The organism is Thermanaerovibrio acidaminovorans DSM 6589 (genome assembly GCF_000024905.1).
GTDB lineage: Bacteria > Synergistota > Synergistia > Synergistales > Synergistaceae > Thermanaerovibrio > Thermanaerovibrio acidaminovorans.
The window spans coordinates 690,709-748,379 of the sequence record NC_013522.1 but is presented as its reverse complement, the minus strand read 5'-3'; the positions used below and the strand labels follow the sequence as shown (position 1 = coordinate 748,379).

At 59.0% G+C, this 57,671-nt stretch carries 60 protein-coding genes (2 of these 60 only partly in view); 14 read left to right on the top strand and 46 right to left on the bottom strand.

Annotation, left to right across the window (positions count from 1 at the left end):
* Positions 1-1,369, bottom strand: partial view of a Do family serine endopeptidase gene (locus TACI_RS03585; protein WP_012869463.1) — the 5' portion only. 134 nt of this gene lie to the left of the window's left edge; 1,369 of the gene's 1,503 nt are visible here — the first part of the coding sequence; its start codon is at positions 1,367-1,369; its stop codon lies beyond the left edge, outside the window.
* A gap of 1,311 nt (positions 1,370-2,680) precedes the next feature.
* On the opposite strand from TACI_RS03585, the gene TACI_RS09510 reads away from it, so the two are divergent.
* The 7 genes from TACI_RS09510 (at position 2,681) to TACI_RS03550 (ending at position 8,807) form a co-directional block, all read left to right on the top strand.
* The gene (locus TACI_RS09510) at positions 2,681-2,833 is read left to right on the top strand and encodes a helix-turn-helix domain-containing protein (RefSeq protein WP_164925358.1); all 153 of its coding nucleotides are present in this window, start codon (positions 2,681-2,683) and stop codon (positions 2,831-2,833) included.
* 568 nt (positions 2,834-3,401) lie between these two features.
* Positions 3,402-3,860, top strand: coding sequence for an RNA polymerase factor sigma-54 (locus tag TACI_RS03575; protein WP_164925132.1), 459 nt, complete (start codon positions 3,402-3,404; stop codon positions 3,858-3,860).
* A gap of 272 nt (positions 3,861-4,132) precedes the next feature.
* Positions 4,133-5,353 carry an NRAMP family divalent metal transporter gene (locus tag TACI_RS03570; RefSeq protein ID WP_012869462.1) on the top strand — a complete coding sequence of 407 codons (1,221 nt, stop codon included), beginning with the start codon at positions 4,133-4,135 and terminating at the stop codon, positions 5,351-5,353.
* 56 nt (positions 5,354-5,409) lie between these two features.
* Positions 5,410-6,150, top strand: coding sequence for a 5-oxoprolinase subunit PxpB (gene pxpB / locus TACI_RS03565; protein WP_012869461.1), 741 nt, complete (start codon positions 5,410-5,412; stop codon positions 6,148-6,150).
* Positions 6,147-7,208: a 5-oxoprolinase subunit C family protein gene (locus tag TACI_RS03560; RefSeq protein WP_012869460.1), complete on the top strand. Its 1,062-nt coding sequence runs from the start codon at positions 6,147-6,149 to the stop codon at positions 7,206-7,208. The genes pxpB and TACI_RS03560 overlap by 4 nt, the downstream gene beginning before the upstream one ends.
* Positions 7,209-7,230: 22 nt before the next feature.
* Positions 7,231-8,007 carry a LamB/YcsF family protein gene (locus TACI_RS03555; protein WP_012869459.1) on the top strand — a complete coding sequence of 259 codons (777 nt, stop codon included), beginning with the start codon at positions 7,231-7,233 and terminating at the stop codon, positions 8,005-8,007.
* A complete protein-coding gene (locus TACI_RS03550) occupies positions 8,004-8,807 on the top strand; it encodes a putative hydro-lyase (RefSeq protein WP_012869458.1) in 804 nt (267 codons plus the stop codon). Before TACI_RS03555 ends, TACI_RS03550 begins: the two co-directional genes overlap by 4 nt.
* A gap of 53 nt (positions 8,808-8,860) precedes the next feature.
* Here the strand turns inward: TACI_RS03550 and TACI_RS03545 are convergent, their stop codons facing one another.
* The 6 genes from TACI_RS03545 to TACI_RS03520 all read right to left on the bottom strand — a co-directional run bounded on the left by TACI_RS03545 (position 8,861) and on the right by TACI_RS03520 (position 12,041).
* Positions 8,861-9,556: a Jag family protein gene (locus TACI_RS03545; protein ID WP_012869457.1), complete on the bottom strand. Its 696-nt coding sequence runs from the start codon at positions 9,554-9,556 to the stop codon at positions 8,861-8,863.
* A 56-nt stretch (positions 9,557-9,612) separates the two neighbouring features.
* Complete coding sequence (locus tag TACI_RS03540) at positions 9,613-10,419, bottom strand: YidC/Oxa1 family membrane protein insertase (protein ID WP_012869456.1); 807 nt, start codon at positions 10,417-10,419, stop codon at positions 9,613-9,615.
* Between the two features lie 52 nt (positions 10,420-10,471).
* Complete coding sequence (gene yidD / locus TACI_RS03535; RefSeq protein ID WP_164925357.1) at positions 10,472-10,687, bottom strand: membrane protein insertion efficiency factor YidD; 216 nt, start codon at positions 10,685-10,687, stop codon at positions 10,472-10,474.
* An 11-nt stretch (positions 10,688-10,698) separates the two neighbouring features.
* Positions 10,699-11,121: a ribonuclease P protein component gene (locus TACI_RS03530; RefSeq protein WP_012869454.1), complete on the bottom strand. Its 423-nt coding sequence runs from the start codon at positions 11,119-11,121 to the stop codon at positions 10,699-10,701.
* Positions 11,122-11,126: 5 nt separating this feature from the next.
* Positions 11,127-11,261 (bottom strand): 50S ribosomal protein L34, encoded by a 135-nt coding sequence (rpmH, locus tag TACI_RS03525; RefSeq protein ID WP_006583714.1) that lies wholly within the window; start codon positions 11,259-11,261, stop codon positions 11,127-11,129.
* Between the two features lie 114 nt (positions 11,262-11,375).
* Entirely contained in the window at positions 11,376-12,041 is a 666-nt protein-coding gene (locus TACI_RS03520) for an acetyltransferase (protein ID WP_012869453.1), read from the bottom strand.
* Between the two features lie 161 nt (positions 12,042-12,202).
* Here TACI_RS03520 and rpsT point away from each other — a divergent pair, with 161 nt between their 5' ends.
* Positions 12,203-12,481, top strand: a complete 279-nt coding sequence (gene rpsT / locus TACI_RS03515) for a 30S ribosomal protein S20 (RefSeq protein WP_012869452.1) — start codon at positions 12,203-12,205, stop codon at positions 12,479-12,481.
* Between the two features lie 72 nt (positions 12,482-12,553).
* On the opposite strand, the gene TACI_RS03510 is transcribed toward rpsT, so the two are convergent.
* The 11 genes from TACI_RS03510 to TACI_RS03460 all read right to left on the bottom strand — a co-directional run bounded on the left by TACI_RS03510 (position 12,554) and on the right by TACI_RS03460 (position 23,128).
* Complete coding sequence (locus TACI_RS03510; RefSeq protein ID WP_012869451.1) at positions 12,554-13,471, bottom strand: DNA polymerase III subunit delta; 918 nt, start codon at positions 13,469-13,471, stop codon at positions 12,554-12,556.
* Position 13,472: 1 nt separating this feature from the next.
* Positions 13,473-15,962 carry a leucine--tRNA ligase gene (gene leuS, locus TACI_RS03505; protein ID WP_012869450.1) on the bottom strand — a complete coding sequence of 830 codons (2,490 nt, stop codon included), beginning with the start codon at positions 15,960-15,962 and terminating at the stop codon, positions 13,473-13,475.
* A 125-nt stretch (positions 15,963-16,087) separates the two neighbouring features.
* A complete protein-coding gene (locus TACI_RS03500) occupies positions 16,088-16,867 on the bottom strand; it encodes a slipin family protein (protein WP_012869449.1) in 780 nt (259 codons plus the stop codon).
* On the bottom strand, positions 16,857-17,174 hold the full coding sequence (locus TACI_RS03495; protein WP_012869448.1) for an NfeD family protein: 318 nt from the start codon (positions 17,172-17,174) through the stop codon (positions 16,857-16,859). The genes TACI_RS03500 and TACI_RS03495 overlap by 11 nt, the downstream gene beginning before the upstream one ends.
* A gap of 36 nt (positions 17,175-17,210) precedes the next feature.
* Positions 17,211-18,563 (bottom strand): DNA repair protein RadA, encoded by a 1,353-nt coding sequence (gene radA / locus TACI_RS03490; RefSeq protein ID WP_012869447.1) that lies wholly within the window; start codon positions 18,561-18,563, stop codon positions 17,211-17,213.
* A gap of 1 nt (position 18,564) precedes the next feature.
* The gene (locus TACI_RS03485; RefSeq protein WP_012869446.1) at positions 18,565-19,344 is read right to left on the bottom strand and encodes a PHP domain-containing protein; all 780 of its coding nucleotides are present in this window, start codon (positions 19,342-19,344) and stop codon (positions 18,565-18,567) included.
* On the bottom strand, positions 19,344-19,679 hold the full coding sequence (locus TACI_RS03480; protein WP_012869445.1) for a hypothetical protein: 336 nt from the start codon (positions 19,677-19,679) through the stop codon (positions 19,344-19,346). The genes TACI_RS03485 and TACI_RS03480 overlap by 1 nt, the downstream gene beginning before the upstream one ends.
* Before the next feature lie 7 nt (positions 19,680-19,686).
* Positions 19,687-21,000 carry a [Fe-Fe] hydrogenase large subunit C-terminal domain-containing protein gene (locus TACI_RS03475; RefSeq protein ID WP_242601150.1) on the bottom strand — a complete coding sequence of 438 codons (1,314 nt, stop codon included), beginning with the start codon at positions 20,998-21,000 and terminating at the stop codon, positions 19,687-19,689.
* Positions 21,001-21,036: 36 nt separating this feature from the next.
* Positions 21,037-21,465 carry an ATP-binding protein gene (locus tag TACI_RS03470; RefSeq protein ID WP_012869443.1) on the bottom strand — a complete coding sequence of 143 codons (429 nt, stop codon included), beginning with the start codon at positions 21,463-21,465 and terminating at the stop codon, positions 21,037-21,039.
* Between the two features lie 6 nt (positions 21,466-21,471).
* Positions 21,472-21,834, bottom strand: a complete 363-nt coding sequence (locus TACI_RS03465) for a DRTGG domain-containing protein (protein ID WP_012869442.1) — start codon at positions 21,832-21,834, stop codon at positions 21,472-21,474.
* 88 nt (positions 21,835-21,922) lie between these two features.
* Complete coding sequence (locus TACI_RS03460; protein ID WP_012869441.1) at positions 21,923-23,128, bottom strand: hypothetical protein; 1,206 nt, start codon at positions 23,126-23,128, stop codon at positions 21,923-21,925.
* 71 nt (positions 23,129-23,199) lie between these two features.
* On the opposite strand from TACI_RS03460, the gene TACI_RS03455 reads away from it, so the two are divergent.
* Entirely contained in the window at positions 23,200-24,594 is a 1,395-nt protein-coding gene (locus tag TACI_RS03455) for a sodium:solute symporter family protein (protein ID WP_012869440.1), read from the top strand.
* Here the strand turns inward: TACI_RS03455 and TACI_RS03450 are convergent.
* Positions 24,582-25,076, bottom strand: a complete 495-nt coding sequence (locus tag TACI_RS03450; RefSeq protein ID WP_012869439.1) for an adenosine-specific kinase — start codon at positions 25,074-25,076, stop codon at positions 24,582-24,584. The genes TACI_RS03455 and TACI_RS03450 overlap by 13 nt on opposite strands.
* A 190-nt stretch (positions 25,077-25,266) precedes the next feature.
* Between TACI_RS03450 and TACI_RS03445 the strand changes: the two genes are divergently transcribed.
* From TACI_RS03445 to TACI_RS03430, 4 genes are read left to right on the top strand one after another with little or no spacing between them, the layout of a single operon-like run.
* Positions 25,267-26,151 carry a branched-chain amino acid ABC transporter permease gene (locus TACI_RS03445; RefSeq protein ID WP_012869438.1) on the top strand — a complete coding sequence of 295 codons (885 nt, stop codon included), beginning with the start codon at positions 25,267-25,269 and terminating at the stop codon, positions 26,149-26,151.
* Between the two features lie 10 nt (positions 26,152-26,161).
* Complete coding sequence (locus TACI_RS03440) at positions 26,162-27,034, top strand: branched-chain amino acid ABC transporter permease (RefSeq protein ID WP_012869437.1); 873 nt, start codon at positions 26,162-26,164, stop codon at positions 27,032-27,034.
* Positions 27,035-27,038: 4 nt separating this feature from the next.
* Entirely contained in the window at positions 27,039-27,806 is a 768-nt protein-coding gene (locus TACI_RS03435; protein ID WP_012869436.1) for an ABC transporter ATP-binding protein, read from the top strand.
* Positions 27,807-27,811: 5 nt separating this feature from the next.
* The gene (locus TACI_RS03430; RefSeq protein WP_012869435.1) at positions 27,812-28,546 is read left to right on the top strand and encodes an ABC transporter ATP-binding protein; all 735 of its coding nucleotides are present in this window, start codon (positions 27,812-27,814) and stop codon (positions 28,544-28,546) included.
* 105 nt (positions 28,547-28,651) lie between these two features.
* Here TACI_RS03430 and TACI_RS03425 read toward each other — a convergent pair whose 3' ends face one another.
* Positions 28,652-29,092 (bottom strand): OmpH/Skp family outer membrane protein, encoded by a 441-nt coding sequence (locus tag TACI_RS03425; RefSeq protein WP_012869434.1) that lies wholly within the window; start codon positions 29,090-29,092, stop codon positions 28,652-28,654.
* A 127-nt stretch (positions 29,093-29,219) separates the two neighbouring features.
* On the opposite strand from TACI_RS03425, the gene TACI_RS03420 reads away from it, so the two are divergent.
* Positions 29,220-29,435, top strand: coding sequence for a putative Se/S carrier protein (locus TACI_RS03420; RefSeq protein WP_012869433.1), 216 nt, complete (start codon positions 29,220-29,222; stop codon positions 29,433-29,435).
* 27 nt (positions 29,436-29,462) lie between these two features.
* Here TACI_RS03420 and pseC read toward each other — a convergent pair whose 3' ends face one another.
* The 26 genes from pseC to dnaB all read right to left on the bottom strand — a co-directional run.
* Positions 29,463-30,587, bottom strand: coding sequence for a UDP-4-amino-4,6-dideoxy-N-acetyl-beta-L-altrosamine transaminase (gene pseC, locus TACI_RS03415; RefSeq protein WP_012869432.1), 1,125 nt, complete (start codon positions 30,585-30,587; stop codon positions 29,463-29,465).
* 5 nt (positions 30,588-30,592) lie between these two features.
* On the bottom strand, positions 30,593-31,603 hold the full coding sequence (gene pseB, locus TACI_RS03410) for a UDP-N-acetylglucosamine 4,6-dehydratase (inverting) (RefSeq protein ID WP_479725381.1): 1,011 nt from the start codon (positions 31,601-31,603) through the stop codon (positions 30,593-30,595).
* A 14-nt stretch (positions 31,604-31,617) separates the two neighbouring features.
* Positions 31,618-32,877: an aminotransferase class III-fold pyridoxal phosphate-dependent enzyme gene (locus TACI_RS03405; protein WP_242601149.1), complete on the bottom strand. Its 1,260-nt coding sequence runs from the start codon at positions 32,875-32,877 to the stop codon at positions 31,618-31,620.
* Between the two features lie 52 nt (positions 32,878-32,929).
* Positions 32,930-33,724, bottom strand: coding sequence for a cytidylyltransferase domain-containing protein (locus tag TACI_RS03400; RefSeq protein WP_012869429.1), 795 nt, complete (start codon positions 33,722-33,724; stop codon positions 32,930-32,932).
* Positions 33,725-33,857: 133 nt separating this feature from the next.
* Positions 33,858-34,358 (bottom strand): GNAT family N-acetyltransferase, encoded by a 501-nt coding sequence (locus TACI_RS03395; RefSeq protein WP_012869428.1) that lies wholly within the window; start codon positions 34,356-34,358, stop codon positions 33,858-33,860.
* 3 nt (positions 34,359-34,361) lie between these two features.
* On the bottom strand, positions 34,362-35,123 hold the full coding sequence (hisF, locus tag TACI_RS03390; RefSeq protein ID WP_012869427.1) for an imidazole glycerol phosphate synthase subunit HisF: 762 nt from the start codon (positions 35,121-35,123) through the stop codon (positions 34,362-34,364).
* Positions 35,120-35,743, bottom strand: coding sequence for an imidazole glycerol phosphate synthase subunit HisH (gene hisH, locus TACI_RS03385; RefSeq protein ID WP_012869426.1), 624 nt, complete (start codon positions 35,741-35,743; stop codon positions 35,120-35,122). The genes hisF and hisH overlap by 4 nt, the downstream gene beginning before the upstream one ends.
* A gap of 6 nt (positions 35,744-35,749) precedes the next feature.
* The gene (locus TACI_RS03380; protein WP_012869425.1) at positions 35,750-36,922 is read right to left on the bottom strand and encodes an N-acetyl sugar amidotransferase; all 1,173 of its coding nucleotides are present in this window, start codon (positions 36,920-36,922) and stop codon (positions 35,750-35,752) included.
* 11 nt (positions 36,923-36,933) lie between these two features.
* Entirely contained in the window at positions 36,934-37,791 is an 858-nt protein-coding gene (locus TACI_RS03375) for an aldo/keto reductase (RefSeq protein ID WP_012869424.1), read from the bottom strand.
* 54 nt (positions 37,792-37,845) lie between these two features.
* On the bottom strand, positions 37,846-38,127 hold the full coding sequence (locus tag TACI_RS03370) for a flagellar protein FlaG (RefSeq protein WP_242601148.1): 282 nt from the start codon (positions 38,125-38,127) through the stop codon (positions 37,846-37,848).
* 149 nt (positions 38,128-38,276) lie between these two features.
* The gene (locus TACI_RS03365; protein WP_012869422.1) at positions 38,277-40,619 is read right to left on the bottom strand and encodes a flagellin N-terminal helical domain-containing protein; all 2,343 of its coding nucleotides are present in this window, start codon (positions 40,617-40,619) and stop codon (positions 38,277-38,279) included.
* Between the two features lie 140 nt (positions 40,620-40,759).
* Positions 40,760-43,423, bottom strand: coding sequence for a motility associated factor glycosyltransferase family protein (locus TACI_RS03360; protein WP_242601147.1), 2,664 nt, complete (start codon positions 43,421-43,423; stop codon positions 40,760-40,762).
* Between the two features lie 18 nt (positions 43,424-43,441).
* Positions 43,442-43,708 carry a carbon storage regulator CsrA gene (gene csrA, locus TACI_RS03355; protein ID WP_012869420.1) on the bottom strand — a complete coding sequence of 89 codons (267 nt, stop codon included), beginning with the start codon at positions 43,706-43,708 and terminating at the stop codon, positions 43,442-43,444.
* A complete protein-coding gene (gene fliW / locus TACI_RS03350; RefSeq protein WP_242601146.1) occupies positions 43,708-44,121 on the bottom strand; it encodes a flagellar assembly protein FliW in 414 nt (137 codons plus the stop codon). Before fliW ends, csrA begins: the two co-directional genes overlap by 1 nt.
* A 70-nt stretch (positions 44,122-44,191) precedes the next feature.
* Complete coding sequence (gene flgL / locus TACI_RS03345) at positions 44,192-47,218, bottom strand: flagellar hook-associated protein FlgL (RefSeq protein WP_012869418.1); 3,027 nt, start codon at positions 47,216-47,218, stop codon at positions 44,192-44,194.
* A 12-nt stretch (positions 47,219-47,230) separates the two neighbouring features.
* On the bottom strand, positions 47,231-49,807 hold the full coding sequence (gene flgK, locus TACI_RS03340; protein ID WP_012869417.1) for a flagellar hook-associated protein FlgK: 2,577 nt from the start codon (positions 49,805-49,807) through the stop codon (positions 47,231-47,233).
* 12 nt (positions 49,808-49,819) lie between these two features.
* Positions 49,820-50,266: a flagellar export chaperone FlgN gene (gene flgN / locus TACI_RS03335; protein ID WP_012869416.1), complete on the bottom strand. Its 447-nt coding sequence runs from the start codon at positions 50,264-50,266 to the stop codon at positions 49,820-49,822.
* A 3-nt stretch (positions 50,267-50,269) separates the two neighbouring features.
* Positions 50,270-50,548: a flagellar biosynthesis anti-sigma factor FlgM gene (flgM, locus tag TACI_RS03330; RefSeq protein ID WP_012869415.1), complete on the bottom strand. Its 279-nt coding sequence runs from the start codon at positions 50,546-50,548 to the stop codon at positions 50,270-50,272.
* An 87-nt stretch (positions 50,549-50,635) separates the two neighbouring features.
* The gene (locus tag TACI_RS03325; protein ID WP_012869414.1) at positions 50,636-50,995 is read right to left on the bottom strand and encodes a hypothetical protein; all 360 of its coding nucleotides are present in this window, start codon (positions 50,993-50,995) and stop codon (positions 50,636-50,638) included.
* Positions 50,988-51,656, bottom strand: a complete 669-nt coding sequence (locus TACI_RS03320; protein WP_012869413.1) for a ComF family protein — start codon at positions 51,654-51,656, stop codon at positions 50,988-50,990. The genes TACI_RS03325 and TACI_RS03320 overlap by 8 nt, the downstream gene beginning before the upstream one ends.
* Positions 51,653-52,861 carry a methionine adenosyltransferase gene (gene metK / locus TACI_RS03315; protein ID WP_012869412.1) on the bottom strand — a complete coding sequence of 403 codons (1,209 nt, stop codon included), beginning with the start codon at positions 52,859-52,861 and terminating at the stop codon, positions 51,653-51,655. Before metK ends, TACI_RS03320 begins: the two co-directional genes overlap by 4 nt.
* Before the next feature lie 104 nt (positions 52,862-52,965).
* Entirely contained in the window at positions 52,966-53,391 is a 426-nt protein-coding gene (locus TACI_RS03310) for a GNAT family N-acetyltransferase (RefSeq protein WP_012869411.1), read from the bottom strand.
* Positions 53,392-53,414: 23 nt separating this feature from the next.
* The gene (locus TACI_RS03305) at positions 53,415-54,611 is read right to left on the bottom strand and encodes a DUF3084 domain-containing protein (protein WP_164925128.1); all 1,197 of its coding nucleotides are present in this window, start codon (positions 54,609-54,611) and stop codon (positions 53,415-53,417) included.
* A gap of 118 nt (positions 54,612-54,729) precedes the next feature.
* Positions 54,730-56,496: an O-antigen ligase family protein gene (locus TACI_RS03300; protein ID WP_012869409.1), complete on the bottom strand. Its 1,767-nt coding sequence runs from the start codon at positions 56,494-56,496 to the stop codon at positions 54,730-54,732.
* A complete protein-coding gene (locus tag TACI_RS03295) occupies positions 56,496-57,578 on the bottom strand; it encodes a ParB/RepB/Spo0J family partition protein (RefSeq protein WP_242601184.1) in 1,083 nt (360 codons plus the stop codon). Before TACI_RS03295 ends, TACI_RS03300 begins: the two co-directional genes overlap by 1 nt.
* A gap of 48 nt (positions 57,579-57,626) precedes the next feature.
* Positions 57,627-57,671, bottom strand: partial view of a replicative DNA helicase gene (dnaB, locus tag TACI_RS03290; protein ID WP_012869407.1) — the 3' end only. It continues 1,299 nt past the right edge of the window; 45 of the gene's 1,344 nt are visible here — the last part of the coding sequence; the start codon falls outside the window, past its right edge; its stop codon occupies positions 57,627-57,629.

Sequence of the window (57,671 nt, the reverse complement as noted above, 5' to 3'; positions counted from 1 at the left end):
CGAACCGCCGGAGCCCCATGGACTGGGCCACGGATCCGCGGTCAACGGAGGAGACCACCACCCCATCCAGATCCTTCGGGGCCCTTATCTGGGATCTCAGTTGATCGGAGAGGGGCTCCACCTTGGCCCCCAAGACCTTGATGGACCTGAGCCCCGCAGCGGGGACGGAAGGCCTTGGGTTGGCCGCCCTTGCTAGGGATGTGTCCCCAAGTACCACCTCGGTCTCCATCTTCCGGTTCCTGCGGTAGAACTCCACCTTGACCTTGGTACCGGCGGTGAAGGACCGGACCACGAAGGTGAGGGACCTGTCGTCGGAGATCTTCTTGCCCCCCACCGACACTATCACATCTCCCCTCTGAAGCCCCGCCGCCTGGGCAGGGGATCCGTCCCTAACGCTGGCCACGATGGCCCCCTCGCTGGTGGGCACCCCGTAGGCCTTAGCGAAGGCGGGATTATTGGGCTGGGCAAACACACCTAGCCAGCCCCGCTTGACCTCCCCGTGCCTTATGAGGTCATCCAGGACCTGCTTGGCCATGTTTATCGGGACCGCGAAGCCTATTCCCTGGGCGTATGGGACTATGGCGGTGTTTATGCCTATGACCTCCCCCTTGAGGTTGATCAGGGGACCTCCGCTGTTGCCGGGGTTTATGGCCGCGTCGGTCTGGATGAACCCCTGGAAGTTAACGTTCTCCGCCTGGATCGTTCGGTTCTTGGCTGATATGACCCCAACGGTGACGCTGTGCTCGAGGCCCAGGGGGTTCCCTATGGCCACAACCCACTCCCCCACCTCCGCCTTATCGGAGTCTCCCATCTTGAGGGCCGAAAGGTTCTTCCCCTCCACCTTTATGACCGCCAGGTCGAAGGTGGGATCCCGGCCTATCAGCTTGGCCTGCAGCTGGCGTCCATCCAGCATGGTGACGGTTATCTTGTCCGCCCCCTCCACCACGTGGTTGTTGGTCAGGATGTAGCCATCGGTGGACACCAGGAACCCGGACCCCTTCCCCCTCATGGGCACCACCCGGGTGAACTGGCGGAAGTGCTCGCCGAAGAACTGGTTGAAGAACGGGTCGTTCATGAGTTCGTCCGGGAAGGGGCTGAAGGACTGGCGAACCATCCTCTCGGTGTCTATGTTGACCACCGAGGGGGATGCCTTCTTGACCAGAGGCACTATGGGGTTACCAGTGTAAACGTCCCCCGATGGGGCATCGGCGGACGCCACCGAAACGCCCACGGGGGGCTTGGACTCGTCGTTCAACCGGGAGTAAAGATAGCCGCCCCCCATTCCCCCCAAGGTCAACATGGCCAAGCCCGTCAGCAAGGCCACCAGCCGGTAGGCCCCCTTCTTTGAAATCGAGTCTAGAAACCTCATCATCATCCCCCCTTGCAGTTCTCCTCTCGTGGCCCAAATGCTATTATGTTTGACGAATGTTGACATCGTCAATTCTACTTAACAGAGGAACTTACGCTTACAGGGTGATCTGTTTGACTACCGAGCCTAACGATCGATATCGGTTTTTATTAATATTAAATATATTTCCCTTGAATAGCAAGCATGTCGGTTGCACGCAAGAAAAGGAACAGCAATAGATGCCACCGTTAGCATTGAACCTGATCGCCCTTGGGGGGTGCACCCTGGCTATCCTTATAACCGGTGACACGTTACTATGGAAGGACAGCCTAAAGGATTTCTACCTGGGAAGAAGAAAACTATGTTTATCGTTCAGTGTGTCAACCTTCTGTGCCACCTGGCTCAGCCTGCATCCATCATAGGCCTTATCACCTGGATGGCAAACGATGGCACCATAGCATTTGCCGGATCGGTCAATGGATGGCTCCTAGGTTTAGCTCCCATCCGCTCATCTTGATGAGACCAAGAAAGCAAAGGAGCATAACCTCGCCGAAACTGATCATCAAGGAACACGGCGATCCCCCGTTAAAGCCGATTCTAGGGGGCGTCATGGTTGTATTCTATATCCTATATCCTATATCCCATACATAGCCATTCGATTTAAGGCCTTTCGCATTGTAGCATCCACAATGCTAGAGATTAAATACGTTCTGACCTAAAATTTACTGATTTATCTATTTGTTTTGTATACTAAATTTGACGAACAGAGCTCAATCGCCAAGAGCTACATGATCGACCTTATTACGATCACATCTGGCACCGTATTTGTAGAACTGAATTCTTCCGGTGACCTATATTATATTCTCATAAACTTAGAACGGATATATGTAACCCCTCCTTCGAAGCTGACTACGTGGTCTTCCGCAAACGACTACATATCCGGCATTACATCTAAACTAACTTGGGGACTTGGTGTAGTTGCCAACCCTCAGTACATTTCAAAACTCCTGGCTTATATAAAATAGAAAGATACCATGTTTATGTTATCAATATCGCTCACATTCATAAGTATAATATATATTTCCCTATCTATACTATCTATTTCCATTCTATCAAACACAATCCCGAAAATATTTGTCATTTTAATATAAAAAAGCTACCAAAGTACATTATATCAACCAATAAGTCTCCGGTTTTAATGCAATTTAGCTATAATACTTGTTACAACAGTAATCATCATAAATTCTCGACCGAGAATTCATTATCCAACTTTTTTTGAAGGATCTTCCGGAAGATATGTTGTAATCCGCGAAGGAAGACTCTACCTGCGGAATATCCCTCGCTCAAAGGCTATCCATAAAAGAAAGGGAATGGATAGCGGAGGCCCTCGAGGCTTGTGGAGGCAACAAAATCCAAGCAGCAAAAATGCTGGGCATATCCAGATTCATTCTCCTAAGGAGACTACAAAGGCATGAGATCTATTGAGATAAACCTACTAAAAGAAGTCAACAAAAACGAGCTCGCACTGAGGTCCTACGTATGGGCCCAAGGAAACTGGAACTGGCTAACCATTTCCCCAGATCAACTGGCGGAGGCAATTCAAGAAGCGTTGCTAAGATGCCTAACATTTCAATGCGCAAGCCATCTGGGATACTTTGCACAGAAGCCGATATTGAGGATATGCCGAGTTACCTTGACGAGCTCTCCAACTTGGAGTTTCAGATTAGCATCATGACCGATCTCCCAGCAGGAACATCGCCTAGGTTATGGCTGAGTCTAATTGGACAACGGGACTAACTTGACTCCCCACTGGAGGTCTGCGCAAGCTACATGGGACTGGATTTGCCCACATTTCTGGACTCATCGAGTGAGGATACAGGATCTGGTGGATCCGCCAGGCACCTTCGCACTAAGGGACTGTCTAATTATCTAACTTAGACGGCTTTCCATGGAGGAATCAGATGGAGCCATTTTGTTAACACGTTTCCACAATGAACTGGAGAGTATGGACATGAGGCGACTAACCGGGGCAACAGGGTGGGGAGAAGATCGCGTGAGACTCGCCATAGCTCAACTCAGGCACCTAGACCCAAGCCCTCTAGGCATAAAAGCCCCTCTCTTAAGTCATGAATTGTCAATGATGCCAATGGGAGCAGGTGTATCATTAAAGGTATTCAAGGAAAACATACAATCCATAAGTTTAAACAACCCTGAAAATCCCAAAGGGTTGGTAAAAGATCTTATAAGCAAGCTCTTAGGCCGACGCCGGGTCTTGGCCCTGATCGGACTATTGATATCTAGTAGACAGATAGCCTTCCTTAGCGGTGATCAGGAATATTTAGAGCCCCAGACCGCTTCCGAGATAGCCAAGGTTATCGGACTTGCCACATCAACCATCTCTAGATGTACTAACAGCACGTACACAATAACCCGCATTGGGACCATTAGACCATTAGACTTAAAATCTATTATCAAGACCACTCAGATCCAGGAGTGGCACTTCGGCTCATAAACTAAAGATAACAATAGCTCATCAAAGAGCTGATGGCAAATCTGACCTTCATATCTCATTAAGAATTGGAGCACCTCGTCGAACCGTGCCTCACCATCGAAAGCGGCGATGAGTTTCCGCACCCCCTGAGCGGATATCGCACGATACTTCGCGCCCTTGCAAAACTCCAAAGTGAAATCCTTGTAACATTTGATAACCTTCTTGCTTGACCGCTACGGCATTTCTGCATATAGTACACTCCAAGAGATACCAACTCAGGAGGTGGTTCTGAAATGCGCGGAAAAGAAGCAAACAAGGTAAGAGGGGGTTACCTAGGGCTTAGCGGTAGCGTGTTATTAGGAGCAGCTTTCCTCATGGCCACATCCGCTATAGGCCCAGGATTTCTAACTCAAACAGCAGTATTCACAGAAAAGCTTAAGTCAGCTTTCGGGTTTGCCATACTTTCCTCGGTTCTAATAGATATCGCGGTACAACTTAACATATGGCGAATCCTAGGGGTATCGGGAATGCGTGGGCAGGACGTGGCCAACCGGGTTCTCCCCGGCCTAGGGTACTTCTTGGCTTTCGCGGTTGCCTTGGGAGGACTTGTATTCAACATAGGCAATGTGGCTGGAGCAGCCATGGGAATTAACGTAGTCGCTGGAGTACCGTTGGTACCGGGAGCAATATTATCCTCAACTGTGGCTATCGCTCTATTCCTGAGAAAAGAGATGGGGAAAGCCATGGACAACTTCACAAAGGCACTCGGTATCCTCATGATAGCACTTGTCCTCTTCGTAGCCTTAAAAACCCAACCCCCAGTGGGGCTCGCTCTCAAGGAAACCCTTCTCCCTTCGACGGTTGATTGGATGACGGTCTTAACCCTAGTCGGAGGTACCGTTGGGGGATATATCACCTTCGCAGGAGCTCACCGTATAATAGATGCGGGTGTAACAGGAACCAATCGCTTGGCCGAGATAAGTAGGGGATCTGTAAACGCCATCGGGATAACCGCTATAATGAGATATCTGCTATTCCTAGCAATCCTTGGCGTCGTAGTCTCTGGGAAAGCCCTTGACCCAGAAAACCCTCCAGCCTCGGCATTCCTACTTGGGGCAGGGCAAATAGGATACAGGTTCTTCGGAGTAGTCCTATGGTCCGCGGCAGTAACCTCAGTGGTGGGAGCTTCCTACACCTCAATATCCTTCCTCAAGACCCTTTTCAGGTCCGTTGACACCCACCAGCGTCGCTGGATAATAGCGTTCATTCTCACCTCAACCGCCATATTCTCCACCGTAGGGAAACCGGTTAAGCTCCTAATATTCGCCGGGGCGGTAAACGGTCTAATCCTTCCTCTGTCGTTGTTATCAGTGCTACTAGCCGCCCACCGAAAGGATATAGTTGGAGATTATGAACATCCCAAACTACTTACATTACTAGGATACGTGATGGTGGCCTTCACAGGATGGATGGGAGTAACATCCCTATCAAAAATAGCGGAGCTCTTCAAATAGCCAAATTTAAATTAAATGCCACACTAACTTAGATGTCGAGATAGGAGGTGACCGATTTGTCCAACCACTTCCCCCGGATACGTTGCGCCGGGGAAGGGGCGCTTCTACTGGAGCTGTCAGACCGGATAGACATGGAGGTGAACCTGAAACTACACCGTATCCGGGAGAGCCTGATGAGCAAGTCAAGGGCAGGGCTGATAGAGTGCGTGGGGGCCTATTCGTCCATGGCGGTCTACTACGACCCGTTGGTGATGGACGTGGAGGCCCTTTCATCAACCATCATGACCCTCCTGAACCAAGGGGCCCAGACGGAAAGGGGACAGAGGGAGGTGGTCCACATACCCGTCTGCTACGGGGGAGAGATGGGGCCGGATATTGAAACCGTGGTTTTCCACACGGGGCTCTCCGAAGACGAGGTGGTTAGGCGCCACTCCTCCAGGGAGTACTACTGCTACATGGTGGGCTTCACCCCCGGGTTCCCCTACCTGGGCGGTATGGACGAGTCACTGGAGACCCCGAGGCTGAAGACCCCCCGGAAGTGCATCCCCGCGGGAAGCGTTGGCATCGCGGGCAAGCAGACTGGCGTATACCCCATCGAGAGCCCCGGGGGATGGCAGCTCATAGGCAGGACCCCTCTCAAGCTCTTCGATCCCTCCAGGGAGGAACCAACCCTCATAAGGGCGGGGGACTTCGTCAGGTTCGTGCCCATCGACCTCGCCGAGTTTCAACGGATATCAAAGGAGGTAATGGCGGGGACCTACAGGGTAAAAAGACAAAGAGGGGGTGAGGAGGCTTGATCCTGAGCGTAAAGGCCCCGGGGCTCTTCACCACCGTTCAGGACCTTGGCAGGTGGGGACACCAGGACAAGGGGGTCTCGGTGGGGGGGGCCATGGATCCCTTCTCCCTTAGGCTGGGCAACGTCCTCCTGGGCAACCCCGAGGGGGCCGCGGCCCTGGAGATAACCTTCCTGGGACCCACTATGGAAGTGCTCCACGCCGAGGGGGCACTGACCCTGGCCGGACCCAACCTGGGCATGACGGTGAACGGGAAACCAATCCCCCCGTGGACCGTCCTCACCCCCAGCAAGGGGGATGTGATCGCCTTCTCGGGCCCCAAGGGGCTGGGTTGCCGGGGGTACCTGTGTTTCAGCGGGGGGGTCCAGGTTCCCCTGGTCATGGGCAGCAGGTCCACCCACACCAGGTCCCGCCTGGGGGGCCTGGAGGGACGCCCCCTCAAGGCCGGGGATCAGATCTTAACCGGACCACCGGATCCATTGTGGGACCTGGGGGCGGGGCTATCCCTCGAGAGATCCCATCTGGATCTGCTGCTGGGAGAGAACGTGTTGGACGTCATACCCGGCCCCCAGGAGCACATGTTTAGCCCCGAGGGGATAGAGACCTTCTACTCCTCATCCTATGTCGTATCGGACGAGGCAGACCGGATGGGATACCGAATGGAGGGCCCCAAGGTGGCCCACTCCGGCGGGGCGGACATAATATCCGACCCGATCCCTCTGGGGGCCATACAGGTTCCGGGAGGGGGTAACCCTATAGTAATGATGGCGGATAGGCAGACCACCGGCGGCTACTCAAAGATAGGGGTGCTCACCCGCTGGTCCTGTGCCCGGCTGGCCCAGGCCGCCAAGGGGGAAGCCTTTCGCTTCCGACCCGTGGACCGGGATAAGGCCATCAAGGACCTGCTGTCCTTTGAGAACCTGCTCGCCCACGCCCGAACCATCAGGGCCCGCTACAGGAGCGGTGGTCACAAGGTTTTAGTAAGCCCCCCCATGGGCCGGCGATATATGGAGGTAAGGCTGGGGGGACGGAGCTTCACCGTAACGGTGGAGGAGATCTAGCATCCGAGAGGGGGAACGCGGCGTGTCGGTTCTGATCGACCTGAACAGTGACCTTGGGGAGTCCTTCGGGGCCTACCGGATAGGCGATGACGAGTCCCTGCTGGGGGTGGTATCCTCTGCCAACGTGGCCTGCGGGTTCCATGCGGGGGATCCATCGGTTATGGGGCGGACCGTAAGGGCCTGTGTGGAGAAGGGGGTGGCGGTGGGGGCTCACCCCTCATATCCGGATCTGCAGGGGTTCGGAAGGCGCAACATGGCCATGACCCCCGACGAGGTCTACCAAATCATGGTCTACCAGCTGGGGGCCCTCATGGGGTTCTGCAGGGCCAACGGCACGGAACTAAGGCACGTGAAGCCCCACGGGGCCCTGTACAATCAGGCGGCAAAGGATCCGAACCTGGCCCAAGCCATCTCCCAGGCCATCCGGGACGTGGACAAGGAGCTCATCCTCCTGGGGCTTGCGGGATCCGCCTTCGAGGAGGCCGCGAGACAAGCTGGGATACCCTTCGCGGAGGAGGCCTTCGCGGACAGGGCCTACAACCCGGACGGGACCCTGGTTCCCAGGTCTCAGCCTGGGGCGGTCATCCACGACCCGGCGGAGGCGGTGAGCAGGACGGTGGAGATGGCGCTCAACGGCCGGGTCAAGGCGGTTGACGGTTCATGGGTTCAAATGAGGCCCCACTCCATATGCGTTCACGGAGACACCAGGGAGGCGTCCGCCCTTGCCTCATCCATCGCCGGGGCCCTCTCCGATGCGGGGATCCGGATAAGGCCCCTGAGGGAGGTGTTGGGGCTTTGAAGTTATCCCACCAGGAACTAAAGGGGATGAGCCCATCCCAGGTCAGGGGGGTCATCCGGAAGGGCCAATGGGGGGGACCCACTGCAGGGCTATGCGACGGGCACGCACAGGCTAACCTGGTGGCGCTGCCCAGGGAGTTCGCCATGGACTTCCTGATCTTCTGCCAGCGGAATCAGAAGGCGTGCCCCCTGCTGGACGTGACCGATCCGGGCGGATGGGAGCCCAAGTTGGTGGCCCCCGGGGCGGACATACGGACCGACATACCCAAGTACCGGATATACGTGGGCGGCGAGCTGGCGGAGGAGGTCTCGTGCGTCAAGGACCACTGGCGGGATGACCTGGTGGGTTTCCTCCTCGGGTGTTCCTTCTCGTTCGAGTGGGCCCTCCTGGATCAGGGGATACCGGTGAGGCACATTGAAGAGGGAAAGAACGTGAGCATGTACGTGACCGACATCATGTGCAAGGAGGCGGGGGTATTCAAGGGCCCCATGGTGGTAAGCATGAGGCCCATACCCCACCACCTGGTTCCCAAGGCGGTGCTGTGCACCGGGAGGTTCCCCTTCGTCCACGGGGCGCCGGTTCACGTGGGGGATCCCTCCTCCATAGGTATCAAGGACATATCGAGGCCCGACTTCGGAGATCCGGTAACCATAAAGGAGGGGGAGGTGCCGGTCTTCTGGGCCTGCGGGGTGACACCCCAGGCGGTGGCCATGGCCAGCAAGGTTCCGTTCATGATATCCCACTCGCCGGGACACATGTTCATATGCGACATCAGGAACTCTGAGCTGGCGGTGTTCTGAACTATGAAATCGGAGCGGGAGGGGGTGTATTCCCCCTCCCGCTCATGCCATTCTCACCGTCCCGTCTGCCGACCCATCCTGCCCCTGGGCCTGCCGGAAGGGCGTCCATCCGAGGACATCTGACGGCCCGGGGACCTCTTGGGCCACACCACCACCTTGCGGAACGGATCCTCCCCCACCGACTTGGTCTCCACCTCCTGGTTGTCCTTGAGCGCCAGGTGGACAATCCGCCTCTCCCAGCTGGACATGGGCTCCAGGCTCACCGGCCGTCCCCGCCTCACCGCGCTGGCGGCGGCGGACTTGGCCAGGCGCTCTATGCTGGCCTCCCTCTTCTCCCGGTAGCCACCACAGTCGAACCTTACCTTGGGGGAACCGGCCTTGTTGTTGACCATCAGGTTGCATATGTGCTCCAGGGCCTTGAGGGTCTCCCCGTAGCGGCCTATTATTATGCCCGAATCGGGGCCATCCAGGTCTACGAGCCCCTCGGGGGATATGGAGGACTTGAGGTCCAGGTCCATCATGGATAACAGCTGGCCGGCGCAACGCCTGACCTTCAGTAGCTCCATGGGTTCCTTGGCGTAAACCTTTATCTTGAGCTTCCTCCCAAGGAGCCCGAACAGGCGCTTCTCCTCCCCCACCACCTCCGCCTCCAGGTCCGTGGGATCGACCCCCAGCTTCAAAGCCCCCTGGATCCGGGCCTCGTCAAGGGATGCGGACTCCACCACCACGGAAGCATCTTCATGGATCACCTGTCATCACCTCACCCGTGAAAGAGAAAAATCCAGCGCTCGGCCCTTGGGGCCCGCTAGTCCTCCGAGCCGGTCTTCTCGGCCTTCTCCTGATGCTCCGGCTTGTTCTTGTGAAGGGTAGGCTTCACCTTCATCTCCTCCTCGGTCCTCATCATGACCCACTTCTGCTGGGCAACGCTTATGAACGAGGAGGCTCCCCAGTAGATCATGACCCCTCCAGGCAAGCTCAAGCAGATGAAGGACATGAACAGGGGCATGAACCAGTTCATGAAGGCCATCTGGGGATTGTTGCCGGAGCTCATCTTCTGCTGATACCAGGTGAGAAATCCCACCAGGACGATGAGGATCACCGACGGGGCGTAGACCCCAACGTTGGCCAATCCGGCGGGGTTGGTCAGGATCCCGCTCAGGATGGCGGTGAAGGTCGGCTTGGCGGAGCTAATCCCCAGCGCGTTGGCCATAGCCCCCAGGGCGGACATGCTCAGGTTGACCCCAAGAAAGGACGTGTTGGAGAAGTCGTAGTTGATCAGGGCCCTGTAGAGGAGGATGAATATGGGTAGCTGGACCAACAGGGGAAGGCAGCCCGCCGCGGGGTTGACCCCGTTCTCCCTGTAAAGTTGCATGATCTCCTGGTTCATCTTCTCCTTATCGTTGGCGTACTTCTCCTGGATGACCTTTATCCGGGGCTGGATCTTCTGCATCTTCTGCATGCTCACCATCTGCTTATGAGACAGGGGATGCAGTAGGATCCTCACCACCACGGTGAGCATTATTATGGAAAGACCGTACGAATGGGTTATGGCGTAGAAAAGGTTCAGCGTCCTCAGCATGAGGTCACCCGCTGCGCTCCAAAGAGAACCCACTTAACTCTACCTCCCCATCAATTTATTGACGTACCGACGAAAACGCCTCGGCTTACCTATGTGGCACCGGGTCGTAGCCTCCCGGGTGCCAGGGTCCGCACTTCACAAGCCTCTTGGCGGACAACCAGATCCCCCTTAGAACCCCGAACCTGGATATGGCCTCGAAGGCGTACTGGGAACAGGTGGGGTGGAACCTGCAGTTCCTGCCTAACAAGGGGGAAAGGAAGATTTGATAAACCCTTATAGAAAACAAACAGAGGAGGACCATCGGGTTGCGCATTACCCTCGGTCCACCTCCCAATTCTCCCCCGGCCACTGATCTGAAAGGAGGCCGTTCCTCCACAGAAGGGCCGCCAGGTCCGCGTAGACATCCCTGGCGGTGGCGTTCAACCCCCGCTCCCTCATGGACACCGCGAGCCACACTCCGTCCTTGATCCACGGGATCAGTCTTCTCAACGCCTCCCTGGCGCATCGTCTGCCCCTGACCCGCCTGGCCGCCTTGGCCATCTTCTTCCCCACCGTGACCCCCACCTTGGTGGTCCCATCCGGCGAGGTAACGAAGAACAGCCGCACCAGCTCGCCACATGACCGGCGGCCGGTGCGGAACACGAAGTCGAACTCCCATCCGCTCCGCAGACGAACGTCCTTAGGGAAGGGGAACGATCTCCCAGACCTGCCGGGAAGATGACAGGTGCCCGACACGACCCCTAGACGGCCAAGCGCTTGCGGCCCTTGCGGCGCCTGTTGCGCAGCACGCGGCGGCCGCTGGCGGAAGCGGAGCGCACCAGGAAACCCATGCTGCGCTTCCTGGGCGTGTTGTGCGGCTGATAAGTGCGCTTCAAAGTCTACACCCCCCCGTTCGGTCTTGGTGGGCCCTAAAGCCTCTTCAAGGCATGCCTTGGTACTATATCATAGCCTGCCCCAGGGAGCAACACGGGACGGCCAACATCGCCCGGCTACCTCCTGACCCTGGCGGGGCTACCTATGGCAACCGTCCCAGCCGGTATGGGCTCCACCACCGTGGATCCCGCCCCTACAACCGCACCGTCACCGACCGATACCCCGGGCAAGAGCACCGACCCGGCCCCAACGAAGGCCCCATCCCCAACCCTCACTCCCCCGCAGAGCACCGCCCCGGGGGATATGAAGGCCCCGAACCCCACCACGCAATGGTGATCCAACGACGCCCGGGTGTTCACCACGCTGTTCTCCCCTATGACAGCTCCGGTCTGGATGACCGCCCCGGCCATGACCTGACACCCCTGGGAGAGCCGAACGTCCCGGGCCAAAACCGCCGAAGGGTGAACCAGGGGCGGAAACTCAAAACCCATCCCCCTGGCCATCCGGTAGAGGGCGTTCCTGGGAGCACAGTCCGGATTCGCCCCAAGGCCGTTAACCAGCCAGACCTCCTGAGGGGACAGCTCCTCAAGCACCGGATCCCCCCCAAGGACCGGGACCCCATCAAAGGCCTCCCGAATCCGGGAATCCCGGTCCACCACCCCCAGGACGGAGACGCCCAAACACCGTATAAGGTCATACAACACCGCACCGTGCCCACCGGCACAGAGGATAACCGCCCCACGGGAGATGAGGGGCTCAGCGGGGTCAATCCCATAGGACATGGATCACCACTTCCCAACGATTGGAATACCTGGCCATAACGGCCAGTTGCATCTATAATAACCCATGCGCCGTGGGAATCGGAGGGGCTCGATCATCGCCCTTGCGGCCATGACGATGACTATGATATGATGTCCAACGTTTGAAAAAAGGAGGTGACGGTATGCCGAACAAGAAGTCCGCAGCCAAGAGGGTCCTGGTGGCCGAGAGGAACCGCCTATACAACCGGTTCTGGAAGACCCGCTGCAAGAACGCCATCAAGAAGGTCCTTGAGGCGGTACAGAGCAAGGACGTGGATATGGCCAAGAAGCGCCTCGACGAGGCCCAGAAGGTGCTCGACAAGGCGGTGGTCAAGGGGGTCATTCACCGGAACACCGCGGCCCGGCGGAAGTCGGGCGTCGCCGCCAAGGTTCACGCCCTCGTCAAGGGCGCCCAGGTTTAAGATCCGTAACGTCAATCGCTAGATCAGGTCCCCTACGATCCCCAGAGGATGGAAGGGGACCTTGTTCTGTTCCTATCTCCTTCCCCTCGACGAGTTGAGAAGGCCAAAAACCGCCATATCGAACCGGGCCCAGCCGGCCCCCAGCCCCATCTTCTCCATCACGTTGATCCTTATGAGCTCCCATACGAAATCCCTCAAGGCCGCCAGCGGGTAGGCCTCCACCGCCCTCATGGCCATCTTCATGGCATAGGGCCTGGGGGATAGGTTCCGGTTCACCCACCCCTCACCGAAGCGGTGGGCGTAAAAGGCAAGCCTGAACCGGTTGTAGGTGGCGGACACCAGCGGAAGAAGGTCCTGATCCCGCTTCAGGGCCTCCAAGGTCTTGATGGCCTCCACATCCCGCCGGGCGCACAAGAGGTCCAGGAACGACACCAGGTTTCGCTGACCGTCCCCCAGGCAGAGGGATCTCACGTCCTCCAGCGACACCGCACGTCCCAGCATGCTCAGCTTCCGAAGCTCACCGGATATCTCCTCCCGGTCCTCGAAGGCGTCGGATATGAAGGCCAGGCCATCGGAGGATATCGAAAGCCCCAGTCCCCTGGCCTGGTTCTCGATCCAGCGGATCCTGTCCCGGCCGAACCGGGGCAGGGGCTCGTCCCGGTAAACCGAGACCCTGCCCTTCAGCTCCCCCTGGGACAGCTCCTTGGGGAGCTGATTAACCGCCAGGAGCACCACGTTGTCCGCCTCGGGCCCCTCCAAAAGGGGCGTCATGTGGAGGGGAAAGGGGCCCAGATCCCCCTCCACCTCAACCAGGACGAAGGAGCGCTCGGCGAATAGCCCACAGGAGCTGTTATCCCCCAGGAGGTCCGACCAGCTCTGGTAGGACCTCCTGGTCACCTCCTGTCCCGGGGCCCCCAGGTCCTCGAGGGCCCTCTGTACGAGACCCTTTATAGACGATGGCTCCCCTAACAACAGCACCAGGTGAGGCAACTTAGGGCTTCACCACCACGTTCACCAGCTTGTCGGGCACCGCTATGACCTTCAATATCTCCTTGCCCTCCAGCCTCTTGGCCACCGCAGGATCCGACAACACCCTCTCCGCCAGCTGATCCTTGGAGAGCCCCGCGGGAACCTTGAGCTGCTCCCGGACCTTGCCGTTCTCCTGGAAGACCACGGTCACGTCCTCCATCTCGAGGGCCTTGGGATCCGCCTTGGGCCAGCCGCACAGGGACACCAGCCCATTCTTGCCGAGCATGCTCCAGAGCTCCTCGCACACGTGGGGGGTGAAGGGGGCCAGGCAGAGAACCAGGGACTCGACCCCCTCCCGGAGCACGCTCCACCCCTCCGGGCTGGAGGGCTTGAGGCTCTGGAGGGAGTTGCAGAGCTCCATCAGGCTCGCCACAGCGGTGTTGAACTGCCTCTCCTTGGATATGTCCCGGGTCACCTTGTCTATGGTCCTGTGGATCTGTCGCTTCACGTCCCGGAGGGCCTTATCCCCTATGGAGTCCACGTCCATGGGGGACGGGGCGGACATGAGCCCCTCCAGGTTCTCCTCCACCAGCCGGAAGACCCGGCTCAGGAACCGATGGGCCCCCTCAACCCCTTTGTCGGACCAGTCCAGGTCCTTCTCCGGCGGGGCGGCGAAGAGGATGAAGAGCCTGGCGGTGTCCGCCCCGTAGCGGCGGATTATCTCGTCGGGATCCACCACGTTGCCCTTGGACTTGGACATCTTGGAGCCGTCCTTTATCACCATCCCCTGGGTGAGCAGGTTGGTGAAGGGCTCCCGGAGGTCCTTGGGCAGAAGCCCCAGGTCCGAGCAGACCTTGGTGAAGAACCGGGCGTAGATTAGGTGCAGGCACGCGTGCTCTATGCCGCCTATGTACTGATCCACCGGCATCCAGTAGGACACATCATCGAAGTCGAACGGGGCATCCTTGCTCGAGGGGGAGGTGTACCGGAGGAAGTACCAGGAGGAACAGATGAAGGTGTCCATGGTATCGGTTTCCCGCCTGGCGGGGCCACCGCACTTGGGGCAGCTGGTGTTGACCCAGTGACTGGCACCGGGCAGGGGGGATCCACCCCCCTCGAGGACCGTGACGTCCATGGGGAGCTTGACCGGCAGCTCATCCTCCGGCACGGGCACAATGCCGCAGCAGTCGCAGTAGACCACCGGGATGGGGGCCCCCCAGTAGCGCTGACGGGATATGAGCCAGTCCCTGAGGCGGTAGTTGACCTCCCGCTTTCCCCACCGGTTCTCCTCGAACCACAGGGCCATCTTCGATATGGCCTCTCGGGTGGGGAGCCCGTCGAACTGGCCGGAGTTGCACTGTATGCCCTCGTCCTCGAAGGCCCTATCCATGGAAGATCCGTCCGGGATGGGACCGTCCACGGGCCTTATCACCGGCACCACGTCAAGCTGGTACTTCCTGGCGAACTCGAAGTCCCTCTGGTCGTGGGCCGGGACACCCATGATGGCCCCCGTTCCGTAGTCCATGAGGATGTAGTTGGCTATCCAGATGGGGATCTTCCGGCCGTCCACGGGGCTAACGGCGAAGAAGCCCGTATCGAAACCCTCCTTCTCGCCCCCGGCGGCGCACCGCTCGATCTCGTTCTGGCGCATCACCTTCTCGGCGAAGGCGAGCATCTCATCCCCCTTGGGGGATACGGCCGCCAGTTGCCTGACCAGGGGGTTCTCCGCCGCAAGGGCCACGAAGGTGACCCCGAAGATGGTGTCTATCCTGGTGGTGAAGGCCTCCATGGTGAGGTCCGTGCCGTCTATGGCGAAGGAGAGCCGAACCCCCTCGGACCGACCTATCCAGTTTCGTTGCATCATCCTGACCCGCTCGGGCCACCCCTCCAGGGAGTCCAGGCAGTCCAGCAACTCCTGGGCGTAGTCGGTTATCCTCAGGAACCACTGCTCCAGGTTGCGCTTGGTGACCGCGGTGCCGCAGCGCCAGCAATGTCCCCCGTCCACCACCTGCTCGTTGGCCAGGACCGTCTTGCAGGACTCGCACCAGTTAACCGGCGCCTCCTTGCGGTAGGCCAACCCCTTCTTGAAGAACTGCAGGAACAGCCACTGGGTCCAGCGGTAGTAGTCCGGGTTGCAGGTCTCAACCCGGCGGCGCCAATCGTAGCTGCACCCCATCTTCTTCAGCTGGCCAGTCATGTGCTCTATGTTCTTCCAGGTCCACTCCGCCGGCTGGACCCCGAACTTGAGGGCCGCATTCTCCGCAGGCAGGCCGAAGGCGTCGAAGCCCATGGGGTAGAGGACGTTGTAACCGTTCATCCGGAGGAACCGGGCCATCAGGTCTCCGATGGAGTAGTTCCTCAGATGTCCCATGTGCAGGGCCCCGCTGGGGTACGGGAACATCTCAAGACAGTAGAACTTGGGCTTATCCCCACCACGCTCCACGTGGAAGGCGCCGCTCTCCTCCCACACCTTCTGCCACTTGGGCTCTATGGTCCCAAAATCGTAAGCCATACCCCTCGCCTCCATACCTTAGAACTCGTAATGGGCTCCATTATAACCAGCCCCGCCTAAATAGCAAAAGGGAGGGATCCGGGATCCCCCCTGATGGCACATGGTCTGATGCACTGCAAGGCCGGTCAGGATCCCTTCCTCTCCAGGAAAGGCCTGAGCAGGTCGATGGGCACCGGAAAGAGGGTGGTGGAGTTCTTCTCGCTGGCCACCTCCCTCAGGGTCTGCAGGTACCTGAGCTGAAGCGTTATGGGGGAGCTCTCCATCACCGAGGCGGCCTCCGAAAGGGCCTTGGCGGCCTGGAGCTCTCCCTCGGCGGCTATGACTTTGGCCCTGCGCTCCCGCTCCGCCTCCGCCTGCTTCGCCATGGCCCGCTTCATCCCCTCCGGGAGCTCCAGTTCCTTGACCTCCACGGCGCTGACCTTGATCCCCCAGGGATCAGTGCGCTCGTCTATTATCTGCTGAAGCTCCATGTTTATCTTGTCCCGAGAGGAGAGCACCTCGTCCAGCTCGGACCTGCCGATCACGGACCTCAGGGTGGTCTGGGAGAGCTGGCTGGTGGCCATGATGTGGTTCTCCACCTCCACCACCGACCGGGAGGGATCCATGACCCGGAAGTAGACCACCGCGTTGACCTTTATGGGCACGTTGTCCTTGGTTATGACCTCCTGGACCGGCACGTCCAGCGTCACCACCCGCAGATCCACCTTGAGGATCCGGTCTATGAGGGGGATCACCACGATCAACCCGGGCCCCTTGGCCCCTATCAGGCGCCCCAGCCGGAAGACCACCGCCCGCTGATACTCGGGCACTATCTTTATCGCCGACGTGGCAAGGACGAGGAGGAGCACCACCCCAAGCAGGCTACCCCCCAGGTCCAGGATCATGCCGATCAGCTCAAACAACATCCGCACCCCCTCCTGTCTTTCCATCCTTCTCGTCATCCGGGCGAACCACCAGCGTCAGCCCTTCCACCCGATCCACCACCACCTGGGATCCCTTGGGTATCGATCCCCCAACCGACCGGGCCTTCCATATCTCTCCGTGGCAGAATACGGTCCCTCGGGGGGACAGGTCCGTCAGCGCCAGGGCGCTGGAGCCCTCCATCCCCTCCTTGCCGAAGGACGGCTTCTGCCTTAGCGCCTTGGCGGACAGGACCACCACCACAACCCCAAGGGCCAAAAAACCCAACCAGACCTCCACCGGGTAGTCCAACTCGAGGAATCCCCCTTTCGAAGGGCAAAACGGCCATCAGCCCAGCACTAGCTTGACCATCTCCCTCACGTTCCTAACCGGTATGATATCATCCCTTGAACAGTCTAAACCATCGGCCTTCAGGTCCTTGGCGCTCACCACGAACCTCCTAAAACCGAAGCGCTCCGCCTCCCTGACCCGCTGGGCCATCCTGGGAACCGGCCGGACCTCCCCCGCCAGCCCCACCTCACCGATGAAGCAAGCCTTCATGTCCAGGGGCACGTCCTCCACGGAGCTGGCTATGGCGGCGCAGACCGCCAGGTCCACTGCGGGATCCTGGATCGCCAGCCCCCCCGCCACGTTCAGGTACACGTCGCTGGTCCTGAGGGACATGCCACATCGACGATCCATGACCGCCATGAGCAACTGAAGCCTGTTCAGCTCTATACCCTTTGAGGCCCTCTTGGGATAGGGGTATGGGGACTGACAGGTGAGGGCCTGGATCTCGGACAGGATGGGCCTTGAGCCCTCCATGGGGACCCCCATGGCCACCCCCGCCACCCCCTCGTCCTCGCCCCAGAATAGGGCGCTGGGATCCGATACGGGCACGAGACCTCGCTCGCACATCTGGAAGATCCCGAGCTCCTCGGTGCCACCGAAGCGATTCTTCTCCGCCCTCAGCAGCCGGTTCCTGGAGGTGCGCTCCCCGAAGAAGACCAGGACCACGTCCACCAGGTGCTCCAGCGCCTTCGGGCCCGCGATGGCTCCCTGCTTGGTTATGTGGCCTATCATGACCGCCGAGGCCCCGGTACGTTTGGCAAAGCCTATGACGTTCTCCGCCACCGCCCTCACCTGGTTGGGCGAGCCGGGCCACCCGGAGGCATCGGGATGTCTCAGCGCCTGGACGCTGTCCACCACCAGGAGCTCCGCCCCGTGGGCCTCCGCGGCCCCTATGGCTTTCATGACGTCATCGCACACCAGGACCTTGAAGTTCTCCCCCAAGGTTAACTGCAACCTCTTAGCCCTGGAGGCTATCTGGGACGGGGTCTCCTCTCCGGAGACATAGACCACTTTGGTGCCCCCCTGGGCCACGGCGGAACAGGACTGCAACAGAAGGGTTGACTTCCCCACCCCCGGCTCGCCCCCCAGGAGCACCACCCCACCGGGGAGCCAGCCGCCCCCCAGAACCAGGTCCAGGTCCGGAAGGCCGCTCAGGATCCGCCTCTCCGGCGGCGCCTCCTCAAGGGTGACCAGCTTGGGTAGCCCCCCGGAAGGGGCGGACGAGACGGGCAGGATCTCCTCTCTCTCCATGGTACCCCAGGAACCACAGGAGGGGCATCGCCCCACCAGGGTGAGGCTCACGAAGTCGCAGTTGGAGCACCGGTATCGGGAAGAGGTCTTGGGCGCCAACCTACCTCACCTCCAAATCCGACGGGAACCTGTAGGGGGCCAGGATACCCCTGCCCTCCTGCCCCTTGAGGGCCAGGCGCAGCTCCGGAAAGGACAGGTCCCCCATGAGAAAGGTGGTGCACCGCTGGGCGGAGAGGTGCGACAGGCAATGGGAGTCCGAGGACCGGAGGAAAGGAAGGTGCGGCAGGGACCGCCTTATGCGCTCCGCCTCCTGGTCTGAGGCCCTCCAGGATATCTCTATGGCGTCCACCGGAAGATCTGGAGGGATGGGCCCCAAGACCGCCGGGTAGGAGAAGGAGGGACGGTCCACGTGGGACAGGATGGTGATGCCACCACGCTGCCTCACCTCCAGGAGGACCTGGTCCACCCCGGCCCGGATCCCCTGTACCAGGAGGGTGTCCACCTGGTCCAAGATGTTGCCCTCCTTGTCCACCACCAGCTGGTAACCGAAAACGTCCGGATCGTTGGCCACCGGGTTCAGCAGGTTCCAGGTCCAGCCCTGGAAATCCATGGCGGAGCCCAGGGTTGGGAAGAGGCACACCACGTGGATGTCCTCCTCGGTCTGGACCTCGCAACCGGGTATAACCCAGAGGCCAAGTTCCTGGGCGGCCTCGATCAGGCCCGCCGCGTTGGCGCAGGCGTTGTGGTCCGTCAGGGCAAGTCCGTCCAGGCCAACCTCCGCCGCCCGCCGGGCGATGTCGCTCAGGCCCATCTCCAGCTCCCCGCAGGGGGAGAGGACCGAATGAACGTGAAGGTCCAGTTTGAAAGGTCTAAGCCCCATCAACCCTCTATCCCAAGATTACCCAGCCGGGAGCAGACCTCGAAGATGGAGAGGGGGGTCGAGACGAGGCATATGCCCTCCTTCAAGCAACGCTCCACCAGGTCCGGGGCGGGCTCCCGGTCCGACGCCAGGATCACCAGGGGCATCTCCTTCAGCACCGCCACCGCCGCCACGTTGACGTGGGTCTGGATGGTGACCCAGCAGGAGCCCTCGGGGGCAGCCCCCATCACGTGGCTTAGGAGATCCCCCGCCACCCCGCGGTAGACGTCCTCATCCGGCCTACCCTCCGCGTGTAGCCGGCAGTCCAGGTGATCTATCAATTCCTTGACCTTCAAAGGCGGATCAGCTCCTTCCCTTCATGGTGTGGGGAACGCTCTTGGAGAGGGCGGCTATCCTCCCCGCCAGGTCCGATATCTCGTCCCGGAGCTTGAATATGCAGTCGGTGATCTCCCCCTCTCCCCGGACTATGTCCTCCGCCATGGCATTGCAAGAGGGGCGCCCACAGGAGCCGCAGTCTATGTGGGGCAGCTGGGCGTAGATGGCCTTCATCTCCTTCAGCTTGGCCATTGCCTCGGTCAGATCCTGGGATAGCGGGAGCCTGGGCCTGGGTTGCACCGGCATCTCAAGGGCCCAGGTGCCCCGATCGTACAGGGCGGCTATCTCCTCCCTCTCCTCCGGGGAGATGTCCCAGGGGGCCGACAGGGGCTGGAGCCTAAGGCTGGCAAGGAAACGGGACTCCGCGTTCGCTATGCCGCCTATGCACCCCAGGTCGCACACCCGGCACTCCACGAAGTCCACCCCCGACAACCTCCCCAGCTCCAGGTCCTGAAGCAGGTCCAGGGTATTCCTAAGGCCCGACACCGCCAGGGTGACTATGGGCTTCGAGGAGAAGGCCCTAACGTGCCGGGCCTCGCCGCCCCGGAGGGCCCACTTGAGCCACCTCTTGTTGGTGGGATCCGGCAGGTTGTCCGCCACCTGGGGGCCCGCCGCCAGGAGCTGTCGTGTGACCTTGCGGACCGACACCACGTGCTGGAAGGGGCTACTGGATCGGGACACGGGGCACCGGACCAGGGTTATCTTTGACGGGCACGGGGCCAGCAGGGTTATGGGATCCCGTCTTCCGGTCTCCATCCGCCATAGGTCCCCCATTATGTCCAGGGGGTTCTGGACCGTCACCAGTCGGCCGATGAGCTCCGGGAACCTGACCTGGATGAGGCGCACCACCGACGGGCAGTAGGTGGATATTAAGGGTAGCTGCTCCCGGGAGGCCATCTCAATAGACTTGGCCACCGCGTAGGCAGCCAGGTCGAAGGCCCTGGGGGCCTGATCCACTATCATGTCCAACCCCCACTCCCTAAGGCACTGGATGACCATGGAGGGATGCCAATAGGCCCCGAACTGGGCGAAGAACGTGGGGTCCACCGCCAGGATGCCCGGCGTGTGGGACTTTATGATGTCCCAGTCGTCCTCCTCCAGCCCCAAGGCCTTCTTCCCGCAGGTGCGGAGACACTCGCCGCAGTCTATGCAGAGGTCCTTGAGGATCCGTATTGACCCGTCCACCACCCGGATGGCCTCGGTGGGACAGGACTTGAGGCAGTTCACGCACCCCTTACAGGCGGATTCGAATATCCTTACGCTGTGAGACAAGAGGACCACCCCTCGGCTTCGTATGAGTCGATTATACAACCCCCGCTAGGCGCTGAAGGCGATCACCGACCGGACCGTGGTCCCCCTGCCCACCTCCGTCTGGATCTCGAAGATGTCGGAGTTCTTACGGATGTTGGGGAGCCCCATCCCGGCGCCAAAGCCCATCTCCCTTATGTGGTCCGGGGCGGTGGACCACCCCTCCTGGAGGGCCTTCTCCACGTCCGGTATGCCGGGCCCCTGGTCTATGGCCAGGATCTCCAGCTTGTCCGGGTATATCATGGCCTTCAGCGTGCCGCCTCCCGCGTGGATCACCAGGTTCATCTCCATCTCATAAGTCACCACCGCAGCCCTCCTGCATATGGGGGAAGGGACCCCCAACATTTTAAGGGTCTCCTTGATGTTGTTCGATGCCTCCCCGGCGGCCAGAAAGTCATCCCCCTCCACGCTGTACTCCAAGCTGACCGGCACGTCCACCGCTGATTAATCCCCCTCGCTGGGAAGGTGGCAGGCGGGCAGCCCCTTGGCATAGAGCTCGCCACAGACCATGTACATGCTGTGACCGCAGAGAACTATGGGTATGCCGCTGGACTCCGCCAGCTTGACCGTGTCGTCCTGGGGGGCTTTGCCCCTCACGAAGATCACACCGCAGAGGTCCAGCATCTGGGCGGTCCTCACTATCTGAATGTTGGTGAGTCCCGTTATCAGAAGGGCCCCGGGGCTGCAGAAGGCCAGCACATCGCTCATGAGGTCCGATGCGTAGGCGGAACCGACCTCCTGGTCAAGCCTGTCCTCACAGCAAAGGACCCTGCCATCGATCGCCTCCACGATATCCCTCAGCTTCATTGGACAACAACTCCTCCCGGCTTAGCGTCTCTCAACAAAGGAATGGGCACTTGAGAAAAGGTTAACAAAAGACCGCCCTTAAAACAAGTCACTCCTCCACCGAATTTGACGTTATGGACAGGGTACTATGGAGGCTAGGGGCCTTTCCGCTCACCCGGATGACCCCGAAGGTCCTTTTTAGGGGCCTGTGGGTTACGGGATTGATGCTTAGCATCTCCCCCAGCAGGGGGACCTCCCTGGTGGAGGCCAGGTGGGAGACCAGTACGTCCGCCCGATTGGTCCCCGCGGTTTCGTGGGCCCTTATCACCCAAACCCCCATGGCGTAGGACTTGCCGGCCATCACCAGGTCCCGGACCTCCCGGCGGGTGGTCCTTATTATCTTCCACCGGAGATCGTTGAGCTCCTTGGTCCTGCTGGCCAGGAGGAGGTCACCGTCCACGTAGAGGAGGCCGTCCGCTTCCTTGAGGATCTGGTGGTTCGGGGGCGCGGCGTGCCATATCTCCACCGGTAGCTTGTAGGACTTGGCGGTCCTCCAGAGGGACACGGAGGACAGGGAGTCCAGCCAACTTACGATCACCACAGCCCCATCGGCGGAGGCTTCCGCCAGCCTGTAGCGGAAGTTGACGTCCCCTCGCCCCATGAGCCAGAAGGTCCTCAACCCCCGGAAGCGGCCGGACAGCAGGCGATAGGTGGCCTCGGTTCCGCTTTCCATGTCGGGGTCGTACCTGTCGGAAATTATGGCAGGCTTCAGGTTTCCCCTGGTGGCCAACTGGGCCAGGGCGTTTGCCCGGTAGTTCCTGAAGAATCCGAGGGAGAACAGATACCGCCAGGGGGGGCCGGAGGGGGACCGGAGGGAGATATCCTCCCCATCGGATAGGATCAGGGAAGGCCCCCTCTCCCTGCAGGCCCGAATCAGGGCCTCCATTATGGGCCCCTGGTCGAAGCAGAGTATCACCCCGACCCCAATGGCCCTCCATATCTGGAGCCGCTTCAGCGCGTCCTCGGGGCCGTTCAGGTTGGGGTACATGAAGACCACGTCCCTGCCGTGCACCCCCCCGTGCCTAAGAGACACCTCCATCTCGGCGGTGCGCAGCGCCCACTTCACCGAGTCCCCCTCGGGGGAGCCCCAGCCCCCCTTGGGGGGTATCACCACCACCGGCCATCCCCAACCCTCCTTGAGGGCCGTCAGATCCTCCCCGCTGGTCCCCATGGAAGGGTCAGCCAGGACCACCAGGAACAAGGGGACCAGGAGCCATACGGCAAGCAGTTTAGATAACGTAATTTTCTGCATCATAGAAAATCTCCCCGCTTCATGGTGAATATCCTCATGTGGAGTATGATACCCCACATGAGGGAGGTATGAAGATGACCCTTTTCCTTTTCGGCGTTCTCCTGGTGTTGGTTTCGTTCGCCCTCATCGGCAAGCTATCCTCCCGGGGGGTCAAGAGGGCGGAGGAGTTCACCGTGGCGGGACGCAAGGCCTCCGCCTGGTCGGTGGTGGGGATACTGCTGGGGGCCCTGGTGGGTGGGGCCTCCACGGTGGGGACCGCTCAGATGGCCTACATGTGGGGGATATCCGCCATATGGTTCACCTTGGGGGCCGGCATAGGCTGTCTCCTTCTGGCGGTCACGCTGGCCAAGCCCCTTCGGCGGGGCGGCAAGGAGACCATAATTCAGATAATCCAGGGGGCCTTCGGCCGCAGGGTGGCCTTCACGGTGCTGATCTCGTCGGTGGTGGGCACCTTCCTCTCGGTGGTGTCCCAGTTCCTCTCCGGGGCTGCCCTGGTGGCCACGGTGGTCAACCTGAGGCCCCAGGTTTCCCTCGGGATCATGGCCCTCCTGGTACTGGCCTTCATAGCCTCCGGGGGGATCAAGAGCTACGGGGCCCTGGGGAAGGCCAAGCTGGTCCTGCTTTACATCCTGATGGGCCTTTGCGCCATCAAGGCGGTCTCCACCGGGGAGACCCCGGTCAAGATATTCGGGACCCTTCCCTCGACCCCCTACTTCAACCCCTTCGGGAGGGGGATAGCGAAGGATCTCGGGTCCCTTGTGGCCCTGATCGTGGGGGTCTTCTCCACCCAGATATACGTTCAGTCCATCCTGGCCGCCCGTGACGAGGCCACCGCCAGGAGGGGGGCTTTGCTGTCCGCTTTCCTGATGCCTCCCCTGGGTCTCATGGGCATATGGGTTGGGCTGTCGTTAAGGAGCGCTGGGGTTGAGATCGAGCCCTCCCAGGCGCTGCCATGGTTCGTGGTTCACCACTTCAGCCCCCTGGTGGGGGGCATCCTGTGGTCGGCGCTGCTCATAACCACCGTGGGGTGCGCCGCAGGGCTGGTGCTAGGCATAGGGACCAACGTGGCCAGGGACTTCATATCCCCGCTTATCAGACGTGCCATGACATCCCGGGGGATGAACCCCTCTGGATGGGAGGTAACGGTGCTGAGGGGGTCGATCCTGTCGGTGGTCCTGCTGGCTTTGGGGGTGGCGCTCGACAGCCGGGACGGCACCATCCTGAACTGGGGGTACCTTAGCATGGGACTCAGGGGGTCCGGCACGTTCTTCCCATTGATAGGGGCGGTCCTGTTCCCCCGGAGGCTTTCCCCCCGGTGGGCCCTGGTCTCCTCCTCGGGGGGGCTCTTGGGGACCCTGTTTTGGGGGATGATGGACATGAAGGGCGAACCCCTATACGCGGGGCTCGCCCTGTCGATGGCGGGTCTTATGTTAGGGCTTGCGTCCTCCCGGGGATCTCAGCGCTTGTAGCCGATAATGTCCCTCAAGAGGTACCTTCTGGACTTGACGTGCTCCTCGGACTCGACCCCCTTGGGGGGGAACCCGTCTATGACTCCCAGCACTCCCCTTCCCTGGTCGCTGACGGCCACCACCACCTGGAGGGGGTTGGCGGTGGCGGCGTAGATGCTGCACACCTCCTGGACCGACTTGATCCGGTCCATCACGTTGATCGGGTAGCCGTTCCGGAGCACCACCACGAAGACGTGCCCCGCCCCTATGGCCAGGGCGTTGGATACCGCTGCCTCGATGAGGTCCTCCCTGTTGCCATCCCTTCTGACCAGGCACTCACCGGAGGCCTCGCAGAAGGCTATGCCGAACTCCAACGACGGGGAGGAGGTGACCAGCGCCTCGTAGAGGTCCTCCACCGTCTTTATGAAGTGGCTCTGTCCAACTATCACGTTACATCCATCGGGCACGTTGACCTTGACCAAAGAAAGGCTCACATCGGACATACCTTCACCCCCTTGAGCCTCATTTTACCATCTCCAAAGTGGGCTTATCGTCCTAAAGGTTAACGGCAAAACAAGGATAAGTGAACTAATTTTCTGATATACTTTATTCGCGCCTGGGGCGCGATCAAGCCAGGGAGGTGGTCTTGTTGTATCGGTACGGTCTCATCTCTAGGACTGAGGGGTGTTGCGCATGGGCGGCACGGTAGTTCAGCAGATCATAAACGGTCTGTCCCTGGGGTCTGTGTATGCCCTGATAGCGGTGGGTTACTCGTTGGTTTACTCCATACTTCTTTTCTCCAACTTCGCCCACGGGGGCTTTTTGGTCATCGGGGGTTACACCTGTTACTACGCGTTGAACTCCATGGGGGTCAACATATGGGTGGCGGGGGCCCTGTCGCTGTTGGCTGGGGGTCTTTCTGCGGTGTTGACCGAGAAGATCGCCTACAAGCCCATTCGGGAAAGGACGTCGGTGACCTTGTATCTCCTCATCGCCTCCATGGGGATGAGCATAGTGATCGAGAACCTGTTCGTGGTAACCGTGGGGGGCCGTTTCAGGGCGCTACCGCCGGTGATCCCCACGAACCCGGTCAACTTCTTCGGCATAGCCACCACCAGCGCGTTCGACATAATATCCCTGGTCACCGCGGTGGTGTGTCTGACGGGGCTTCAGCTGTTCCTCTCGAAGACCAAGTGGGGGCTAGCCATAAGGGCCGCGTCCTACAACCTTAGAACCGCAGGTCTCATGGGGGTCAACGTGAGCCTCCTGATATCCATAGTCTTCTTCGTGGCGGGCCTGTTGGCCTCCATCGGGGGGATCTTCCTTTCGGTCCGCTACACCCTGTATCCTCAGCTGGGGATCATAACCATAAAGGCCTTCGTGGCGGCGGTCATCGGGGGTCTTGGGAGCCTTCCCGGGGCGGTGGTCGGTAGCCTCATATTGGGCCTGGCGGAGATGTTGACCGCGGGGCTCATATCGAGCCAGTTCAGGGATCTTGTGGTGTTCGCCCTGCTGATCTTCACCCTTCTAATCCGTCCCACCGGGCTGTTCGGAAAGTCCGTTGGGGAGAAAGTGTAGGTGACAAGGCATGGATCAGTACCTACAGGGAATAATCATCCTCCTCTGCATAAACTGCATAGCCGCCATGGGGGTCAGCCTTCTCACCGGCTTCACCGGCATCTTCAGCCTTGGGCATGCGGGCTACATGGCGGTTGGGGCCTACGCGGTGGCGATCCTCACGGTGGAGCACGAGATCCCCTGGGCCCTCGCATTGATAGCCGCGGGACTCTTCGCCGCCCTGTTGGCCTTCGTGGTGGGGGTTCCCACCCTGAAGCTCATGGGGGACTACTATGCCATCGCATCCATAGGCCTTGGTGAGGCCATAAGGCTCATCATCGAGAACTGGCAGTCCGTCACCCGGGGGGCCAGGGGTTACCCGGGAATCGAGGACTTCGTCAGCGCCCCCGTGGCGGTGGGGATAGCCCTGTTGCTGGGCACCTTCATGTTCTTCCTGGTGCAAAGCAACTTCGGCAGGGGTTTCAAGGCCTGTCGGGACGACTACCTGGCCGCCTCCCTTCTGGGCTTCAACACCGCCCGCTATCGGGTACTTTCCCTCACCATATCGGGATTCTACTGCGGAATAGCGGGGGGTATGCTGGCGGGGTTCATGGGGTTCATACAGCCAGTGATGTTCGACATAAACAAGTCCACGGAGCTCACCGCGGTGGTGGTCTTCGGGGGGCTGGGGTCCCTCAGCGGGACGCTGATAGGCACAACGGTCATAACCCTGGTGACCGAGCTCTTCAGGCCCATCTCCCAGTACCGGATGCTGATATACGGCTTGGTGCTGGTGCTGATCATGGTCCTGCGGCCCGAGGGGATAATGGGCCAGCGGGAGCTGAAGAGCGTGATCACCAGCATGTTCAAGCCCAAGAAGACCAGCCCCAAGGAGGTGGCCTAGCCCCATGTCCTTCGTGTTAGAGCTTTCAGGGGTGAGCAAGAACTTCGGCGGAGTCAAGGCGGTCCAGAACATGACCTTCTCGCTGGAGAAGGGGGAGCTGGCGGCCCTGATAGGCCCCAACGGGGCGGGGAAGACCACCATCTTCAACCTGATAACCGGGGTCTACGACGTCTCGGAGGGGAAGATAACCTTTAAGGGGGAGGACATAACCCCCCTCAAGACCTACGAGGTCATAGGCCGTGGTATCGCCAGGACGTTCCAGAACCTGAGGCTCTTTCAGTCCTCGTCGGTGCTGGAGAACGTGATGACCGCCTGCCAGCAGCACTACAAGTACAGCTTCGCCGAGGCCTTCACCCACCTGGGGCGCTGGAGGTCCATGGAGGAGGCCAACCGGAAGCTGAGCATGGAGCTGCTGGACCGGGTCGGGCTGGCGGATCGGGCTCATCAGCTTGCGGGGACCCTGCCCTACGGACTTCAGAGACGGCTTGAGATCGCCCGGGCCCTGTCGCTGAAGCCGGAGCTGTTGCTGCTTGACGAGCCCGCGGCGGGGATGAACCCCGAAGAGGTGGAACAGCTCAACGAGCTCATAGTGGGCATCCACCGGGACTTCGGCCTCACCATCCTGGTGATCGAGCACCACATGGAGCTGGTCATGGCCATATGTCCCCACATAATCTGCATGAACTTCGGCGCCAAGATAGCCGAGGGTGGCCCGGAGGAGATCCAGAGCCATCCGGAGGTCCTAAAGGCCTACCTTGGGGAGGAGGAGTGACAGCCATGAGCCAGGAGCGGACGCCGATCCTTTCTGTGAGGGGCCTTGTGGTGAACTACGGGGCCATAAAGGCCCTTCAGGGAGTTGACCTGGACGTGTATCCCGGGGAGATAGTGGCGGTCATAGGAGCCAACGGGGCGGGCAAATCCACCCTCATGAACGCCGTAATGGGCAGCGTTCCCCGCCAGGGTGGCAAGATATTCCTTGACGGGGAGGAGCTCCCAACCAAGAGCTACCAGGTGGTAACCCGGGGGGTTGCCATATCGCCCGAGGGCAGGAAGGTCTTCGCCCCGCTGACCGTGAAGGAGAACCTGCTTATGGGGGCCTTCCCGCAGAAGTCCGATGAGCAGATAAGGTCCGACATGCGCAAGATCTTCGATCTGTTTCCACGGCTGGAGGAGCGGATGAACCAGTACGCCGGGACCCTCTCCGGGGGAGAGCAACAGATGTTAGCCATAGGCAGGGCGCTCATGGCCCGTCCCAGGGTCCTCTTGCTGGACGAGCCCTCGCTGGGGCTGGCACCGATAATAATCAAGGAGATATTCAAGGAGCTCAAGCGGATCAACGAGGAGATGGGGCTAACGATCCTCATCGTGGAGCAGAACGCCAGGCAGGCGCTGATGCTTTCCCACCGGGCCTACGTGCTCCAGACGGGGCACATGATCATGGAGGGCCCCTCCACGGAGTTGCTCAACGACCCCCACGTGGAGGAGGCCTACCTGGGGGGTAAGAAGAGGTAGGGGGGACCCGAGAGGGTAAGGAACGAGAAGAACAGGAAAAGTGAAGAGGGGGCGGTGGCAACTCCACCGCCCCCTCTTTAGCTAGCGGTTGACCGCCGAGAGGCCTTACTTGGCCGCCTGCTTCTTGACCTCCTGGAGCACGTCATCGGTGATGTCTATGCCCCCGTAGAAGACCGAGTCCTTGGCCACCACAAGGGTTATGCCCTTGTTCTTGCAGACCGTGCGAATGGCGGTGTCGATGTCCTTGAAGATGGGATCCATAAGCTTCTTCTCCTCCGCCGCCGCCTCGCGCCTCTTGGCCTCGAAGATCTGGGCCTTCTTGTTGTTGTCCTTCTCCTTGTCGATGGCGGCCTTCATCTCCGCCTGCTTCTTGTCCATCATGGTCTTTATCTGGTTCTGGGTCTGGTTGAACTTGGGGTGCATGTAGAGGACCTTCTGGGGATCCAGGACACCCACCTTCTCATTAGCCATGGCTACCCCACCTAGAAGGGCCAGAAGCATGGTGGCCACCAACATGACGCCCACAAACCTAAAGTTGAACTTCATCGATCCGACTACCTCCTTCATTTTTATAACCCTGGGACGCAAGGTAAATTTTATACCTACCGCGCCATCCAGTCCACCGGTATAATTACCTAGATGGATCCTAATTGGTCGACCTGGGGGTATTGATTTGGAGTGCATCGCCACCTTTGAGACCACCCACATGGCCCTTCTCTTCGAGCGGACCATGAGGAAAAACGGACTCAACGTCAAGATAGTGCCGGTCCCCCGATCGCTGTCCTCCAGTTGCGGCCTGGCCTGCCGGTACCCCTGCGAGGAGGAGGAGCGGGTAAGATCCATGGTCCAGGAGGGCCAAATAGACGTGTCGGGGTATCATCGGCTGTAAAGCCCCCCGGCGATCCAGGTCCCTCACCTACCCCAGGTAGCTGGATAAAAGCTCCACCACCCTATCCTGCTCATGGTCTTCAAGGGATGGGAACATGGGCAGTGATATGGTCTCCCGGTAATAATTCAAGGCATTGGGCAGATCGTCATCGGGGATCCCGTACAGGTCTTTATAGTAGGGGTGCATGTGAACCGGAAGGTAGTGAACCTGTACCCCCACCCCCTCCCTTCTCAGGGCCTCAAATACATCCCGTCTCCGCTCGGCGGGAACCCTTATGGGGTACAGGTGGTACGAGTGTCCCGGGTGATGAGGCGGGAGCCCCACGGGGGGAACCCCTTTGAGAAGCTCCGCATACCTTCGGGCTATCCTTCGGCGGGCCTGCACAAACCGGTCCAGCTTGGCCAGCTGGGACAGGCCAAGGGCACACTGGATGTCTGTGAGGCGGTAGTTGTACCCCAGATCCACCATCTCGTAGTACCAGGGGCCATCGTTTCGGCTCATCCTGGAGGGATCCCTCTCTACCCCGTGGGATCTGAAGAGACGGAGCCTGCGGGCCAGCTCCTCGTTGTTGGTGGTCACCATGCCGCCCTCAGCGGTGGTTATGTGTTTCACCGGGTGGAAGCTGAATACCGTCATGTCCGCCTGGGCTCCCACCATCCCCCCCTCCCTTGAGGCCCCAAGGGCATGGCAGGCGTCCTCCACCACAATAGCTCCCACGGACCTGGCCACGGCGGTTATCTTGTCCAGCGGGACCGGGTAGCCGGCATAGCTCACCGGGGCTATAACCTTGGTTCTTGGGGAGACCATCTCCTGCAGGCGGTCGGGGTCCATGCACAGCGTTGAGGGATCCACGTCCACGAACCTAACGTGGGCTCCTAGGAACCGGGCGGCGTTCGCGGTTGCCACGAAGGTCATCGGTGACGTGATCACCTGGTCCCCTTTTCCCACCCCAGCGGCGTAGTAGGCTCCATGCAAAGCAGCAGTGCCATTTGAGAACGATACCGCGAACCTAGCCCCCACCTTTTGGGCAAAGGCCTCCTCAAAATCCGCCACGTTGGGTCCCTGGGTAAGCCAATCGCCCCTTAGGACCTTCACCACCGCCGCAACGTCATCGTCGTCGACATACTGCCTTCCATAGGGAATGAAAGCCAATCGGATTACCTCCCAAAGGGGCCCCCCACCAAGGTCCTTATATCCTCGACGGATAGAAACCATGGATTCGACCCCGACTGATACTCAAACCCATCCTCCACCGGTTTACCCGTCTCTCCAAGGGGGTTTATGGAGTAGTCAACCCCCTCCTGGAAGGTTATGGCGGGTTTCACCACAAAATGGTCATGAAATTCCAAAGTATTGAATGCCTCATCTTTGGGGCACAGGACCTCGTGAAGCTTCTCTCCGGGGCGAATACCCACCACCCGCTGGGGAAGCTGCGGGGCCATGGCGGTTGCCAGGTCAACTATTCGCGCGGAGGGAATCTTGGGAACGAAGATCTCCCCTTGCCGCATCCTGGCAAAGGCTTTGAGGACGAAGTCAACTCCTTGCTGAAGGGTTATCCAGAAACGAGTCATCCTCGCATCCGTTATCGGAAGGAACTTGGCTCCCTTTTCAATCATGGACTTGAATACCGGAACCACGGATCCCCTTGATCCAACCACATTGCCATAGCGAACGACCGAAAATCGGGTCCTGTGGGTACCCGCTATGTTGTTGGCGGACACAAATATCTTATCGGAGCAGAGCTTCGTTGCCCCGTATAGGTTTATGGGGTTGGCCGCTTTATCGGTTGAAAGGGCAACCACCTTCTCAACCTCCAGGTCAATGGCCGCCTGGACCACGTTCCAGGCTCCAACAATGTTGGTCTTGATGCACTCCATGGGGTTATACTCAGCGGCCGGGACCTGTTTCAGTGCCGCCGCATGGACCACATAATCTACGTCCCTCATGGCCAAGCGCAAGCGATCGAGGTCCCTCACATCTCCTATAAAGAACCTAAGGAATGGGCAGTCAAAATCCCTCTCCATCTCAGACTGTTTGAGCTCGTCCCTGGAGTATATAACCACCCTTCGGGGCTTGTAGTTATCTAGAATTCGTCGAACAAACGCCTTTCCGAAGGACCCGGTTCCCCCGGTTATAAGGACAGAAGAGCCGTCGAACAATCCGCACACCTCCGTTGCAAAGTTCAGTTAAGTCGCTTGAAACCAACCTGAGACGGCTGCCCATTGAGCGCCTTCTCGATGGTCCCTTCCTCCAGATGGCGCTTCATCTTGGCGAAGACATCTCTGGCGGCAGATAGGTAGGAAGAAACGTGATTCTCATTGTGAGCAAGCGAAGCGTAGAACAGGTTAGAGGCAAGGAAGCCCTTATCCAGCATCTCCTGAACGAAGAAGGCCTTCATGTGCCTTGCAAAAGGTCCGTCGAAGTCCACGTGACTCATGGGATACATACCGCTCACGTGACCGCTCAAGGAGAGATCCGACAAGATGTCCCTCCAGCCATCTTGAACCATCTTACCCACCTTGCAGAGGTGCCTCGAAACATCGAGGGCCCGATGTTTAGATATGGTGGCTAGGGCCGCAACAGGACCCGTTCTCTCCGTCCAACATGTGCTGCTTATGAAGGACCTCTGGGCAGATTCCATGACAGGGGCCTTGCCTATTATGGCACCGATTGGATATCCGTTGCCCATGGCCTTTGAGAACACCGCCATGTCGGGTTTGTATCCGTAGATGAGATGGGCTCCTCCGCTGTTGAGCCGAAAACCGGAGGATATCTCGTCAACAATCAAAACCGCCCCCACATGATCCGCCATCTCCCTAACCGCCGCCACGAAATCCGATGTGGGGTCATCGTTCCTAACCGGTTCAAGGATTATCGCAGCTAGATCGGATCGGTGCTCCTCTACGATTGACTTCAGCTCCTCCACCCTGTTGAACCGGAAGGGTAACGCGGTACCCTCAAGACACCTGGGCACACCACATGGGTCCAAACCAGGTATCAAGTGTTCCCCAAGGGCGTTATCAGCACCGACATTAGCCGCCAGATACCAATCGTGCCAACCGTGATAACCACAGAACGCAACTCGATCCCTTCCGGTATGAGCCCTGGCTATCCTGACTGCCACCGCCATGGCTTCACCGCCAGAGCGGGTGAAGCGGACCATCTGAGCCCATGGGTGCAGGTCACATAGAAGCTCCGCCAGCTCCACCTCCTCCGGGCAGTTCAGGGATGAGACCACCCCGGATCTTATGGCGTCAATAACCGCCCCATCTACATCCGGGTCGGCATAACCGAGTATGCTCGCACCTATGGCAGAGATGCTCATGTCTATATATTCGTTCCCATCCAGATCCCAGACGGTCACGCCTTTAGCCCTTGAGTAATATCCAGGCCAAACTCCCAGACTAAACATATCCGGCCTCTTGGACAGAAGCTGGGTCATCCCCGGTATTAGAGCCCTGCCCCTGCGTTGCATTTCAAGCGATTTATCAATATTAGGCATCATACCCACCCCTCTGTTTCAAAAATTGCGCATCCTCCTCAAGCGACTTCAGATAGCCTTCGTTCCGGACGGCTCCGCTGTTTATACCCTTAAGCTCCTGTTGGGCTTCCAGAAGACGCAAAACATCCTCGCTGGAGAAGTCTGGCCTAAGGGGATACAGGGCCTCGTAGATCTTGCTCACCAACTCGAAGTCCCGTTCGTCATCCACGGTCCACCTCATGTGAGACAGGTTGTCCCCTTTACGCCTTACGTTAACAAGCCTGTACCTATCGGGATGCTTATAAATGAAAGGCGTAACGTGCTCCCGCTCAGAGGGTAGCGTGGCCTCCTCAAAAGCATCCCTCAAAGCGGAAAAAGCCATCACTTCCACATCAAGCCCATCGGGGAACGTCGGCTCTAACGTATTACTCGTATATTGACTTCCACACTTCAAGTGTTCGTCGATGACCAAGTCAATAACCGCGGGATCAGCCAACGGGCAATCGCCGGTGAGGCGAACCACATGATCCGGTGCGTAGGGAAGACATGCCCTGTAGAAGCGATCTAAAACGTCGTTTAGGGACCCCCTATAAACATCTAGGCCGCTTCTCTCGCACAGATCACAAAGCACATCATCGCTCGCGTCCAAGCTAGTGGCCACCACCAGCTGGTCAACCCTGGCAGATCTCTTTATCCTCTCCACCTGCCTCAAGATCATTGGGACACCTAGTATCTCTTTTATTACCTTCCTGGGGAGACGACGGGAACTTACCCTGGCTTGAAGAACCGCTAAAATCACCAGCACCATCTCCAAACATTTCGTTAATATAAATTAACCATCAAATCCCAGCAGACTCGATGTAGCGCTCACCCACTCCCCCATATGGATAGGGACAGGAACGCTCCTTCCCATTCAGAGACATAGGGTAGATAGGACACCCTCAGAGCAGTCTCTCCACGATAAGCTCATCAACGTAAGTCCCGCCACAGATCCTGTGCTCCTTTAGAACTCCAGCCTTGCTGAATCCACATTTCAGAAAGGCTCTTAGCGATCCCACGTTGCCATCGTAAATGCCAGCAAATAATTTCCTCAACCCTAGCTCACATTTTGCGTATGAACAGCAATAATCTATCGCCTTGGTGGCTACCCCTCTGCCCCAATACTCCTTAAGCCCTATAACCAGGCCGAGGTCGCCGTATCGATGTTTCCAATCCACATTACCTATTTTTATGTTTCCCACATGCTTTTCCCCATCATATATTCCGAATAGGAAGTTGTTCCCGCTGTCAACCATCGCACGGACAAATCCTCTGAGATCCTCCTCAGTATAGCTTCGGAAGCGACACTCCAGATACCTAGTTACATCTGGATCGTTCATCCATGCCACGTAGTCTGGGCCAACATCATCTGGAGAGAGAAGCTTGAACTTAACGCTCAACATTCCCTACGCCTCCCTCACCGGTATTCCCCTGCCCTTAAGAAAAGCCTTTATCCTGACCACATCGTAATCCCGAAGGGCCAACATCTTCCCTATCCCTACTCCTTCCAAATCTATGGATAGGAACAACTCCACCAGGTGAAGATAATTACCGGCCCCTCCGGAAGCTATCAATGGGACCTTGACGACCTCTCTAACTACCTTGAGCATATCAAGGTCAAAGCCCGACAGGGTACCTTCCCTATCAACAGACGTGACAATGAATTCCCCAGCCCCATTAGCCTCCAATGCCTCCAGCAGGTAGACGAAGTCCAAATCCACTTCTTCCTCTCCGGAACGAACAACCGGGACCCAGCCACGCTTTGAATTTCTCTTGAGATCCAGTGAAACTACCACAGACTGGGCTCCAAATCTCTCCGCAAGAGGCCGAATCATTGATGGGTTCAAAACCGCAGCGGTGTTAACTATCACCTTGTCCGCCCCGGCGACGAAAAGGCGGGACGCATCATCAACGTTTCCAACCCCTCCCCCTACAGCGATGGGTAACCGGCATCTCTCAACCATCCTCGAGATCAAAGAGGTATCTACCAACCTGCCCTCCCGGGTGGCATCCACGTCCACCAAGACTATTTCCTCTGCCCCCTGCGCATCCTGTATCATCGCCTGAGAGACCGGATCCCCAACGTCAACATGATCCCTGAAGGAAGTCCCCTTCACTAACCTGCTCCCCTTAAGCAGAAACTGGGGTATTATTCGCTTCGGCATCATCGGCTCAACACCTCCACGGCGGAGCGCAGGACTCGGAGACCGTCCCCCTGGCTCTTCTCCGGGTGAAACTGGAAACCTATAACGTTACCCTTCCCGACCGCGGCCACAAAATCCTTGCCACCATACTCTACTCCAGCTATCACATCATCGGGGCAATCTACCTCCATATGGTACATGTGCATGAAATAAAAATAACCATATCTCACCGCTGAGAAAAGTTTGGAAGAAAGGTCGTTTTCCCTCGGCTTGACTCTATCCCATCCAATGTGGGGGACCTTGACTCCCTCCATTCTAACGACCCTGCCGGGGATCCACCCGAAACCTTGATTCACCCCGCCTTCCTCTCCATGGGACGCAAACAGCTGCATTCCAAGACAAATTCCTATTATGGGACGACCCGATTCACCCCATTGACGGATAAAATCCCACATTCCACAATTCTTCAGGGAAGAGACGGCAGCCCCATAGGTTCCAACCCCCGCCAAAATCAACATAGAAAGGCCTCCTCCCTGGGACGGGGAAGAGACAAGATCCACATCGTAACCGTAGAATCTGAGAGCGCTCATTACGGATCCCACGTTGCCAAGACCATTGCTGACAATGCCAAGTCTAAAGGCCAAGGGACATCACCAGACCTTTCCCCTGTAATTTAGATCGTCCGAATCTCTGAACCAACTTTCCTGGTCCCTCAGCTTATCCCCCTCCGGTATGGAAGAGGGGTCCTTTGGCAGAGCGGGACTTATTAGGTGCCTAGCAACTATCTCATTAAACTCTTCTTCCGTTATACCTATATACTCAAGGAAGACCTCCAGACTCTTGGGCTTCCTCTCCTCGTACCTCTTTATGTGCTCCAGGGCTTCCTCCCTGGTCATCCTGCCGTGGCGTATGTCGAGGGTTGTCAGATGGGTTATCCTGGAGAAACCTCTCTTTAGGTATTTTATATAATCCCTTACTCCGGTGAACATACACTCTATTTTTTCGTATGTGGGACCGGGGAAGCCACTTTCTATCTCATCTTCCTGCCATCCCAGCTCTCTCTTTATGATCTCCACATGTTTTTTGACATCCCAAGGACGATATTTCCCCAAGGGCAAGCTTTTAACGCCAACTTCATCAAGCTCTTGCCTTGACGGGTATGCATACGGCATCAGATCCCGCGCCTCAACTCCGATGAAACCCGCCATGTCCTCCGCCCTCATCCCAAGGACTATGCGGCGGTTGAACTTCCACTCATCGGTCTCCTCCAGATCGGCAAAACGGAAATAGGCCTCGTACTCCCCGCCGCCTTCTCCCCATATCACCAACGGCACCTTGAACTTAACCGCCATATGCATTGGAAAAGCAAATACACCAGCATGGCAGTGCCAACAGAAATCTCCCTTCCTGATGAGCGACTCCAACATTAATCGCCTAACTATTTTCCAGTTGGGTGTGAAGGTCATCACATCGACCCCAAGCCTTCGGAACGTGCGCTTCCTGTTCTCCAACATGTTAGGCCTGTAGAACCAGTGATCGAAGGATACAACCAGAGGTTTCAACCCATATTCCCTGACTATAGCCCATAAAGTAAAGGTCGAGTCCTTACCCCCACTGAATGGAACTATACAGTCGTAGGGCAAGTTCCTGCCCTTAACCTCATTAAATATCTCCCTGAGCTCCCGATCTCTAGCCTTCCAATCTATCTCCTTCTGCTTAACATCCCAATTTCTGCAAATGTTGCAGACGCCTTCCTCGTCAAAATATACCGTCTCCCAAGTTATGGGTAGAACGCACCGGCTGCAACGCTGAAGTTCCTCCAAAGGAAACCCCCCTATCTTGACCATGACCTAGGATCTATGATCGATAAATCATCACACTCAAGCCCCCTATAAATTTCCTGTCCAGCACTTATTATGGGGGTTCTTAAAATTTCCATTAATTGAGACGGGGAATCTACCCCCACAACCACAAGGTCAACTTGAGGCTGGGAGAGGCAGAAGGAGAGAGCCAAGGACATGGGAGATACCCCAAGATCCTTTGCCCTGCGCCACACGGATTCCACATAAGGGGCCACCCCTTTAACCTTTTCGGACGACAACTGGGGCTCCATTAGCATGAGCCCCTGGAGAAAACAGGATCTAACGTGCACCTCAGCCCCCATGTCCTTAAGCCTCTGAAGAACTCCAGAGGCGATGAACCGCCGGTCCATCAGGTTTAATGGTATCTGAACCACATCCGGTTTGAATTCATCGATCGCCGCCAGAGCTTCATCAGGATCGTAACAGGAGAAACCAACCTTTCTAGCCCTGCCACTATCCCTCTGATCCAACATAAAAGACACGATGGATCTAGCGTGTGGACCCGATAGAAGCTTTCCGTGATGCAACATCAGCCCATAAACAGAATCTAAATTTAATCTACTAAGGGATACTTGAAACTGCTTTTGCATATCATCCCGAGATCCAGAAATCTTTGTTATTACATTAAAAAAAAACGAGGTATCCGACATAAACCTACCTATAAAATCCTCCGACTCACCATATAGGCGCGCCGTATCCAGAATTCGAACTCCTGCCTCCCAGGCGGATTTTAACAGGCAAGAAGCCCTCTCATAGGAAGGAACTTCGCCTCCTGCAACTCCATAAACCATTCCAAGCTGTGCAGTTCCGAGGACAAGCCTATCCTGCAAGAATATCCCTCCAAAAAATAGGCCGGGGATACCCCCGGCCACGCTTCATCGTTCCTAAAACCTGTCATCGAACAAAATCCCTAAAAGCTTGTTGATGTTCTCAATAAGCTTCACTATTTCATCCGGCGGTATCTTCCTTACCACCTTATCTTCCCTCCGGTCTATCACCTCCACCTGGTATATATCCGCCTCCTTGCGATACTGAAACTTGAGATCCCTCCCGAAAACCTTCGCAGTCTCCTCCGCCTTTCGGAGCACTCCCAAAATCTCTTCCTCAGAGGGCATTAGATTTCGCTCCGCATGAGACGCGTTAGCTCCAGCCTTGTCCAGGGACATCAGCAATTCCTTTTCGCGTAGGCGGGGCTGAGGCTCATCAGTACCTCCCTTTATGGGTTGGATAGCCATACATTACCACCACCAGACCAACCATATTGGCTTAGTATAAAGGGGGAGGGAATATTCCCTCCCCCCTTACCGGGTCAACACTACCTAAGGAGCTGGAGGACGTTCTGCGGCAACTGATTTGCCTGCGCAAGCATGGAGTTGCCAGCCTGCATAAGGATGTTAAGCCGCGTAAAGTTCATCATCTCCTTGGCCATGTCCAGGTCGCGGATACGGCTCTCCGCCGCCGTCAGGTTCTGTCCCGCAACCGTCAGGTTGTTGATGGTGTGCTCCAAACGGTTCTGGTAGGCACCAATGGCGGCCCGCTGCTTCGACACCCGGTCTATGGCGTTGTCTATCACCGTTATAGACCGGGCGGCGGAGTCACGATCGGTCACCAAGATGTTGTGAACGCCAAGGGCCCTGGCGCTCATGTCACCTATGTTGACCCCCATGTCCTCCTTCTCGTTGGCACCGATCTGGAACACCGTGGTGTTGTCCGCCAGGTGGAGCTTCGTCTGGTAGATCTTGCCCGTATCCTGAGAGAGGGTGAAATCGTTGTTGAGGAAGCTGACCCTGACGTTGGCCATGTTATCAAACTCCACATCCACGTTCTCGTGCACGATGCCGTAGAGAACGTTGCCGGTAACCTTGGCGTTGCTAACCACCGTGGCTCCGCTGTGCGCATCCTGCACGGACACCCGGAACTGGTTCTCGGTGGAATTCCGGATCACGTTCAGGCTAAGAGCCTTGATCAGGTCCTCGTCTCCGGAGAAGTTAAGCTCACCAGCCTTGCCAGCCACCGCCGAGCGGATCACGAACGTCCCCTGAACCGACTGGGAGGTTCCCGCCACAACTTCGTTCTCGCCGACAAACGTCACAAACTTGTCCGTGTTCGCAGTCAGGTACTTGGCCTGACCGAGATCGAACGCTATGGCGTTGTTCATCTTCGTCTGCACATCCCGCAGAGTGTCGGTGGAGTAGAGGGTGATCTTGGCCTTGGTACCGTCCCCCTGAACTATTGTTATGTCCTTAGGATCGTCCAAAAGGAACCGGCCGTTGGCATCCCAGAACTTGTCCAGATCCCTCAGCTGAACGTCCGCCTCAGCGGTCTGACCCACATACGCCGCGTCAAAAGCCGCTAGGGTAGCGCCCGTAGCCGTAAAGCTAGTAGAGAGGGTAAGGACGATATCCGACTCATAGAGGGTACCGTTGGCGGTGTTCAGGTAGAAGTTCCTGAAGTGAACGTCCTTGCCCGCGACCTGCGAGGCATCGAGAGTGAACGCGGCGGTGAGAGTGTAGCTACTGATGTCCCAGTTGCCGAACCAGCTGGTGTTGTTGGTGGCAGATATGGTCACCTGCAGGTCGCCATCTGCAGTCCCGGCGACAAAATTAACCACGATCTTGTCACCAACCGAGTAGTTGGTGGAGGCGTTTATGGCAATTACGCCATCACCCATGGCGGTGGTGCCGAAGGCGGTCATGGTAGTGGCGGATAGAGCGATGTTAGCCAGGATGATGTTCTCATTGGTGAAGGTGCTGGAGTCCCCCTCCACGGAGAGCACGTTGGCCACGCCGCGGACCGTCACAGAGCTGTTGGCAGTGTCCACCGCCACAACCTCAAAATAGATGGACCCGCCGCCACCAGCGGCGCTGCTGGCTCCCCCTAGAGCAGATATGATGATGCCGTCGGCAGCACCGAAGATCTGCTGATCCTGAAGAGAACCACCAGTGATAGAGAAGTTTTCCGAGGTAACCGCCAAGATGGTGAACTTACCGGCAGGCAGGGAATCAACCCGAACCTTCTCGACCCCCTTGTTGGTGTTCTTCGTGACGTTCATTATCACGTTCTCATGCTTAATCTTAAAGATATCCGTCTTCTGAACCTGCGCATCACCGGGGTTCGCTACGATGCTTATGTTGTAGTTACCCTCTGCAGAGTTCTTCTGGCCAAACTGGTCAACGGTCCGCAAACCACCCCGCACGAAAGCCTTGGTGGTCAGCTTGTCAGAGGACCATAGCACAGCGGCAGACCCATCCAGCAGCTTCTTCTTGTTGAACTGGGTGGTGCTGGATATCCGGTTTATCTCGTCCTTCAGCTGGTCAATCTCATCCTGGATGTAGCTCCGGTCCTGCTGCGTGAGGGTGTCGTTCGCCGCCTGCACCGAAAGCTCCCTCATCCTCTGAAGTATCGAGTGGGTCTCGTTTAGCGCTCCCTCCGCAGTCTGGATCATGGATATGCCATCCTGGCTGTTCCGAACAGCCTGATCCAACCCACGAATCTGGGCCCTCATCTTCTCGCTTATGGCAAGCCCAGCCGCATCATCCGCCGCGGAGTTGATCCTAAGACCCGTAGAGAGCTTGTTTATCGACTTCTGCAGGTTGTTGTTGGTGGCACTCAAAGAGTTGTACGCGAAAAGCGCCGGTATATTGTGGTAAACCCTCATAATCCTCTACCTCCTTGTCTCGTCGGGCGTCTTCCATGGCACCCTGGTCGATTCCATCACACCACTAGCGCGAAAACCAGCAACATCTCCTCCCACCAATCACCTCCTCAAACACATCTGCATTCTTATCGGAGGTCAGATCAAGGAACTTGAGACCCTTCCACCTGAATCTCCACCACATCAACCCCCTTATCCCGGAGGTAGTCCAACATGCGACGGTCAAACGGAAAACCCAGTGGCACTAGCCGATCCCGGATCTCCCAGATGAAGTCAATGGCCCGGCGGCAGGCGGCATCCACTTGGGGATCATCGCACCCTAGGCAGTCCAGAGCAGTCTTGGACAGCCATCTGAGGTGGGGCACCACGTCGCCCGGATACTTCTCAAGCCCCTCCTCCATGGCCATCACCTCCTCAAAGGCCCGTGGAAGATCCTGCCTCAAAAGGGCCTCTTGAGCTGCGTTTCTACGTTCCATGAGCCTGCGTTGGAGGTCGTACTCTGGGACCAGCTTAACCGCGTCAAGGTACCTGCGCTGAGACTCAAGAACCTGGGTCTTGAGTGAATCTATCCGCTCCGTCCACTGGGGCATCACGTCCCTTGCGGAGTCCAACAGCGAGATGGCAAGCTCGAACTGGGGAGCTCGAACGAGATCATGGGAGGCCTCAATGGCGGCCCAGTCAATGAAGAAATCTGCCACCACCTCCGAGGGGGCTACGGTATCGTGCCACATTCCATAGGCTCTGCCCATTAGGCGACGGGCCTCGTAGGGCCTGCCCTGAAGAGCCAGGAACTTGGCGGCCATCCAGAGGAGCTCGGGATGGACCCCCTCCTGCCGCTCCAGATCCACCCTACAGAGCATATCCGATATGGAAAGCCCCAGGGGAGAGAGCAGGTCAGACTCACCCGACTCAAAGAACCTCTCAAGCGCCTCCCCTAGAGGCTCAAGCAGATCCCCATCACGAAGTCCTCGATACATTGAAACCTCCCCCTCCACATTGAGGGAGAGCATGGCCTCCATGTAATCGAGCCACTGGCGCATAAAGCCCAGATTCACCCGATGGCTTGAAACCATATCCAGGTGGACCTTGGTCCACTCCCTAACGTCCTCCATCGTCTCGAGGAACCTGGTCTTGGCGATAACGACACCGGAGAGGTGAGTGTAGCTCTGACCAATGAACGCCAGCGCCCGGTTGGCCCCATGAAGGCGGTCAAGCAACTCCGCCACCTTCATGGCGTGCTGCCTCCTCCTGGCAGGGGCCAGTGCAGGGGCAGATACCCTATTGATCTCCTCTTCCATCTGATCCAACACATCAAGGCAGAACGAGATGTCGGATTTAGCCCTCCCTATCCTGACAAGGATCCCAGAGACCTCCGACTCGGCACTTCCAAACTTAACATCCTCCTCACCAACCCTGGGAACCCTCTGGGCATCTCCGAATCGAGCCATAAACTCCCTAAGGGGCATGCATCCCGCCCCCTTTATCACGGCTCCACGCTCGGAACACTGAAATACCTTATCCTCTCCAAAGTTGGGCAGGATGCGCTCAAATATTTGGAGGAAGTAGTACCACATCTGGTGAGTCTTAACCCTGCCCCCCCCAATTGCCTCCACCTCCAACCTTGGATACGCCAGCTCCCGGGCTATCCCATCAGGGGTCAACGAAGCGGCCCCCTCCATATGAGTGGTCTCCCCATCGTCATCAAAAGATAGGTCCTGACCTATCAATGCCACCTTGGAGGCACCCACACCAACGGCGAAACACATGGACATATGGGCAACGCTCATCCCGGACAGCATGGTGTTCTTCTTCAGGACATCGTTAACCAACCACATGTCGGCAGGACTGTCCATCTTCCCGACCACGAACACCGGTCCGGGCCACCGGCCGGCAGTGATTGGCTCGCTCACCGACTGGCTTACCAACAGTATCCCCCTGCACTCCTCCGGGAACTCCTCCAACACACTGGGCATCCACACTTCGTACATGAGGTTCCTCTCTATGGTGGTAACCGCATGAGGCACGATACCCCTCCGCAACAGGGGCAACAGGGCGGTATCACAAGCCACGATGAGAAACCTATCCTCGTTGCCCTTCAATAGGTCCACGTTCCGCTTGAGCGACGGTCCCGAGGCCACACAGACCGCCGGGCGGTCCTTCCATATCCGGACAAGGTCCTTACCATCCACCCCTTCAAGGATCCTGGGCAGGTTTAATGCCCCATGACGGATACCCAACAGGGTATCTTCCGGCGAGTTCCCCAGGGACTCTACCCTGTATCTGACCACATCCCAAAACTTGGCCTCCAAGGCCGACAAGGCCTCTCCCTCCACCTCGGCTATGCCCCGGTGGACAAGCTTCCTCGCCTGGGTAAAGAGGAAAATCCCAAGGGGAACCACGTTGTAAGCTACCGCCTCATCCACCAAGGCGGTCTCACCCCAGACGACGAAGGAGAGGCGACACCCCCTGGGCAGCGCCATGTATACCGACGTCATGGAAAAAGTAGCCAAAAGGCGCCTCAAGTCCGGCTCTATTACCACCACCGCCAGGGCCTCCTTGGGCAACCCCCGAAGCACCTTGAAGAGGTACGGAGGGTAACCAACCCCCAGAACCATATGGCAATCCCCGCTCAGGCTATGATCGACAATCCGCTCGAAGAAGGCCTTGCCGGAAGGGTCCTTTACCCAACGGCCAGAGGACACATCGGTGACGGTAAAGTCCCCGGGCTCAAGCTTGGCCATCTCCGACTCTATCCGCTCCGCCAAAAGGGGCTGGCGAGACCTAAGCTCCTCAAGATTCTTGCGCAAAAGGGAATTCATGGGGTTCTACTCCTTGGCTTCATCCGAGTCATTCCTCTCCTCAACATTGGCAATGGACATGAGAATACGGCTCCAACCCTCCGGAGGCCTCACCGAGGCAGCGGCCACGTTGGTCTCCGTAACTTCCTGGATCAGCTCCTTGCGCCAGACCTTAACCTCCCGAGGAGCCACAATGCCAAGGCGCACCACCTCGCCTCGGACCTCCAGGCACCGAACCTCTATGCCGTCACCTATGACTATCGACTCCCCAGGCTTCCTAGAGAGGACCAGCACTAGGACCCCTCCCCACCGCCACAGGGGCTCGCCTCAGGCACCCCAGGGGCAAAAACCCGGTGCCTCACCGAGTACTCCTCGTTGGACAAGATCACCTGACATCCAAGTTGCTTGATATAGTTAAATATCAAAGGGGCCCTCAAATTCGCGGTCATCTCCGCCACGTTCCCTGGTATAGTAAGCACCACCATGATACCAAGCTCATCCTCCGAAGAGGCCTCTATGATCTTAAGGTCATCGGCGGTCAACTTCGCCTGATAAGACGGCAGGATCAGATGGGGTGGGCATACGGGCAATGCAACGTCCCCGTCCTTGAGGCTCTGAAGCCACTTGACCGGGCTATCATCCTCCCCCACAAAAGCCCACTCGGTGTGATCCTCGAAGGCCGGTATGCCTTTGGGGAATCGAACCATAGCATCATCCCCGACCTCCAGCAAACCAAATCTAGTGGTGCTTACTGTCCTAACATTCCCGCTCATAACATCACCTCAAAAAATCCACAAGGGTCGGCTGGATTATCCTGGCTATGACCGCCAAACTGGCCTGGTACACCGCTTGAGCCATCTGGAACTGCGTAGCCGCCTCCGCCAGATCCACATCGGATATCTTGCTTTGGAGTTCTGTCAAATTCACATTGTTCTGTTTGAGCCTAGCCTGAGTGTTCTCATAGCGGTTTATCAAGGCCCCGCACTCGGTCCTACATCGGAGCAGGTTATCCCCCCAATCGGTCACTTTCTTTAGGAGATGGTCCGATATACCCCGGCGATCCTCGTTACGGACCGCGTTTATCAGGTCATCCATGACACCGAAAAAGTCCTGTTTGGTTTGATTGCCCAGAGTTCGCACCTGAACCCTCTGATTGAAAGGGCCGTACCCCCCTCTTGAGGGAGACGTCCCATTGAGCCCCAACTGGGTCCCAGCCGACATGGCGCTTTCGTCAACATTGACCACGTAGCCCCTCGGGGAGGTTATCACCAACCTCTTGCTCCCCCCCCCCATGTCCACCGTCTGAGCCACGAGATCCTGCCCCTGAAAGCGGGCGTTTATCAGATCCGCCAGCTCATCCAAGTTGGATACGATGGGTTGCCCCTTGCTCTCATCGTACAAATCTATGCTGTGGGTCACCCCGTTTACCGATATGGTGAGCACGTCACCCGCCACCGGAGTCCAAGCCCCAAGCGAACTGCCCGAAAGACCGGTGCCCATGTTGAAAACGCTGGAGGCGGAACCGGACAGATCGAAGATGGATACCGGGGAACCGTCCTTGGCGGATATGGAGAAACTGACGTTAGTGCCCCCCGGAGGGTTGGACAGGCTCGGATCGAAGTACGACAGATCCAACCAATCCCCCGCCAGGTCCCTGGCCCGGTCCAGGAAGCTCTTCACGTCGTCGGTGGCCAGGACCGGCACGTCAACCCACCGCCCAAGGGAGGAGATCCTGACCGTCCCGTCGGCCCCGGCAGCGGTGTTGCCCGGCACGCCGCCCCCGGTCACACCGGAAGCGATGCCCAGCTGGATGGCCACGCCACCGGTATACTGGCCGTAGGCGGGATCCCCATAGCCCCGGTCCACGATGCTAACCGGCTGTCCCGTGAGGGACAAGATGGCGAAGTCATCGGAGGAGGACAGACTGTCCACGTCCAAAAGCCTCTCCCCCGCCATCTGGTTCACCTGGGCGACGATGGCCTCCGCCACCTTCTCCCCCGTGTCGTGCCTCAACCGACAGAGCTTCACCGTGTAGGTCTCGTCCCCAACCCGGACCTCCACCAGGGCGGGCATGTTCTCGTCGAAAGGCCCAGCCCCGTCGCTCGGATAGGTCAAAGGCCCCGCCCCCCTGACGCTGGTATCCACCCCCAGCTGGGAGGCGTAGTTGGCCCCCGCCCTCTCCCCATCGTATACCACAAGGGGGGAGCCGTCCCGGGTCCTCAGGATAAGCCTCTTGGTGGCCTCCTCGGCGTTGGAACCGCTGTTGCCCAAAGGGTCCGGGCTAGGGCTGGCCCCGTCCGGCTCGTCCAGCTCCACCACCGCCTCGACCCACTCACCCATCACCGCATTTATCCGCTGGGCCAGCTCCTCCATGGTTAGGTCCGGGTCACCGTTTATGAAGAGCTCCCCCCTCTTCCCCCCCGCCATGAACTTCCAGTGAAGGGGAGATGCGGTGGTGTCCACGTTCCAAGTGGGGGAAACCTCGGTGGACTTCAGGGAGGTCTCCATGCCGAGAAGCCGCACCAGGTCTATGTGGCTGTGATCCACGTTCTTCTGGACCTCGGAGGACAACACCGTGTCGGATCCAAAGACATCGGTGGCCACGTTGCCGGTGGACCTTATGCTGAAGGACCTGGACGGATCCCGGGATACCACCAGGAGCCACTCGTTGGTCCCATCGGTCTTTCTCTCCGCCCATAAACCAGGGACCTTCATGAGCTCATCGGCAATCTGGGACAAGGTCTTGCCCGCCACCGCCACGTCGTGGGTCACCCCATTGCCGAAGTCCACCGTAAGGGTGGAAGAGGCGTCCGCCACAAACGGGGGGGCCAGGGGAACATCGACACCCCGAACACCCTGGGAGAGCTTTGGTATGTCAGTCTCGGGCCAGCTGGTGAGCCTAACCGGAAGGCCGTTGTGGCTCCTTATCACCAGCCGCTGGACCCCCTTGGCGGTGTCCTTCTCCACCGATACGGACACCAGCCGCTTGAGATCCCCCATCTCTATGCTGTCGTTCAGCGCCTTGGCTACGTCGTCCAGACTGTAACCCTCCAGCTCCGAAGCCTCCCGGAAACGGTCGTAGTCGGTGCTGTCCGCCACGTTGTCCAGCTTCTCGTCCTGCCACCTCTCCGACAGACGGGCCTTCACCACCTGATCTCCCACCTGGAGCTGGATTATCTCGTCCCGCCCCTTCCAGGTGAAGTCCAAGGGCACCTCGAAGCTCCTCAACGTGTACTTCTTCTCGTTCACCTGGAAAACGTCCCGGCCGGTAAAGGAGACCCGGCCCAGCTGCTGGCGCTCCATCTCGAAGTAGACCGGCATGGTGCTGCCTTTGTAGACCACCCGGCCGCTGGAGTCCCTAACGAAGGGCCTGACACCGGTGGAGAGACCTGACAGGAGGAAACGGCCCTCCACCTCGTAGTTGGCCGCGTTCCGCATCTCCTCCTGCAGCTGGTACAGTTGCTCCGCGATGGCCCCCATGTCCACGTCCACCAGCCCCCCGTCCCCAGCGTATACGGCCAACTGACGGACCTGCTGATAGACGCTGGTTATCTGGTCAAATGCGGTCTCGGTGTTGTTGAGCCACGTCAGAGCGTCGTCCAGGTTTCTCCTGTACTGGACGTTCTCCGTTATGGTGGTGTCCATAGAGAGAGACCTGGTCACGTCTATGGGGTTGTCCGATGGCCTGGAGAACTTCTTCTGGGTGGCCAGCTGCTTCTGGATCTCCAGCATCTTGGCCAAGTTGCTCTGCATGTCGGACAGCAACATGCCGTGCATCATGCTGTTAGTAACCCGCTGAAGCATCCGTCACACCCCCTACAGCCCAACCCGGCCCATGCCGTTTATTATCTTGTCCAACATCTCGTCTATGGTGGTTATGTAACGAGCAATCCCATTGAAGGCCTGTTGGAACTTTATTATGTCCATCATCTCCTCGTCCATGTTAACCCCCATGACGGACTGCCGCTGGGTGTTTATCTGGTCCACCAGGGCCTTCTGGTTCTTCGCCATTGTGGAGGCCCTCTGCCCCACCGCCCCCAGCTCTGCAATGAAGCTCTCGTAGTAGGCGTTGAAGTCCGCGGAGCGACCGTTCAACACCTTGGCCTGCTTGAGTTGCGCCAGCTTCAGCGCCACCGATCCATCCCCCGACGAGTTGCCCGCCGCCCCCTGAGCGTGACCAGCCCCATCCCCGCTGGAGGCAGCCACAAGGGAGGAGTGAATCTCCAGCAACTGGTTCAAGGCGAAATTGGAGGAGGCCCCGTACTTGCCCACCACGGGGACGAAGAAGTCTATCCCGGTGGTGTTTATGTAGTCCCCCGAGCCGTGCCCCGAGTAGTGAAGGGAGTTGAACTCGGTCACCAGACCGAAGACTATCTCGTCGAACCAGTCCATCTGGGTCAGGAGGAAGTCGTCCCGGGACTCCAGAAGCCCCCTCAGCTCCCCACCCTTGACGTGATGACGGCTCTGGATCTGGGTCGCCCCAACCCCCTTGAGCTCCAGCCTGAGGCCCTTGTAGACCTCAGTGGGCATGGAGGCGGACCAGAGGTCCGAGGCGGAAAGGCGCCTGGCGTCCTTGAAGGCGTTGGTGCTGGACAGGTACTCCTTGTCCTCGAAGACGAAGTAGGCGTCCTGCGAATAGGTCATCACGCTGGTGGAGTCATCGGCATTAACGAACCCCAGCTTCCGGGCCATGTATAGGCTGCCACCCTGACCGGTGCCGCAATCGCTACCCCCCAGGACGTTTATACGGTAGGTCTCCCCCACCAGGTGACTCTGGAGTTTAAGGTAGTAGTTCCCGGTGGTCCCGTCCTGCTCAACCAAACACCTGAGCCACTGCTCCGGCGTCTCCGGCGGCGTGCCAGGCGGGTTAGTGGTCAACTCCGGAGGAACCTTCCTGGCCAGATCGCTGGAGTAGGCGGAGTTTATCTTGTTGGCTATGGTGACCAGCGAGTCCGCCTCGGTGACCTCTATGGTCACCGCAGGGGACGATCCGGTGAGCCCCAGGAGGGACCCCAGGTTGCCCTGGACGTCCGATATGGAGAGCAGATGCCGGTCAACGCTGGACAGGGTCAGCTGGTCCCCACCGGTCGAAAGGGAGGAAGTTACCTTGGCGGAGTAGTTGGCGAAGAACGAGTTGAGGTCCGACAGGTTCAAAAACCCTCCGGCGGTGGAGGCGGAGTTGCCCAGGTTGTCGGTTATGTCCCACCGGGAGTTGACGCTGTCCCAGGTGACCGACACCATGGACTCGAAGTCCCCGGCGGAGAGCCTGAACCGGTAGGAAGCGTTGCCCGTGGGGGGGATCAGGACTGTGCCCACCGGGTTGCCCCCCGCGGCGGGAAAGGCGGCAGAGCTCCTCACCACCCCAGATGAGGAGACCTGCAAGGCGAAGCTACCCCTAAGCCCCAGGGCCCTGTCCTTGTCGGTGACGGTGAGCATCGCATCGCCGCGGCCCAGCTCCCAGCGGGTCTCGCTGGCCAACCGGTTCACGTTGAGGGACACCACCGACTCGGGCATCTTCTGCTCCAGGATGGCGGTAGCCACCGTGGGATCCGACACGTGGGAGAAGAGGTTGTCCTCCACCTGCACGTCGAAGAAGCCCTGGTTGCCAGCCACGGGAACCAGCACCAGGTGACGGGCCTCGGTGCCCTGGACCAACAGCTTGCCCCCAAGGTCCACCTTGAAGTCCCCGTCCGCCTCGTCAATACAGGGGCTCCCCACCGTGCAGTCTATTATCTTGGACAGCTTCTCCACCAGCAGGTCCCGCCGGTCCATCAGGTCGTTCGGGTTGCCCCCAACCCCCTTTATCTCCTCTATCACCCCGTTCAACTGGGCTATCTGGTCGATCAGGGAGTTGGCCTCGTCAACCTTGAGACGGATCTCCTTGTTCAACGCGGTCCTGTACTGGTCGTAGTTGGTGTTCAATTGCTGAAGGAAGACCACCACGCTCTTGGCGTTCTGGACCAGGCTCTCCCGGGTGGCGCTGTTGTCCGGCCGCTTGGAGACCTCCTGCAGGGCCGCCCAGAAATCGTTCATGGCCGCCTGGAACCCCTTCCCGGCGGGCTCGTTGACGTACATCTCCGTCTGGTTCACCGCGTTCAACACCGCATCCCAATAGCCCTTCACACAAACCTCCTCCCGGTACTGGGAGTCCAGGAAGAGGTCCCGAAGGCGCCTTATGGCATCGATCTGAACCCCGGTGCCTATCTGACCGGGCAACGCGGGCCTGGCAAGGCCCGGGTCCGTGAAGGGAGGACTGGAGGAGGCGTCCACCCGCTGCCGGGAGTAACCCTCCACGTTGGCGTTGGATATGTTGTGCCCCGCGGTCTCCATCCCCCGCCTGAAGTAGTCCATGGCCCTGCGGCCCATCTCAAAGCCGAAGAAGCTGTTCAGCAAAACACCTACCCCCTAGATCCTGGCGCTGAACCCCCCGGCGTTCTCCATGGGATCCCTCATTCGGCGCCACTCGTTTATTAGCATCTCGTTCAACACCTTGGCCTCGTCCATAAGAAGCTCCATCAGCCTCATCTCGGACCTCAAAAAACCTACCCGCTTGAGAACCGCATCCCCCGCCGCCCTAAGCCGCTCACCCTCCTCACCGCCAACCACGTCGGAGAGCTGCGACAGCACCGGCTCGCAACCCATCTGGGCCGCCAAGGCGGACGACAACCTGGAACGCTTTGTCTCCAGGGCCTGAGCCTTAACGGATACAAACTGCATCTCCTTGAACAGGTCCTGCAAAACTTGAAGGCGCCCATCCTTGAGCGCCTCCCGCTGCTTCACCAGAAGATCCCCCAGCTGACCCAGGACCTCGTCCTGCATCTCAAGGGTCTTGATAAGCTCCGGGACGCTCACCCGCTACACACCCTTCCTTATCCCCGCCCGAACCAGCCTCTCCGCCACAAGGTCCAGATCCGGCCGGTACGTCCCAGCCTCTATCCTGGAACGTATCTCCTCTACCTTATCGGACCTCACGTCCGGCAACTTTTGCATCTCCTTGAGCGCATCGGAAAGCTCCCGGGCGAAGGGGCTCACCTCAAGCTGATCCCCGCCTCCCCCGGAGGGCCTAACCCGGCCACCTCGACCCTTGCGCTCCATTGGATTGCCCCCGTAAATCCTGTCTATCCTGTCTATCATCCGCATCTCCCCCAAAAAGGATAAAACTCACCCTCAAACCCTGTATCGGATCCGAGAGGGAGCTTCTTTAAGTAAGAGAGATTGACTTTAATGATCCTCCATTACCATCCTATGCCTAACGTAGGCCTTGCACTTGTCACACAACCATCCCAGCGGGGAGGGATCCCCGCACATGGGACACACGTCCCTGCCCTGGGCCGCCAAGGGCGGATAGTCCCACACGAACAGGGCCTTCACCACCTCCTCAGGCACGTCAAGGATCTCCGCCGCGTCCCTCACCGACAGCTTGAGGGAAGGGAAGTCCCTCAACATGGCCCTAAGAAGCAGGTAGAGCCTCATACCCTCGTCCTGACAACTGGGACAGAATGGGGAGCCCCCCTTGGCCCCCACAAAGGCCTTGCCACATATGACACAGGATATCAGATCCAGCTCTCCCACCTCAAACACCACTCCCCCCGAAGGACTTGGCCAAGCTTAAAACCAAAGCTCCCTCCGTACCGCAGGAACCAGCCTTGAGGGCCTCCACCGCGGCCCGCAAGGTGGCGCCAGAGGTCAACACGTCATCCACCAACACCAGTCCATCCATAGGAGGACCGGTCCACTCCATGGCTCCCCGGGGAAGCACCCGGTCACCGGAGGAAACCTGGTTCCCAACCCGCACCCTCCAGCGTAGATAATCCGCCACCGGGACACCCCAAACGGACGAGATCCCCCGAGCTATCAACTCCGACTGGTTATAACCCCTACGACTGCCAACGTGAAGTGGCACAGGCACAAGCCCCCGACCCATGGGGCCGAACACTTCCCCAAGGGCCTCCCCCAAAGGCACCCCCAAGGAGGACAGTCCCTTGTACTTTAGCCGGTGGATCACATCCCTCAGCGTACCCCGATGAAGTCCCCCATGGTGGACCGGGAGCCAAGATCCACCCAAATCCAACAGGACGCTACCTCCGTTGGCAAGAAGACCCACGGCACAACCCGGACAGAGCTCATACCCAAGGGCGCCGCACACGGGACAGCTCACCGGGAGGAAGACGTGAAACACCCCCCGCCCCATGCCCTCAAGTAAAGCAAAGAGGGGCCCGAAGGCCCCCCCATCTCTCGTCATGCCATCCTCTCCGCCGCCTTGCGCAAGGCCTCCGCCTTGTCGGTCCTCTCCCAGGCGGGAAGGGGATCCAGGTCGGTGCGGCCCATGTGGCCATAGGCGGCAAGCCGCCTGTACTGGGGCTTGCGAAGGTCCAGATCCCTTATTATGGCCCCGGGCCTGAAGTCGAAGTGCTCACGGATAAGGGACATGAGGGCCTCGTCGGAGATAACCCCGGTGCCGAAGGTGTCAACCATTATGGAGACCGGGTGAGCCACCCCTATGGCGTAGGCCACCTGGATCTGGCACGACTTGGCTAGCCCCGCGGCCACCACGTTCTTGGCCGCATAGCGGGCCATGTAGGCGGCGGAACGGTCCACCTTGGTGGGGTCCTTGCCCGAGAAGGCACCGCCACCGTGGGGCACCATGCCACCGTAGGTGTCCACTATTATCTTGCGCCCCGTGAGCCCCGTGTCCGCCATGGGACCCCCAAGTACGAAGCGACCCGTGGGGTTCACCAGGATCCTGGGACGCCTCTCCATAAGATGGGCAGGGATCACCGGGTATATCACGTGCTCCACAATGTCCGCCTCTATCTGGGAGGCATCCACCGCCGGGTGATGCTGGGTGCTGACCACTATGGTGTCGACCCGCACCGGCCGGCCATCCACGTACTCCAATGTCACCTGGGTCTTCCCGTCGGGCCTCAGGTAGGGCAGTATCCGCTGCTTGCGAACCATGGACAGACGACGGGCCAGCTTGTGAGCCAGGGATATGGGGGCGGGCATCAGCTCCTCGGTATCGTCGCAGGCGTAGCCGAACATCATCCCCTGGTCACCGGCACCGATGGCGTCTATCTGGCTGTCGGTCATGTGGGTCTCCCTAACCTCCAGGGCCCGGTCCACCCCCTGGGCTATGTCCGGGGACTGATCGTCTATGGAGGACACCACCGCACAGGTGTCCCCGTCAAAACCATACTTGGCCCGGGTGTAACCTATCTCTTTCACTATGTCCCTGGCAAGCCTGGGGATGTCCACGTAACAGCTGGTGCTTATCTCCCCCGCCACCACCACAAGGCCGGTGGTCACCAAGGTCTCGCAGGCCACCCGGCCCATGGGGTCCTTCTCCAGTATGGCGTCCAGTATGCCATCGGAGATCTGGTCTGCGAGTTTGTCGGGGTGTCCCTCCGTCACCGACTCGGACGTGAAAAGGAACCTCTCTTTGCTCATCAAACACACCTCCAGTTTTTGATAGCCCCAGGCTTTAATTCACCGGGACAGGGGGTTTATACCACAAACCCCCCCCAAGTCCAACGGCACACAACCCCAAAATCCTACGTATACTCTATTGGCCTCTTCAAAAGCACCAGGGCCCCCTCCCGGGGCTCGAAACCCTTGCGGATAAGGAACGAGGACAGATCGCTGGTGTAGGTTATGATCAGCGGGATGGGCCTCACCACCGGATGATCCAGCACATAGTCCAGAAGGGCGCTCCCCACCCCCTTACCTTGATGATCCGGATGTACCAGGATGTCCCATATGGTCCCCCGAAACACGAAGTCGGTTATCAACCGGCAGAAGGCCACCAACCTGCCCCCGTGCCTCACGGAGAAGCACATACTGGTGCCCTTGAGCATCAGGGCTATCTGCTCAAGGGTCCTGCTACGCCCCCAGTGGGTGAACCGGTATAGGTCCTGCAACTCCTCGGGACGGACCGACTCCTTGCTGTCGTAGGTTACGTATTCCCCCAGGATAGACAACACCAACCACCCCTCGCCTAAACCTACAGATCCGACACCCTGACCGTCACCGCCAACGGACCCTCGGTGTAGGTGTCCCCCTTGGCCTCCACCAACACCCGGAAAGCCCCCGAGGCGTTGGACATCCGCTCCACCGCGTCGAAGAACTCCGCCGCCGAAAGTCCCCCAACGGCACCGCTCAAGGGGTCCGTGAGAAGGCCCCGACGGACCACCCGCTGATTGACCTCCCGGAGCATGGCGTAGAGAGCGGACTCCGCATCCACAGGGCTCAAGGCCCCGTCGAACCTGGCGGCGGCCAGCACCTCCCGGTCTCTCACCACCAAAACGCTGTCGTAGACCTTTATCCGGCATGGCACCGCCTGCCCCGTCACCGCGTTGGCCGAGGCGGTGAGTCTAAGGACCTTCCTACCCCTGGCCCGGGAGAGCCGATCCACCGCGCTGGACACATCCCCCTGGTCCGCCACCAGGGCCACCTCCTCGGGCCTGGTGCCAAACCTGAAGGCCAGGTTGGCCCTGCCCCTCTCCAACAACACCTTGATGGCCTCCTGGGGATCCCGGTCCCCCACATAGGGCAGTTGATATATGAGCTCCCCCGCCAGCACCTGGATCCGGCCGGATCGCATCTGGCTCAGCTCCCGCTCCAGCTTGTCCCGTTTGGACTTGAGCTCCGCCACCTCCGCCTCTAGGGCCTTCCTCTGAAGGGTCAGCTCCACCAGCTGCCTCTCCAGATCGGACCGCTTGGCCTCCAGCTCCGACGTCTTGGCCGAGAGGGCCTCGTACCTCCCCCGAACCCGGTTCAGCTCCCCTGAGGCGGAGGAGAGCCGCCCCTCCACCGCCTTAAGCCGCTCCTCCATGGCCCTCATTGCCTCATGGCTCTCCAAAAGCTTCCCCTGGGAGTCCCTAAGCTCCCTCCGGCTCTCCTCAAGCCTGACGTTGAGCTCCTGCATCTGCCGGCTGATTATCTTCATTCCCAGAAGGGCGCTCCTGACCGTGGAGGAGGCGAAGGACAGAACCACCAAGGTGCTCAGGGCTATCGTCACCCCCGTTACGGCGGTTATGATCGACGACGTGTGCCGGGGTCTCAGACCGAACAGGGATACCCGACGCTTACCCACCTTCATGCCCAACACGTCCCCCACGTAGGCCACCACGGCGCTTATGAGCACCAGGGACGCTATAAGCTGCCAGTTCAGATCCGCAATCTCCTTCAAAAGGGACACCGCCATACCCCCAACCCCGGTTCTTTCATTCACACTGAAGTTACCACAAGATGCGAGATAAAAAAACAGGAGGGGCCCAACGACCCCTCCCATGGGGAAGCATATCCAGGCTGCTACCCTAGAGATGAACCTTGTACGTGCCGGGCTTCAGGTAGTGGACCAGCTCCAGGACCCTCTCCTTGTCCCGGAGGATGCCGTAGGCCTTTATCAGATCGAAGAGCTTCTTGGTGTCCGTCCTGGCGTTGAAGGCCCCGTAGAGGATGTCCGCCCCCTTGCGATACAGCACCGGATCCCTCATGTACTCCCCAAGGGCCAGGAAGTAGTAGCCCCGCTGCTCCTCCGCCTCCTCCCGGGTCATCAGGTGCCCGTGGGACCTGTTTATGTACACCATCTTCATCTCCGGATCCTTAACCCGGGAGGCGGTCAGCAGGTTCCGGTCCCCGATGTATCCGTCCACCAGGTAGGCGAGGCCCAGGAGGGCCAGAAGGGCCCAAACCCCGCCGAACAGCCGGGTTAGCCAGGGATTGTTAACCCGGTTGAACCGAACCTCCCGGGGCAACAGGTGACGGGACGACGCCCCCAGGGCGAAGGCGAGCCAGATCACGTTCTCCACCCGGTGGAAGGGCCGGCTGAAGAGGGCGTTGAAGGCAACCAGGAAGGCCATCCCCGCCGCCCAAGCCACGTAACGGGGGAGCTCCTCTCCCCTCATCAAGGCCCTGACGAACCCCCATAGCCAAAGCCCCATGGCCATGGCCAGCAGCGCCGCCCCCACCAGGCCGAACTCACCCATCCACTGGAGATATTCGTTGTGGGCCCAGAGTGTGTACTGCCACTTGCCGTCCGGGTACTTGTCGAACATGACCCGCTGACCCGCCAGGTAGTGGTACTTGAACTGCCCAAGACCCACCCCCCTCACGGGGGAGAACTTGAACACCTCCCAGCTGCTCCTCCATATGCCGATCCGCCCCGCCAGATCCCCCGGGTTCTCAATCACGTCGCTGGCCTTGACCACCAACGTCTCCGCCCTGCTGAGGCCAAGCTTCCCGGCCCCGAAGGTCAGGAAGAGCACCACCACCAACACCACTACCGCCTCCCCCAGCCGCCGGAGGCTGCCCCTCTCAAGGCCCCGCCAGGACACAATCCCCATGGCGAAAAGTCCCACCATAAGGGAGACTATCCCCCCCCGGGCGGTGGAGTTCCAAAGGCCCCATCCGTTGACCCCCATCAGACACAAGTTCAACCACCTGGCGGCCCCCCGTCGTCCCTCCAGGGAGTAGCTCATGTGCAGATAGGCCCCCCCAAGACACGCCATGGCGGTCCAAAGGCCGAACATCTCCTGCTGGGCGGTGTTACCCACGTAGTTACCCGGGGCGTTCAATATGAACGGCACGGGGATCACGGACATCCGGGTCTGGACCTCGGCGAACAGAACGTTTATCGCCCCGTTCACCACCCCGAGCCAGATGAAGGCCCGAAGCTGCCCCTCCCCCCGGAAGACGTTGTACGTCACCAGGTAGAAGGCCACCAGGCCCGAGAAGGCGAACCACTCCCTCACGAAGGTGGGCATGGACTTGATCCCGCCCAAAAGGGGCTGAAGGGACGCCCACAGGATCAGGCAGAGCAACAGGGCCCCCAGGGGATCCACCCGGAAACCCGTATCCTCCCACCTGCGCCGGGCGATGGACAGGCCGCACCAGACGGACAGCAGCGCCACCGGGACCATGGTGACCATCCACTTCAGGAGGTGCAGCGGATCGTAGAAGAGGAAGCCGGAGAAGACCAGGTTGGGAAGCCCCAGGGCCACCCCACCCAGGACCAGATAGGCCCAATCGGGTACGAGGCTCCGATACCACAACGCACCGGGGGGAATAACCTTACGGCTCATCACCCTATGGTCTCCTTCATGTCAACCACTATCTCCACCACCAGGACGCTCTGGGCCATCTCCTTCACCTGCCACTGGGCCGCAAGCCCCTTGTTCCTGTGCTTGTTGACCAACGCCCCAAGCTCCCTGAGGAGTTCCCCTGCGGGCCCGGTGACCGGCCGGGACTCGTCCTCGGACCTGGAGGAGGCCCTCTTCCTCTGGGGCTTCTCCCCACCGGACTCGATTGAAACGATCCTCTCCAGGTCCCTCACGTTCAGGTCCTCGTCGATGACCCGATAGGCCAGCTCCCGCTGCCTCTCCGGGGGGACCGCCAGCAGGGACCGGGCGTGCCTCTCCCCGAGCCTGCCGGAGACCACCAGCTCCTGAACCTCCGGATCGAGCCTCAAAAGCCTTATCTTGTTAGCCACCGCCGCCTGGGAGCGGCCCAGGCGCTTGGCCAGCTCCGCCTGGCTCAGACCGGTGCGCTCCAACAGGTCCTGAAGGCACCGGGCCTCCTCCACCGCGGACAGGTTCTTTCTCTGCAGGTTCTCCACCAGGGCCAGGAGCTGCTGGGCCTGGGGGTCCACGTCGACTATCAGGGCCGGAACGGTGGCGAGCCCCGCCTCCTTGGCGGCCCGTAGCCTGCGCTCCCCCGCCACCAGCTCGTACCGGTCCCCCACCGGACGGATGAGGATGGGCTGGAGGACTCCAACCTGCCGGATGGACTCCGCCAGTTCCTTTATCTCCTCCTCGTCCATCATCTGCCGGGGCTGGTAGGGATTAGGACTTATCAGATCCACCGACACCATGTTGAGCCCCTCGGAGGGAACGTTAACCGGCGGAAGCGGGAACGGGGCCGCCTCGTCCGGCGGGGGCAGCAACACCCCCTCCTCGTCATGACTAACCGCGGTGGCGGACTGCCCAGGGGCCTCCTCGGACACCAGGTCCACCATGGCCTCCGTGGCCTTCAGCGCCTCCTCCAGCTTGGAGTCGATCTTGAGCTTCAGCTCCTCCGGAGAGGGTGAGGCCGCCTCCTCCGCCCCCTCCCCCTCCTCCTTCTGAGGGGTCCTAAGGAAACGCAAAACATCCCACATCTTGTCCACCGCCAAGGGAGACCCTCCTTCTTGCTAGCCCAAGCTAAGCCTTAAGAACTAACCGTACCGCCGTTCCAGACCCTCGAACTTGGCGAACTCCTT

Coding starts and splice junctions, on each gene's coding strand:
- TACI_RS03570 (WP_012869462.1), top strand. CDS start 4,133: ATGCGCGGAAAAGAAGCAAACAAGGTAAGAGGGGGTTACCTAGGGCTT.
- yidD (WP_164925357.1), bottom strand. CDS start 10,687: ATGGTCCTCCTCTGTTTGTTTTCTATAAGGGTTTATCAAATCTTCCTT.
- TACI_RS03520 (WP_012869453.1), bottom strand. CDS start 12,041: ATGTCCTATGGGATTGACCCCGCTGAGCCCCTCATCTCCCGTGGGGCG.
- rpsT (WP_012869452.1), top strand. CDS start 12,203: ATGCCGAACAAGAAGTCCGCAGCCAAGAGGGTCCTGGTGGCCGAGAGG.
- leuS (WP_012869450.1), bottom strand. CDS start 15,962: ATGGCTTACGATTTTGGGACCATAGAGCCCAAGTGGCAGAAGGTGTGG.
- TACI_RS03500 (WP_012869449.1), bottom strand. CDS start 16,867: ATGTTGTTTGAGCTGATCGGCATGATCCTGGACCTGGGGGGTAGCCTG.
- TACI_RS03485 (WP_012869446.1), bottom strand. CDS start 19,344: ATGGGGCTTAGACCTTTCAAACTGGACCTTCACGTTCATTCGGTCCTC.
- TACI_RS03465 (WP_012869442.1), bottom strand. CDS start 21,834: ATGAAGCTGAGGGATATCGTGGAGGCGATCGATGGCAGGGTCCTTTGC.
- TACI_RS03460 (WP_012869441.1), bottom strand. CDS start 23,128: ATGATGCAGAAAATTACGTTATCTAAACTGCTTGCCGTATGGCTCCTG.
- TACI_RS03455 (WP_012869440.1), top strand. CDS start 23,200: ATGACCCTTTTCCTTTTCGGCGTTCTCCTGGTGTTGGTTTCGTTCGCC.
- TACI_RS03450 (WP_012869439.1), bottom strand. CDS start 25,076: ATGTCCGATGTGAGCCTTTCTTTGGTCAAGGTCAACGTGCCCGATGGA.
- TACI_RS03445 (WP_012869438.1), top strand. CDS start 25,267: ATGGGCGGCACGGTAGTTCAGCAGATCATAAACGGTCTGTCCCTGGGG.
- TACI_RS03440 (WP_012869437.1), top strand. CDS start 26,162: ATGGATCAGTACCTACAGGGAATAATCATCCTCCTCTGCATAAACTGC.
- TACI_RS03435 (WP_012869436.1), top strand. CDS start 27,039: ATGTCCTTCGTGTTAGAGCTTTCAGGGGTGAGCAAGAACTTCGGCGGA.
- TACI_RS03430 (WP_012869435.1), top strand. CDS start 27,812: ATGAGCCAGGAGCGGACGCCGATCCTTTCTGTGAGGGGCCTTGTGGTG.
- TACI_RS03425 (WP_012869434.1), bottom strand. CDS start 29,092: ATGAAGTTCAACTTTAGGTTTGTGGGCGTCATGTTGGTGGCCACCATG.
- TACI_RS03405 (WP_242601149.1), bottom strand. CDS start 32,877: ATGACCCAGCTTCTGTCCAAGAGGCCGGATATGTTTAGTCTGGGAGTT.
- TACI_RS03400 (WP_012869429.1), bottom strand. CDS start 33,724: ATGGTGCTGGTGATTTTAGCGGTTCTTCAAGCCAGGGTAAGTTCCCGT.
- TACI_RS03395 (WP_012869428.1), bottom strand. CDS start 34,358: ATGTTGAGCGTTAAGTTCAAGCTTCTCTCTCCAGATGATGTTGGCCCA.
- hisF (WP_012869427.1), bottom strand. CDS start 35,123: ATGATGCCGAAGCGAATAATACCCCAGTTTCTGCTTAAGGGGAGCAGG.
- TACI_RS03370 (WP_242601148.1), bottom strand. CDS start 38,127: ATGTCCCTGGACAAGGCTGGAGCTAACGCGTCTCATGCGGAGCGAAAT.
- TACI_RS03365 (WP_012869422.1), bottom strand. CDS start 40,619: ATGAGGGTTTACCACAATATACCGGCGCTTTTCGCGTACAACTCTTTG.
- fliW (WP_242601146.1), bottom strand. CDS start 44,121: ATGGTTCGATTCCCCAAAGGCATACCGGCCTTCGAGGATCACACCGAG.
- flgL (WP_012869418.1), bottom strand. CDS start 47,218: ATGCTTCAGCGGGTTACTAACAGCATGATGCACGGCATGTTGCTGTCC.
- flgM (WP_012869415.1), bottom strand. CDS start 50,548: ATGATAGACAGGATAGACAGGATTTACGGGGGCAATCCAATGGAGCGC.
- TACI_RS03320 (WP_012869413.1), bottom strand. CDS start 51,656: ATGACGAGAGATGGGGGGGCCTTCGGGCCCCTCTTTGCTTTACTTGAG.
- metK (WP_012869412.1), bottom strand. CDS start 52,861: ATGAGCAAAGAGAGGTTCCTTTTCACGTCCGAGTCGGTGACGGAGGGA.
- TACI_RS03300 (WP_012869409.1), bottom strand. CDS start 56,496: ATGAGCCGTAAGGTTATTCCCCCCGGTGCGTTGTGGTATCGGAGCCTC.